The organism is Massilia sp. CFBP 13721 (assembly GCF_014842025.1).
In the GTDB taxonomy this organism is placed as follows: Bacteria; Pseudomonadota; Gammaproteobacteria; order Burkholderiales; family Burkholderiaceae_D; genus Telluria.
Map to the genome: position 1 here is coordinate 1 of NZ_JACYUY010000032.1, position 57,427 is coordinate 57,427.

Here is a 57,427-nt window from a genome sequence, read left to right on the forward strand (position 1 = left end):
CGTTGCCTTCCACCTCTATTCTCTTTCATGCTCCGGGGTGGCGCCGCTCGCAATGACCGTTAGGGTGGGCTCCCGAGCCCACGCGTTACGTGCGTACGCTGCGGCATAACCTCGCCCATCTTCCGCGTACGTGCGCATAGTTCGCTTCACGGGTCTGCATACGTAACGCGTGGACTCAGGAGTCCACCCTACGGTGCGCCGCGGTCAACAAAACGGTCTCAGCCAAATCGAATCACACATCCACCAGCGCACACCGGTGCTGCAAAGTCCCTTGCTCCACCTGCAGCGTGCAGTGACCAATGGCAAAATCCTCGCGCAACGTCGTCGCGATCCTGTCGATCGCGGCGTCCCCCGGATAACCCTCCGGCATCACCAGGTGCGCGGTCAGCGCCGTTTCCGTCGTGCTCATCGCCCAGATGTGCAGGTCGTGCACGCCGGCCACCCCGGGCTGCGCGGCAAGAAAACGGTCGATCGCGGCCGCATCGACGTTCGCGGGCACGCCCGCCATCACCAGCCGCAGCGATTCGCGCAGCAGCGACCAGGTGCCGATCACGATCACCAGCACGATCACCAGACTCACCAGCGGGTCGAGCCAGGTCCAACCGGTGCCCATGATGACCAGGCCCGAGATCACTACCCCCAGCGAGATCGCGGCGTCGGCCGCCATGTGCAGGTAGGCGCCGCGGATGTTCAGGTCGCCCTTGCTGCCGGCCATGAACAGCCAGGCCGAAAAGCCGTTGATGGCCACGCCGATCGCCGCCACCACCGACACGGTGACGCCTTCCACCGGCGCCGGCGCCGCGAAGCGGTGCAGGGCTTCCCAGGCGATCGCACCGCAGGCGAACAGCAACAGCAAGGCATTGCCCAGCGCCGCCAGGATCGACGAACTGCGCAGGCCATAGGTGTAGTGCGCGCTCGGGGCGCGCTTGGCCAGCACCGCCGCGCCCCAGGCCAGCACCAGCCCCAGCACGTCGGACAGGTTGTGGCCGGCGTCGGCCATCAGCGCCGTCGAGTTGGCGAGGAACCCGTAGACGAATTCGATGGCGACGAAGATCGTATTGATGCCGATCGCCAGCGCAAACGCGCGCCCGTGGCCGGGCTCGGGGACGTGGTGGTGATGGTGGCCATGGCCGTGGCTGTGGTGGTGGCCATGCTGGTGATCGTGGTGATCGTGGCTGTGCTCGTGGCTCATGCGTCCATTCCGTTGGTGGGTTCGGCAATGTGCTCGAACATGGTGGCAAGCAGGGTGCTGATGTGGGCGTCGGCGGCGGCATAGAACACCTGCTTGCCCTGGCGCTCGGCTTTCACGATGCGCGCCGCGCGCAGCAGGCGCAGGTGGTGGCTGACGAGCGAGCTCGACAGCGTCAAGGTGGCGGCAATCTCGCCTACCGCCGTCGGCTGCGCCAGGCAGGCCAGCACGATGCGCAGGCGGGTCGGATCGCCCAGCAAATGGAACAGGTCGGCCAGCTGGTCGATGGCGTCGTCGGAAGTGTCGGGTTTGGTCATCATTAACATGTGAATAGATGTTCACATGTTAGATCAGACTGCCCGGTTCGGCAAGTCAATGTCTGCTGAAACCCAGTCTGGGTGCGCGTTTCGGCCGAGTTCGGCAGGCTGCGCAACCCCTGTCAATCGAACAGGGGTAAACCCGAAGGTCAGCATATAATTGTCGGTGTATTAATAAATAGAACGGCCAGGCACTGTCGAATCGTGACATAAGAAAATTTCTAACGCTCAGCAAATCGACGTAGTGCGGTGCTATTTGTCGGCCGTCATTTGAAGTAACACGGAAATATATTTGAGGGCCCGGTCCAGCCGGTCGTTGGCCTGTGCCTCCCGCGTTCATCACCAATCAACAGTTTAGGATAGACACACATGAACAAGAAAATCGCCATTGTCGGCGCTGGATTTTCCGGAGCTGTGATTGCCAATCAGCTTGCCGCAGCTGGTTATACCGTCGAAGTCTTCGAATCGCGTTCCCACATCGCAGGTAACTGCCACTCCGAGCGCGATGCCGAAACCGGCGTCATGCTGCACGTGTACGGCCCGCACATCTTTCACACCGACAACGAGCGTGCCTGGGAATTCGTGAACCGCTACGCCGAATTCAAGCCTTACGTGAACCGCGTCAAAGCCATCACCAAGGGCCAGGTATTCACCTTGCCGATCAACCTGCTGACGATTAACCAGTTCTTCAATAAAACGATGGGTCCGGCCGAAGCGGAAGAATTCCTGGCCTCGCTGGGCGACAAGTCGATCGTCGACCCGCAGACCTTCGAAGAGCAGGCGTTGCGCTTCGTCGGCCGCGAACTGTACGAAGCCTTCTTCAAGACCTATACGGTCAAGCAGTGGGGCCTGGAGCCGAGCGAACTGCCGGCCAGCATCCTGAAGCGCCTGCCAGTGCGCTTCAACTACGACGACAATTATTTCAGCCACAAATACCAGGGCATGCCGGCCGACGGTTACACCGCGCTGGTCGAGAACATCATCAACGTGCCAGGCGTGACCGTGCACCTGAACACCCGTTTCGACCCGGACCTGAAGTCCGAGTACGAACACGTCTTCTACAGCGGCCCGATCGACGCCTGGTTCAAGCACGCCGAAGGCCGCCTGCCATACCGCACGCTCGACTTCGAAACCTTCCGCGCCACCGGCGACTACCAGGGCAACGCGGTCATCAACTACTGCGACGACGCCCAGCCCTATACCCGCATCACCGAACATAAACACTTCTCGCCGTGGGAAAAGCACGAAAAGACGATCTGCTACAAGGAATACAGCCGCCAGTGCGAAGAGAAGGACATCCCGTACTACCCGATCCGCCTGGCGCGCGACAAGCAGCAGCTCGAGCTGTACGTCAACCTGGCGAAAAAGGAACCGAACGTCACCTTCGTCGGCCGCCTCGGCACCTACCGCTACCTGGACATGGACGTCACGATCAATGAAGCGCTGATCACGGCGGATAAATTCCTGGCGTGCGCGCAGGAGAAGGCGCAGATGCCGGCGTTCGTGATTGACCCGCTGGCGTAAATGTAATTACGCCAAGCACCAGCCCGTCAGATGACGGGCTTTTTTACGCCCGTGATACCGCAAAAAATGTTGATGACGCTTGTGCACCGTAGGGTGGACACTCGTGCCCACGCGGTCGTGCCGATGCGCTGGTATAACGCTGGTAATAACCGTTAGCGATTGCCAGGAGGTCGCGGACTCTCACCGGCCGTACCGCGTGGGCACAAGTTCCCACCCTACGAGGGTGTTAACCGGGCAGCTGGCCCATCAGGATCAAGGACACCGGCTTGCCGGTGTCGGGATGCACCGGCTCGCGCAGGCTTGTGATACGCAGGCCGCTGTCGACGAACAAGGTAATCCAGCTCGCCAGCGTGCGGAAATACCAGGGAGGGGCATCGTTGAAATCGCTGCTGAAGCCGGCCCAGCTGCCTTCGCGCCAGCCGTCGACATACGGCGCATCGCCGCAGGACACCAGCGGATGCACGGTTTGCACGATCAGCGTGCCACCGGGGCGCAAATAACTCGGCGCCGCGCGCAGCAGGCCGGCCGTCGCGGCCTCGCCGATGAGCGAGAAATTGCAGACGGCGACATCGACCGCGAGCTGCAAGCGGCCGGCCGCGATCTCTTCATACGACATCACCCGAAACTCGCCGCCACCGCCAGCCCGCGCCGCCTCGACCAGTCCGGCGATCGCATCGACGCCGACCATGCTGACTTCCGGCAGCGCACGCACCAGCCAGCCTTCGCCGCAGCCGAGGTCGACGCCAGTGCGCGGCGCGCAGGAGCGCACGGCGTCGACGATGGCCGCGTCCGTCGCGAGCGCGCGGCTGGCAATCTCCTTGCCGCGCACGGCGGCGACCCACGGATCGCTGTTGCGCGACCAGGATTGCAGGATGCGCTCGTCGGTCAACGCACTGGATTCCTTCGTCATGGCCGCAGTTGACCTTCACTATCACGCACCTCGACCGGTCCCAGTTTCAGCTTGTCGAGCTGCGCCGCGATCTTCTTGCGCTCGCCCACGGCGACGACCGTCAGCCGGGCCGGATCGAGGTAGCGCTTGGCCGCCGCCTGCACGTCGGCCGCGCTGACGGCCGCCAGGCGCGCCGGCAGGGCGCTGTAGTAATCGAGCGGCAGGTCGAACACAAAGGCTTCGGCCAGGCTGGCGCCGATGTCGGCGTTCGTCTCGAATCGATTGGGCAGCGACAGCAGTTCGGCATTGCGCGCACCCGCCAGTTCGGCCGGCGCCAGCGGCTGGTCGATCATCGCTTGCGCTTCCTTTAACAATTCGGTCACGGAGGCGCCCGTCACGTTGGCGCGCACGCTGCCGGCGATGATGAAGGGGCCCGGCGCGCGGTCATACCTGAAACCCGAGTAGACGCCATAGGTATAACCCTTGTCTTCGCGCAGGTTCTGGTTGATGCGGCTGGTGAACAGGCCGCCGAAGGCGGCGTTCATCACCTCGAGCGCCGGATACAGCGGCGTCTTGCGCTCGGCGGCCAGCGCAGTCAAACGCAGCGCCGTCTGGCCGGCGCCGGGCTGGTCGACCAGCACCACCCGGGCTGCCGTCGTGGCCGGGGTGGCGGCCGCCGGCGGCGGCACCGGGGCGCTCTTCCAGGCACCGAAACGCGCCTCGGCCAAGGCTTTCAAATCACCCTGCGCGATGTCGCCCGCCACTACCAGCGCCGCATTGCCCGGCACGTAGTGACGGCGCCAGAAGCCGATCAGGTCGTCGCGCGTGACGGCGCGGATCGCCGGTTCGGTGCCCAGCTGGCCGTAGCCATACGGGTGGCGCGGGCCGTACAGGGCGCCGGCGGCGGCCAGCGCCGCGATCAGTTCCGGGTCGTCGCGCTGCTGCATCAGGTCGCCCAGGCGGCTGGCGCGCTGGCGCTCGACTTCCGCGGTCGGGAAGGCGGGGTGCTGCACGACGTCGGCCAGCACGGCAAGTGCGGCGTCGAAGTTGGCGCGCAGCGACAGTAGCGCCACGCTGGAGCCGCCGGTGCTGCTGTCGGCATCCATGAAGGCGCCCAGTTGCGCGATTTCGTCGGCGATGCGCGGCGCGCTGCGCGTGGCGGTCCCTTCGGTCAGCATCTGCGCCGTGAAGCCGGCCAGGCCGGGTAGCGCAGGCGGATTGGCGTCCGAGCCGCTGCGCACCACCAGTTCGGCCGAGACCAGCGGCAGCGCCGGGTTGTAGTGGTGGATGATGGTCAGGCCGTTGGCGAGTTTAAAACTTTCGCCTTGCGGCAGCTTCATGCGCGGGGCAGGTCCCGCTGTCGGCATTTGCGCGCGCCAGGCTTCGGCTTCGTTGATGCCGCCGATGCCGTGGCCGGGGCGCGACTTGGGCGGCTTTGGCGCCGGCGGATCGGGCGGCAGGTCGGGAATGCCGGGCACGCCGGCGACCAGCACGCGCGCACGCGGCTGCAGCCAGGTGCGCACCGCGCGCTGGACGTCGGCCGCCGTGATGCTGCGCAGGCGCGCCACGTCCTGCGCCAGGTAGCCGGGATCGCCCGTGTACTGGTTGTAGTGGTTGAGCTGGTCGGCCAGGCCGTCGCCGCCCAGTTTTTCCAGCGAGCTGACGATCGCCGTTTCGATCTGGTTGCGCGCGCGCGTGACTTCGGCTTCGGTCGGGCCGTGGTCGCGCAGGGCCGCCAATTCGGCGTCGATCGCCTTTTCGAGTTCGACCGGGGTGTGGCCGGCGCGCGCCGTCACCTCGATCAGGAAGGCGGAGGTGAGCGCGCGTGCATCCTGGTTGGCGTCGACGTCCTGAGCGATCTGGCTTTCGTAGACCAGCGATTTATAGAGCCGGCTCGACTTGCCGCCGGCAAGGATTTGCGCGGCGACCGCCAGTTCGGCGTCGTCCGGCTGGTAAGCGGGCGGCGTGAGCCAGCCCATATACACGCGCGGCAGCTCGACCCGGTCCGGCACCACCAGGCGGCGCTCGGCGGTGATCGGCGGCGTTTTCACTTGCGGCCGCTCGACGGCCGGGCCGCGGCGCAGGCTGCCGAAGTATTTCGCCACCAGGGCGCGCGTTTTCACCTTGTCGATGTCGCCGGCAATCACGACGCTGGCGTTGTTCGGGCCGTAGTAGCGCGTAAAAAAGTCGCGCACGTCGGCCAGTTTCGCGTTCTGGATGTCGGCGTGCGAGCCAATCACCGAGGCGCGATAGGGGTGGTCTTGCGGGAACAGCGCTTGGTTCAGCGCTTCTTCGACGATCCCATAGGGTTCGTTCTCGACCGTGTCGCGCCGTTCGTTGCGCACCACGTCCTGCTGGTTGGTGAGCGACTTCTGGTCCAGCACGTCGAGCAGGTAGCCCATGCGGTCGGCGTGTACCCACAGCGCCAGTTCCAGTTGGTTCGAGGGCACGGTGTCGTAGTAATTGGTGCGGTCGTAATCCGTGCTGCCGTTGCTGTCGCTGGCGCCGGCGCCTTCCATCAGGCGGTCGGCCAGGCCGCGCGGCAGGTGCTTGCTGCCGGCGAACATCATGTGCTCGAACAGGTGAGCAAAGCCGGTCAGTCCCGGCACTTCGTTGGCCGGGCCGACGTGGTACCAGACGTTCACCGCCACCAGCGGCAGCCGCTTGTCTTCGACCAGGATGACTTGCAAGCCGTTCGGCAGCGTGTATTTGTCGAAGGCGATGTCCGGGATGCCGGGCAAGGTCGTTTCGGTGGCCGCCCCCGAACTGGCGGCGCTGCCCCCGCCACCCTGCGCGCCGGCGCCGTTGAGGGCGGCCATCAGCAGCGATGCGGCAAACAGTGGGCGGGTTTTCATGTAATGCTCCAAAAGAAGTGGGTAATGCAGTTCAATCAGTGGCAGCGAGCGCTGCCACGGTCGGGCGGCGAGGCGTTCGGTAGCTGAGGTGGGGTCGCTTCCAGGAATTCCCAGTCGTAGCCGCCCGCATATAGCCGCAGGCGCAGCACGCCGTTGCGGCTGGCGTCACGGGTTTCGCTGTTGGCGCGCCAGCGCAGGAAAGGCGTCGGATAGGCGCCGCCGGTGCCGACCACGAACTGGCGCAGGCCGCGCAGATCGGCGTTTCCGTGCGCGTCCTGCGGTGCGAAGCGCTCGTAGTCGTGGTCATGGCCGGACAACACCAGCTCGGCGCCGGCCTGCTGCAACAGCACCCAGGCGGCGCGCATGGTCGGCACGCTGCCGTGGCCGCCCGAACTGTACAGGGGATGATGCCAGAATGCCAGCGTGCAGGGCGCCACGGCACCGGCTGCGGGTTCGTGGGCCAGCTCGTCTTTCAGCCAGGCCAGCTGGCGCGCCTGGGCGGCGCCCTTCAGGTTGCTGTCGAGCGAATAGATGCGCCACTGGCCCAGGCGCAGGCTGTAGTAGCCGCGCCCGGCGCGTTCGCCGAAATAGGCGAAGTAGGGCGCCGCATCTTTCGTGTAGTACTCGTGGTTGCCGGGAGAAGGCCAGGTGCGCTCCTTGAAGCGGCCCCAGGTCGGATCGTAGCAACCGGCGAATTCGGCGGCGGTGCCGCGCGGATAGGTGTGGTCGCCCAGGGTCAGCACGACGGCTTGCGGGTCGGCGGCCAGGCCAGCGCCGACCACGGCGGCCGTGTCGGCAGCGCCCGACCAGCGCGGGTCGGGGTGCTTGCAGCGGGCGATGTCGCCGACGGCGTAAACGGTCTGGATGTCGGGGGCGTCCGCAGACGCGGCAGGTGCGGCCCCGATGCTTTCCGCTGCCGTGCCGAGCGCGCAGGCGAGCAGCAGCGCCGCGCGCCAGGCGGCGCCCGGCCGACGCACTATGTTCGCCCCACTATTCAATAAAACGCAACAGGCCGCGCAGCGCATGCGCCACGGTCTGCTCGCGCACGGCCTGGCGGTCGCCCTGGAACACCAGGCGCTCGGTGTGGGTGCTGTCGCCGCGTGCCCAGCCGAAACAGACCGTGCCGACCGGCTTGCCCGGTACCGCGCCGGTCGGGCCGGCGATGCCGGTGGTGGAGACGGCGACGTCGGCGTTGCTGTTGGCCAATGCGCCCTCGGCCATGGCGCCCGCGACTTCTTCGCTGACCGACCCGAACTGGGCCATCAGCGCCGCCGGCACGTCGAGCAGTTCCGTTTTCGAGGAATTCGAATAGGTCACGAAGCCGCATTCGAACCAGCCGGTCGAGCCGGCGATTTCGGTGACGGCCTGCGACACGCCGCCGCCGGTACAGGATTCGGCCGTTGCCAGCACCAGGCGCTTGGCCTGCAGCGCCATGCCCACTTTCGTTGCAAGATCGATCAAGTCGTTCGTCACGTGCGGCTCCTTCAGGTGGCGCCGGGCGCACCCGGCGGCGCGACAGCGGGTGGTCGCGCGTGATTCATTCTAGCGCGCCGCGCTGCGGACCGGTGTGGCAAACTTGCATGCGTTCCCGGCCGGGCTGTCGGAATGCCACAGCCAGCGAGGGTAAGTCTTGTAGAAGAAATGTCCCGTGCGACACGAGCAAGAGTCGGACTGCTATCCTGCAACGCGGCGGTTTCCGCCGCGTTTCTTTTATTCAACAGAACTCTTATGCCGCCTGCATTTTTCACGTGCTCCCGGATAGAACCGGTCCTATCGTGATGGCGCTCGCCATCCGGGCCGTGCGTTGCGTACACCCGCTCATCCTCGCGCTGTGGCTGCTGGCCTGTGCGCAGCCGGCGCAGGCCGACGCCCGCCTCGAACTCCAGGTAAAAGCCGCCTACCTGGTCAAATTCGCCGGTTTCGTCGACTGGCCGGCGTCCGCCTTCGCCCGGCCCGACAGCCCGCTGCTGATCGGCGTGGCCGGCAACGATGCGCTGGCGGATCAGCTCGAGCAGGTGGCCGCCAGGCGTAGCGTGGGCGGCCACCCGCTCGCCGTGCGGCGCCTGCAGCGCGGCGATGCGCCCGCCGGCCTGCACATGCTGTATGGCGCCGGCCTTGACGGCGCCGCGCTGCTGGCCGGGGCGCGCGGCTTGCCGCTGCTGACCGTCAGCGACGCCGCCGACGCGCTGGCGGATACGCCGGCCGGCATGATCCGCTTCGTCGTGGCCGAGGAGCGCCTGCGCTTCGAAGTGGCGCTCGGCCAGGTGGCCCCGAGCCGCCTGCGCATCAGCGCGCGCCTGCTGGCGGCCGCCCTGCGCGTGACGGGGGCTTCGTGAACCCGCGCACCTCGATCCGCAAGAAACTGGTGGTGGTCGTGATGGCCACCACCTTCGCCGCGCTACTGGTGTCGGTCGGCCTGATCATCGCCTACGACCTGCGCAGCTACCACCGCTCGCTGCTGAACGACCTCTCGACCCAGGCCGAACTGGTCGGACACATGACCTCGGCTGCGCTCGCCTTCGACGACCCGCGCCTGGCGGGCGAAAACCTGGCGCTGCTGCGCACCCGGCCGATCGTCGAGGCGGCCGCCATCTACGACGAGACCGGCCGCCTGTTCGCTTCGTATTCGGCGCGCAAGGAGGCCGGCGTCTTTCCGCCGCGGCCGCAAAGCGCCGGCGTGCAGAGCGACGGCCAGTACGTGGCGCTGTTCCGGCCGATCGTCGAAAACGGCGAGACGGTCGGCACCGTCTGGCTGCGCGCCGAGAACCGCATGCTGGCGCGCACGCTCGACTATCTCGCCATTGCGCTCGGGGTGATGCTGCTGGCCATGGGCACGGCCTGGCTCGTCATGCGGCGCATGGGCGGGGTGATCACGGCGCCGATCGTCGCCGTCACCGAGATCGCGCGCGACGTCGTCGCCACGCGCGATTATTCGCGCCGTGCGCCGCGCGTCGGCGACGACGAGGCGGCCGAGCTGGCCGACTCGTTCAATGCGATGCTGACCGAGATCGAGCAGCGCACGCGCGAACTGGAAGACTCGAACGCCGCCATCGTGCGCGGCGAGGCCGAGCGCTCGCGCAGCCAGCAGGAAGTGATGCGCCTGAACGAGCAGCTCGAGCAGCGCGTCGACGAACGCACGCTGCAGCTGGCGCTGGCGAACGCCGAACTGGCCAACGCGATCGACGAGGCGCGCAAGGCGAACCAGGCGAAATCGGCCTTCCTCTCGTCGATGAGCCACGAGCTGCGCACGCCGCTGAATGCGATCCTCGGCTTTGCCCAGATCCTGACCTCGCAATCGCTGCCGACCAGCGAGGCGCAAAAGAAGGAATTCGCCAGCCACATCCTCAAATCGGGACGCCACCTGCTCACGCTCATCAACGAGATCCTCGACCTGGCCAAGGTCGAGTCGGGCACCATCACGCTGTCGATGGAGCCGGTCGCACTGGGCGAGATCCTGGACGAATGCCAGAGCATGATCGAACCGCTGGCGGCGGCGCGCGGCATCCGCATGCTGTTCCCGCAGCAGGTCGGCGCGGTGCTGCTGGCCGACCGCACGCGCCTGAAGCAGGTGCTGCTCAATTTGCTGTCGAACGCCATCAAGTACAACCGCGACGCCGGCGCCGTGGTGCTCGACTGCGCGCAGGCTGGCCCGAACCGCCTGCGCATCTCGATCCAGGACACCGGCATGGGCTTGCGTCCCGAGCAGGTCGACAACCTGTTCCAGCCATTTAACCGGCTCGGCCAGGAAGCGGGCGCCCAGGAAGGCACCGGCATCGGCCTGGTCGTCACGCGCCGCCTGGTCGAGCTGATGGACGGCACGATCGATGTGTCGAGCAGCCCCGGCGTGGGCAGCGTGTTTACGATCGAGCTGGGCACGACGGCGCCGCTGACGACGAACGCGAACGCGGGTGTGCAGCGCGAGGCGGCTGCTGCGACCGGCGCGAGCGACGCATCGCACCTGCTGCTGTATGTCGAGGACAATCCGGCCAACCTGAAACTGGTAGAGGAAATCGTGCGCTTCCGCCCTGACCTGCGCCTGCTGGCCGCCGGCGACGGCCCGCTCGGGCTGTCGCTGGCGCGCGCCCACCACCCCGAGATCATATTGATGGACGTGAACCTGCCCGGCATGAGCGGCCTGGAAGTGCTGGCGCAGCTCCAGCGCGAGCCGGCCACGAAAGACATTCCCGTGATCGCGCTGACGGCGAACGCGATGCCGCGCGACGTCGAGCGCGGCATTGCGGCCGGCTTCTTCCGCTATCTCACCAAGCCGATCGACATCGACCAGTTCAACGAGGTGATCGACGTCGCGCTGGCGCACCGGCATGGCAACGCCGAGGGAGGTGCGGCATGATCACGCCAGCCGACGTGCGCCGCGCGCGGGTACTGGTGGTGGACGACCAGCCGGTCAACGTGCAGCTGCTCGAGTACTTGTTAAAGACCACCGGCTACGAAAACGTGCACAGCACGACCGACCCGCGCCAGGTGGTGTCGCTGCACCTGAAATACCGCTTCGACCTGATCATCCTCGACCTGCACATGCCGCACATGGACGGCTTCCAGGTGATGGAAGCCTTAAAACCGCTGGAAAGCGAATCCTGGCTGCCGGTGCTGGTGGTGACGGCCGAACCGGACAAGAAGCTGGCCGTGCTGGAAGCGGGCGCGCGCGATTTTATCGGCAAGCCGCTCGACACGGTCGAGGTGATGACGCGCATCCGCAACCTGCTGGAGGTGCGCCTGATGCACCGCGAGTCGCGCGAATACGGCGCGCGCCTGGAGCGCACGGTGCGCGAACGCACCGCCGCGCTGGGGCGCTTCAGGAGCGCCATGGATGCGACCAGCGACGGCATCTTCCTGATCGACGCGGCCAGCCTGGCATTGGTGGACGTGAGCGACGGCGCCTGCCGCATGCTCGGCTTTTCGCGCGAGGCGCTGCTGCGCATCGATCCGGTGGCGCTGGGACTGACGACGAAGGTGCAACTGGAGCGCCACCTGGCCACCAATGGCGCCGCGCACGAGACCGACATCGCCGAGACCGAATTGCTGCGCGCCGGCGGAGAAGGCGCGGTGCCGGTCGAGATCAGCTGGCAGTGGACCGAGGCTGGCTCGAGCAAGCTCCTGATTGCCGTGGCGCGCGACATTAGCGAACGCCTGCAGGCGCAGCAGCATTTAAAGCACCTGGCCAGCTTCGATGCGCTCACCGGCCTGCCGAACCGCACGCTGTTCTTCCAGAACCTGCGCGAGACGATCGAGCTGGCGCAAGACAAGGCCTGGCGCGTGGCGGTGCTGTTCATCACGCTCGACCGTTTTAAGATCGTCAATGATTCGCTGGGGCCGAAGCGGGGCGACGAGCTGCTGCGCCAGTTCAGCGATCGGCTGGTGCGGGTGCGCGAGCAGCGCGGGTCGGTCGGGCGCCTGGGCGGCGACGAATTCGCCGTCATCCTCAGCATGACGCGCGAGCAGCAGGACGAGGCGGCGCACCTGGCCAACGAGATCCGCGAATCCCTGCGCGCGCCGTTCGACCTGGAGGGCCAGCAGGCGGCCATGACCGCCAGCATCGGCATCGCCATGTATCCCGACGACGCGGTCGAGCCGAGCACGCTGGTGAAATATGCCGACACCGCGATGGTGCGCGCCAAGGAAGCGGGCCGCGACGGCTACCGCTTCTTCACCGCCGGCATGAACGTGCAGGTGCTGGCCAGGCTCGACCTCGAGGTGGCGCTGCGCGGCGCGCTCGAAGGCGGTCAGTTCGTGCTGCACTACCAGCCCAAGCTCGACCTGTCCACCGGCCGCGTGTGCGGCGTGGAGGCGCTGCTGCGCTGGAACCGGCCCGGCCACGGCCTGGTGTATCCGGCCGAATTCGTGCCGGTATTGGAAGAGACCGGGATGGTGGTGCGCATCGGCGACTGGATCATCGACGAGGCCTGCCGCCAGATCGCCGAGTGGCAGGCACAGGGCATCCGCGACGTGCGGGTGGCGGTGAACGTGTCGAGCCGCCAGTTCGTCGAGGGCGACCTCGAAAGCGTGGTGCGCGCCGCGATCGAACGCCACGGCATCGAGCCGGGCATGCTGGAACTGGAACTGACCGAAAGCGCGCTGATGACCAATGCCGAGCGCACCATCGAGGTGCTCGAACGGCTCAAGAAGCTCGGCATCCGCATCGCGATCGACGACTTCGGCACCGGGTACTCGAGCCTGGCGTATCTGAAACGCTTCCCGATCGACAAGCTGAAAATAGACATCGCCTTCGTGCGCGACATCGTCACCAACCCGGACGACGCGGCCATCGCGCTGGCCATCGTCAGCATGGCGCACAGCCTGCACATGCAGGTGATCGCCGAGGGCGTCGAGACGCGCGCCCAGATGGCGTATTTGCGGCGCCACCGCTGCGACGAGATCCAGGGCTTCCACTTTTCGCGCGCGCTGCCGGCAGGCCAGTTGGCGCAGCTGGTCCGCAAGAACCGCGAGGCGCCGGACCGCGAAGCGTTCGACGATAGCCGGGTACAGACGATCCTGGTGGTCGACGACGACGTCGACACCCTCAGTGCGCTGCACCGCCTGCTACGGCGCGACAATTACCGGGTCCTGACCGCGCCGACCCCGAGCGAGGCCTTCGAACTGCTGGCGCTGTACCGGGTGCAGGTCGTGATGTGCGACCAGCGCATGCCGGCCATGAGCGGCACCGAATTCCTGAGCAAGGTCAAGGAGATGTATCCGGACACGATGCGGATCATTTTGTCCGGCTACACGGGCGTCAAGACCATACTCGAATCGATCAACCGCGGCGCGATCTACAAGTTTTATACGAAGCCGTGGAACGATACGGAATTGCGCAACAACGTGCGGCTGGCGTTCCGGCATTACTGGATGGAGCATGGGCCGTATGACGATCGGCGGGTGCCGAGGACCGGTTCGTAGGGTGGTCGGCTATACCCCGGACAGTGCATGTCCGCGGCAGTGGCGCCGCCCACGCGTTCAACAGCAGCAGTGTGTTGTCGCGAGGTTTCATGGTCCGGTTGAACGCGTGGGCGGCATTCAAGCCGCAGCACATCACACGGCCGGGTGTAGCCGCCCACCCTACGGGTCAAGCGGATGCGTGCTTGTAAACGCGTTACTCGCCGCTGAAGTGATCCCACCCCTGCACATCCATCTCCAGGGCCTTGCCCGCCGCATCGACGAAGCGTAATCCCGGCTGCGCATCGATGGTGCCGACGCGCGTGACCGGCGTGTTCGCCGATCCGGCCGCCGCGATCACGGCGTCGCGCTGGGACGCCGGCGCGGTGAAGCAGAGTTCGTAATCGTCGCCGCCGGCGAGCGTGAAACGGCGCCGCAGCGCCAGCGCTTGCCCGGCCAGCGCCGGGCCGGCGGGCAGGGCGTCGACGTCCAGCGTGGCGCCGACCTTGGAGGCGTCGAGGATGTGCTGCAAGTCTCCCACCAGGCCGTCCGAGATGTCGAGCGCCGCATGCCCGATCGGCAGGGCGCTCAGGGCGCGTCCGAGTTCGACGCGCGGCGTCGGCTGGTGCATGCGCGGGGCGGCCAGCGCCAGGACCTCGGGGTCGAGCGCGATCTCCTTCCAGTAGCCGGCCAGGGCCAGGCGCGCGTCGCCGAGGGTGCCCGAGATCCAGAGGTCGTGGCCGGCGCGGGCGGCGTCGCGGCGCAAGGCGTGGCCGGGGGCGATCTCGCCGAACACGGTGATGCAGATCGCCAGCGGGCCGCGCGTGGTGTCGCCGCCGATCAGTTCGCAGTCGTGCAGGTCCGCCAGCGCGAACATCCCGGTGGAGAAAGCCTCCAGCCACTCCGGGTCGGCGCCGGGCAGCGACAGCGCCAGCGTAAAGGCGACCGGCTTCGCGCCCATCGCCGCCAGGTCGGACAGGTTCACGGCCAGGCTTTTATGGCCCAGCATGCGGGCATCGGCGCCGGCGAAGAAATGGCGGCCTTCGACCAGCAGGTCGGTCGAGATCGCCGTCTGCATGCCGGGGGAGGGCGCCAGCAGGGCGCAATCGTCGCCGATGCCGAGCACGGCGTTGCCGGTGCGGGCACGGCGGAAGTATCGTTTGATAAGGTCGAATTCGGAAAGCATGGGCCATTCTACCGGGCTGCGGGCTTGCATGCGTTGCAGTCCTGGGCTCGAGAGCCCAGGCTACGCTTCGTTGCGAGTATCGGGTTTGCTGATGTTTGTGGGTGTTGTATAAGAAAAGCTTATGGAATCCTTAGGCGTGGAAAATACGTAGTCTGCTATAAGAGTCAGTCTGATAAAATTGGAGGTTCCCCTCTAAGTTCAGGAAGGCTGCACAGCATGGATTCGTCATCGGACAAAAAAGAAGAACTGCGCCAACAACTTCGGACCGCAGCGCTCGAATACCACCAGTTCCCACGTCCGGGCAAGATCAGCGTCACGCCGATCAAGGGCCTGCTGAACCAGCGCGACCTGGCCCTGGCCTATTCGCCGGGCGTCGCGGCGCCTTGCGAAGAGATCGTCAAGGACCCGGCGGCATCGTACAAATACACGTCGCGCGGCAACCTGGTGGCCGTGATCTCGAACGGCACCGCCGTGCTCGGCCTGGGCAACATCGGCCCGCTGGCCTCGAAGCCGGTCATGGAAGGCAAGGGCGTCCTCTTCAAGAAGTTCGCCGCCATCGACGTCTTCGACATCGAGATCGCCGAGAACGATCCGGATAAACTGGTCGACATCATCGCTGCGCTCGAGCCTACCTTCGGTGGCGTCAATCTGGAAGACATCAAGGCGCCCGAGTGTTTTTATATCGAGCGCAAGCTGCGCGAGCGGATGAAGATCCCGGTTTTCCACGACGACCAGCACGGCACCGCGATCATCGTCGGCGCCGCCATCCTCAATGGCTTGAAGGTGGTCAACAAGGACATCAAACACTGCAAGCTGGTCGTCTCCGGCGCCGGCGCGGCGGCCCTGGCCTGCCTCGACCTGATCGTCGACCTCGGCTTCCCGATCGAGAACATTTTTGTGACCGACCTGGCCGGCGTCGTCTATAAAGGCCGCGCCGAATTGATGGACCCGGACAAGGAACGCTTCGCGCAGGAGACCGAGCACCGGACCCTGTCGGACATCATCCCCGGCGCCGATATCTTCCTCGGCCTGTCGGCCGGCGGCGTATTGAAGCCGGAAATGGTCGCGCAGATGGGGCCGAATCCGATCATCCTGGCGCTGGCCAACCCGAACCCGGAAATCCTGCCGGAAGACGCGAAAGCGGTGCGCGGCGACGTCATCATCGCCACTGGCCGTTCGGACTATCCGAATCAGGTCAACAACGTGCTGTGCTTCCCGTACATCTTCCGCGGCGCCCTCGATTGCGGCGCGACGACGATCACGCGCGAGATGGAAATCGCCGTCGTGCACGCGATCGCCGACCTGGCGCATGCCGAGCAGTCGGACGTGGTGGCGACCACCTACGGCATCAACAACCTGTCGTTCGGCCCGGAATACCTGATCCCGATGCCGTTCGATCCGCGTTTGCTGACCCATATCGCGCCGGCGGTGGCCAAGGCCGCGATGGAAGGCGGCGTCGCCGCCCGTCCGATCGCCGATCTCGACGCCTATGCCGAAAGCCTGCAGCAGATCGTGTACCGCAGCGGCTCGTTCATGAAGCCCTTGTTCCAGGTGGCGAAAAGCACCCCGCCGGAACTCAAGCGCATCGTGTATGCCGAAGGCGAGGACGAACGCGTGCTGCGCGCGGTGCAGGTGGTGGTCGACGAGAAGCTGGCGCGTCCGATCCTGGTCGGCCGCCCGGCCGTGCTGGAGCAGCGCATCGAGAAGTTCGGCCTGCGCCTGAAGCTGGGCGTGCATTTCGACGTCATCAACCCCGACTTCGACGAGCGCTACCGCGACTACTGGCAGACGTACCACCAGATGGTGATGCGCAAGGGTGTCACCGTGGACATGGCGAAACTGGCGATGCGCCGCCGCCATACGCTGATCGGCGCGATGATGATCCACAAGGGCGACGCCGACGGCATGATCTGCGGCACCTACGGCACCACCTGGACCCACCTCGACTTCATCGACAAGGTGCTGGGCAAGCGCGCCGGCGCCAACGTGTATGCGGCGATGAACTTCGTGATCACCGAGGAGCGCCAGATCGCGATGGTCGATACCCACGTCAACGACAACCCGAGCGCCGCCGAGCTGGCCGAGATCACGATGATGGCGGCCGAGGAGCTGGAACGTTTCGGCATCGCACCGCGCGTGGCGCTGCTGTCGCATTCGAACTTCGGCACTTCCGACAGCGAGTCGGCGCAGAAGATGCGCGCCACGCTGGCGCTGGTGCAGCAGAAGGCGCCGCACCTGGAGATCGATGGCGAGATGCACGGCGACGTCGCGCTCGATTCGAAGCTGCGCGCGAAATTGATGCCGCAATCGACGCTCAAGGGCGACGCCAACCTGGTGGTGATGCCGAACATCGACTCGGCCAACATCGCCTACAACCTGCTCAAGACGGCGGCCGGCAACGGCATCGCGGTCGGACCGGTGCTGCTCGGCTGCGCCAAGCCGGTGCACATCCTGACGCCGTCGGCCACGGTGCGCCGCATCGTCAACATGACCGCGCTGTGCGTGGTCGACGCGGTGTCGAACCGCTGATCTGCATGACGATCGGGCTGCTAAAAGTTCAGTCCGATTCGTCGATTATTGAGTGGACTCACAGGCGAGCGTGCTCGCCTGTTTTTTCGTGTCCAAACAAGTAACAATCCGTAAGCGTCTTCCGCCGGAGCGTCATCCCGGCGAATAATGTGTGTAATTTGCTCATTTTTCCTACTCTGTATCGCTTTGCCTGGCCAAAGTCCGCCGTAACAATGTAAGGTTGTCTGGTCAATATTTGTATGTACGAAACTCATCGAGAATACAAATTATGCAAAAAACAACTAAAAGAGCCGTCATCACTGGGATTACCGGGCAGGATGGTTCCTATCTTGCTCAACTGTTGCTGGAAAAGGGTTATCACGTCACGGGCACGTTCCGCCGCGCCAGTTCCACCAATTTCTGGCGTATCGAGGAACTGGGCATCCAGGCCCACCCGAACCTGGCCCTGGTCGAGTACGACCTGACCGACCTGGCGTCGAGCCTGCGCCTGATCCAGAATGCGGAACCCGACGAGGTGTACAACCTGGCGGCGCAAAGTTTCGTCGGCGTATCCTTCGACCAGCCGCTGACGACCGCATCGATCACCGGCCTGGGCGCCGTGCACCTGCTCGAGGCGATCCGCCTGGTTAACCCGAAGGTCCGTTTCTACCAGGCGTCGACCTCGGAAATGTTCGGCAAGGTGCAGGCCATCCCGCAGGCCGAGGACACGCCGTTCTACCCGCGCAGCCCGTATGGCGTGGCCAAGCTGTACGCGCACTGGATGACGATCAATTATCGCGAGAGCTACGGCATCTTCGGTTCCCTGGGCATCCTGTTCAACCACGAGTCGCCGCTGCGCGGCCGCGAGTTTGTCACGCGCAAGATCACCGATGCGGTCGCCAAGATCGTCCAGAACAAGCTCAACCTGCTCGAATTGGGCAACCTCGACGCCAAGCGCGACTGGGGCTTTGCCAAGGAATACGTCGACGGCATGTGGCGCATGCTGCAGGTCGACCAGCCCGGCACCTACGTGCTGGCCACCAACCGCACCGAGACCGTGCGCGATTTCGTCACGATGGCCTTCCGGGCCGTCGACGTCGCAGTCGAATGGAGCGGCAGCGGCGAGAACGAAACGGGACGCTGCGCCCGCAGCGGCCAGATCCTGGTACGCACCGTGCCGAAGTTCTACCGTCCGGCCGAAGTCGACCTGCTGATCGGCAATCCGGAGAAGGCGAAGCGCGAGCTGGGCTGGGAACCGAAGACGACGCTCGAGGAGCTGTGCCAGATGATGGTCGAGGCCGACCTGCGCCGTAACGCCCGGGGTTTTTCTTTCTGACATGGGCGGCACGATGCTCGCTTCCAAGTCCGACCTGAATCCTGGCTCAGGGGCCGATCCACACACCGACCTCCAGCTTGAAACCGACCTGCGCGAAGGCGAGGGCAAGCGCGCCCTGGTCACCGGCCTGCGCGGCTTCACCGGTTATTACGTGGCGCGCGAGCTGGCGGCGGCCGGGTACCGAGTATTCGGCACTGTCAGGCCGGGCAACGATCTCGGTACCGATGTGCTGGCGGTCGACCTGTGCGACCGCGCGGCCGTCGGCGCCATGGTCGAACAGGTGCAGCCGGACGTCGTGGTGCACCTGGCCGGCATTGCCTTCGTCGCCCACACCGACGCCGAACAGATCTACCGCGTCAACGTGGTCGGCACCCGCAACCTGCTCGAAGCGCTGGCAGGCGCACGCCACAAGGCCTCGAGCGTGCAGCTGGCCTCGTCGGCGAATATCTACGGCAACGCCGACGTCGCCGTCATCGACGAAAACGTGGCGCCGGCGCCGGCCAACGATTACGCCGTCAGCAAGCTGGCCATGGAATACATGGCGCGCCTGTGGATGGACAAGTTGCCGATAGTTATCGTGCGTCCATTCAACTATACCGGCCAAGGGCAGAGCGACAATTTTCTGTTGGCAAAGATCGTCGCGCATTTTCGCCGCCGCGAACGCAGCATCGAACTGGGCAACCTGGCGATCTCGCGCGACTTTTCCGACGTACGCATGGTGGCGCGCAGCTACCGCAGGCTCCTCGCGGCGGCGCCACGCGGCGAGGCTTTCAACATCTGTTCAGGGCGCAGCAATTCGCTGGCCGAGGTCATCGACCTGGCTTCCGGGATTGCCGGCTACCGCATCGAGGTGCAGGTCAATCCCGCGTTCGTGCGCGCCAACGATGTCCTGACGCTGTCGGGCAGCAATGCGAAACTGGCCGGGGTGATCGGGCCGCTCGACCCGCCCCCTCTGGCAGAGACCTTGCGCTGGATGCTGCAGGGCTAGACGCCCGTAACCCTGGAAGGTTGACCATGGACAGTTCAGTGTCCGAATGCATCAGGCCCAGAGCGACGACGACGCTGCGGGCGCGGACCTGTTCTTTTCCGATCGCACCTATGCGCGTTCTTCACTTTTACAAAACCTATTTCCCTGACAGCATCGGCGGTATCGAACAAGTCATCCGCCAGCTGTGCGTCGGCACCGGCCGCCTCGGGGTGACCAACACGGTGCTGTCGCTCTCGCGCGAGAAGAACCTGGCGCCGATCGTCTTCGACGGCCATACCGTGCAGCGCGTGCCGCTCGATTTCGAATTTGCCTCGAACGGCTGCTCGCTGGCCTCGCTCGGCGCGCTGGCGCGCCTGGCGGCGCAGGCCGACGTCGTGCATTACCACTTCCCGTGGCCGTTCATGGACCTGGCCCACTTCCTGGCGCGCGTGAACAAGCCGACGGTGGTGAGCTATCACTCCGACATCGTGCGCCAGAAAAAACTGTTGCGCCTGTACCAGCCGCTCAGGCAGCGTTTCCTGGGCAGCGTCGACGCCATCGTCGCGGCCTCGCCGAATTACCTGGCGTCGTCGGCGGTACTGGAACGCTACGCCGACAAGACCCGCGTCATCACCTACGGCCTCGACCAGTCCACCTATCCGCAGCCCGATCCGGCACGGATGGCGCACTGGCGCGAGCGGCTCGGCCCGAAGTTCTTCCTGTTCGTCGGCGTGCTGCGCTATTACAAGGGCCTGCACGTGCTGCTCGAGGCGGTGAAAGACACTGGCTATCCGGTCGTCATCGCCGGCACGGGGCCGGAAGAAGCGGCCCTGAAGGTACAAGCCGCACGCCTGGGATTGAAGAACGTACTGTTTACCGGCGCCGTCAGCGACGACGACAAGGTTGCCCTGCTGAGCCTGTGCTACGCGATGGCTTTCCCCTCGCACCTGCGCTCGGAAGCCTTCGGCATTTCACTGCTGGAAGGAGCGATGTTCGGCAAAGCGATGATCTCGTGCGAGATCGGCAGCGGCACCACCTACATCAACATCGATGGCAAGACCGGGCTGGTGACGCCGCCGGACGACGCGCCGGCGCTGCGCGCCGCCATGCGCACGCTGTGGGAGAATCCGGCGCTGGCGCGCGCCATGGGGGCGCGTGCCGCGGCCCGCTTCCGGACGGTGTTTACGGCCGGGCAGATGGCGGCCGGTTACACGGCGCTCTACCGCGAAGTCATCGCGCGCCATGCGGCGCAGCCGGCGCTCGCCCCGCTGGGCGCCCATCCGGCCAAGCCGGAATAGCCGGCGCACTGGCCACGACCCTTACGCCGCTTCGGCCCAGCGCTCGCGCACGGCGCGGATCGCCGGCAACTGGCCGACGAACAGGTCGATCAGCGCCGGGTCGAAATGCTTGCCCTTCTGCTGCACCATGTGCGCGACCGCTTCCTCTTCGGTCCAGGCGCGTTTGTACGGGCGCACCGAGGTCAGGGCGTCGAACACGTCGGCAATGGCGACGATGCGGCCGGTGAGCGGGATCGCATCGCCGGCCAGGCCGTTCGGATAGCCACTGCCGTCGTATTTTTCGTGGTGGGTCAGCGCAATCTGGTGCGCCAGCCGCAGCATGCCGTCGCCGTGTTCGCCGATGATCTCGGCGCCGATCGTCGCATGGCTCTGCATCACCTTCCATTCGTCGGCATCGAGCGGTCCGGCCTTTTGCAGGATGCGGTCGGGGATGCCGATCTTGCCGACGTCGTGCATGGGCGCGGCGTGCAGCAGGTCGTCGGCTTCCTGTTCCGTCATCCCGGCGGCCAGGCCGAGAAGGCGCGCGAAATGGCTCATGCGGATCACGTGCAGGCCGGTCTCGTTGTCCTTGTACTCGGCCGCCAGGCCGAGGCGCTGGACGATCGCCAGGCGCGAGGCTTTCAGTTCCTCCATCCGCACCAGCGACAGGTGGGTACGCACGCGCGCGCGCACCACCGGCGGGCTGATCGGCTTGGTGATGTAGTCGACCGCGCCGGCGTCGAAACCCTCGAGTTCATCGGCGGTGTCGGACAGCGCCGTCACGAACACCACCGGAATCGGCGCGGTGAACGGGTTGGCTTTCAGGGCCGCGCACACTTCGTAGCCGCTCATGCCCGGCATCATCACGTCGAGCAGCACCAGGTCGGGGCGTTCCTTGTTCGCCAGTTCGAGCGCGCGGGCGCCGTCCTTTGCGAACAGCAGGCGGTAGTGGTCTTGCAGGATCTGGCGCAGCAGTTGCAGGTTGCTCGCTTCGTCGTCGACCGCCAGGATCAGCGGCTTGTTACTGGTAGTGCTCATTACATCGTTTCCTGTGGTGTAGTGTCATCGTGCTCGCCGAGTGCGGAGATGATCGCGGTAAGTACGGCGTCCAGCTGCTGCTGGGCGAGGTCGAAATCGAAATCGGACAGCGCCGCCTGCACTTGCGTGACGTGGGCGGCGGCCGGATGCCCGGACAGCGCGGCGGCCAGGCCGGCCAGCGCGGCGTCGTCGAGCGCGCCGCGCGCGAGCGCCACGCCCAGCAGGCGGCCGCTACGCAGCGCACGCGGCAGGTCGGCCGCGCTTGGCGGCGCCGCCGGCGCCCGGCCGGCGGCAGGGCGTTCGGCGCGGATCGCCAGCAGCGCCGCGGCGTGCGCTGCCGCGGCGCGCGCCAGCGCGTCGGGCAGCAGGGCGACACCGGCCAGGTGCTGGCCCTTGTCTCCTTCGGCCAGCTGTTCCACTTCGGCCAGCGCCTCGGCCAGCAGTTCGAGGCCGATGTTGGCGGCCACGCCGCGCGCCTTGTGGGCGAGCATGCGCAGCGACGGGTAGTCGGTGCCGTCCAGGAAGCCTTGCAGGAACTGCGGCAGCAGCGCGTGCTGGCTGTGGAAGTGTTCGAGCGCTTCGCGCCAGGCGTCTTCCTTGCCGCCCCAGCGGTGCACACCGCCATGGCGGTTGAGCACATGGCGCTCGAGGGCTGGCGCGGCGTCGCCGGCGGCGGAGGCGGCACCCAGGCCGAGCACACGCGCGATTTCATGCGACAGCGCGACCCAGTCGACCGGCTTGGTCGCGAAACCGTCCATGCCCACTTCCGCGCTGGCGCGGCGGTGCTCGGGCAGCACGCTGGCCGTCATCGCGATCACCGGCACGCGCGGGCGGCCGGACTGCGTTTCCTGTTCACGGATGCGGCGTGTGGCGTCCAGGCCGTCGAGCACCGGCATCTGGAAGTCCATCAGGACCAGGTCGAATTCCTGGCGCGCAGCCATCTCGACCACGGCGCCGCCATCCGCGACCGCCGTCAGCGTATGGCCGCGGCGCGCCAGCAGCAGTTGCAGCAATTCGAGGTTTTGCGGCACGTCGTCGGCCGCCAGCACGCGCAGCGGCGGCAGGGCGGCGGCGGTGCGTACGCGCGCCTGTTGCGGCGCGAAGCGCGCCACCACCAGCGGCAGCATCACGTGGAAGGTGGTGCCCTCGCCTAGCACGCTTTCGGCCCAGATGCGGCCGCCCATCAATTCCACCAGCTGCTTGCTGATCGTGGTGCCGAGACCGGTACCGCCGAAGCGGCGCGTCATCGAGGCGTCGGCCTGGGTGAACGGATCGAAGATCGCCTGCAGGCGTTCCGGGGCGATCCCGATGCCGGTGTCCTTCACGCTGACGTGAAGCATCCCTTCCTGCTGCCCGGCGCGCAGGACCACGCTGCCGGCGGCGGTGAACTTGATCGCGTTGTCGAGCAGGTTCGTCAGCACCTGGCGGATGCGCAGCTCGTCGCCGCGCAGGTTGGTCGGCAGCGCCGGGTCGTAATGGAGGTCGACCTGCAGGCCCTTGGTGCGGGCGTTGGCCGCCAGCGTCGAGGACAGCTCGTCGATCAGGGACAGCAAATTGAAATCGTTGATTTCGAGTTCGACCGCGCCTTTTTCCAGTTTCGCGGTGTCGAGGATTTCGTTCAGCAGGCGCAGCAGCGAGCGGCCGTTGCTGCGCACCGTATCCAGGTGGCGGCGCTGGTCCGGCGCCAGTTCGCCGTCGAGCAGGACGTCGGTGAAGCCGAGGATCGAATTCATCGGCGTGCGGATCTCGTGGCTCATGTTGGCCACAAAAGACGCGCGCGCGGCGGCGGCCTGCTCGGCCGCCTCCTTGGCCTCGCGCAGCGCGTCTTCCATCGTACGGCGTTCGCTGATGTCGAGGATCACGCCGTCGAGCCAAGCCAGTTCGCCCGCCTCGTTGCGCACGCCGGTGCCGTTTTCCCACATCCAGCGGGTGCTGCCGTCGGCGTGCAGCAGGCGGTATTCGACCAGGTAGGGGCGGTCTTGCGCGAGCGCCGCCTGGATCGCCTCGGACACGCGCGCACGGTCGGCGGCGTGGATCATGGCGCCGAAATTGCGGCGCGCAGCGGCGCCCGGCGGGTCGCCGATGAAGTCGCGCGCCGGGTAGCCGGCCACGCGCTCGACGGCGTCGCTGATGAAGACGATCGGATGCGCACCCTCGATGCGGCTGCGGTACGAGATGCCGGGGATGTTGCCGATCAGGGAGCGGAACTGCGCCTCGCTGGCGCGCAGCGCGGTCTCCATCTGGCGTCGTTCGGTGATGTCGGTGACGAAGCAGACGAACAGTTCGCGCTCGCGCAGGCGCGCGTGGCCGACGGCGACGCGCAGCGGCACCAGGCTGCCGTCGCGGCGCCGCGTTTCGACCTCGGCATTGTTGGCCGCGGCGCCGCCGCCGCTGTCGCGCAGGTAGCCGAGCAGGCCGCCGCCGGTGTCGGCGCGCTCCGCGTCGGTCATCAATAACCGTATATTCTTGCCGATGATCTCGTCCCGGCGCCAGCCGAAGATTTTCTCGGCCGAGGCGTTGAATTCCTCGATCGTGCCGTCGCGGTCGATCGTGATCACGCCGTCCACCGTGGTGGTGAGCAGGGCGCGCATCCAGGCTTCGCTGCGCGAGAGTTCGAGGAACAGTTGGCGATAGCGCAGCAAGCCGTTCGCACCCAGCACCACGACCGTGAACAGCACCGTGATCAGCGAGATCGCCAGAGCCAGGAAAGTGGTGTCGGTGATGAACGTCGCATTCGGGTCGACCGTGCCGACGAAGCGCGCGGCGGCCATGCCGGTGTAGTGCATGCCGGTGATGGCGCAACCCATGACGATGGCGGCCACCAGCAGGCGCTGGCCTTCGCCCATGCGGCGCAGGCGGGTCAGGCCGAAACGCACCCACAGGGCCAGCGTGGCCAGCACCACCGCCACCACGATCGACAGGCCGAAGGTGAAAGGATCGTAGCGCAGGTCCAGGCTCATGCGCATGCCGGCCATGCCGGTGTAGTGCATGGCGCCGATGCCGGCGCCGACCAGCACGCCGCCGACGAGCAGGCTGCCGGTACCGATGCGTTCGCGCGCGATCAGGGTCAGCGCCACATACGAGGCGCCGATGCTCGGCAGGTTCGACAGGATGGTGATCATCGGGTCGTAATCGACCTGCGTGCACAAATTAAAGGCCAACATGCCGATGAAGTGCATGGCCCAGACACCGGCGCCGAGCGCCAGGCTGCCGGTGAGCAGGAACAGGGTGCGCTGGCGCGTCTGCTGGCGCGCCTGGCCGGCAATCTGCAAACCCATCCATGAAGCGAAGATCGCCACCAACAGCGACAAAACGACGAGTTTCGGGTCGTAGATCCCGTAACTGAGCAGCGACGGATCGTCGGGCAACATGAAAAGCGACATGGGGGTTTTCGGCAGAAGAGGGCGCCCGGGGCGGGCGGCGTCATCGCCAGTATGACATTTTCCGTACGGAAAGTCTTTCCGATATTACTGATTTGCTGACTTTCGGCGAATTTGTCGCGCAGCTGCCACCATCCGGATAAGCACAGGCTGCCCGGGGGGGCGCGCGTTGCACGCGCCGCCGGTGAAAGGACGTAGCCGGCTAGTCGGCCAATAGCGGCTGCCAGTCCCTGAACCAGTCACTGGCCTGCGGTTCCCACGGAAATACACCCGTCGTACTCGGGAAAATGATTTGCCAGGCACGAAAGTCCGCTTCCTTGTACAGCCACGATGTCCAGCCCATGTATTCTTTGCGCCTGGCGTCGGAAACCTCGCCGATCAGGCATTCGAAGCCGCCGCCAAGCAAGTCGGCAACGCGGGTTCCGGGCGCCATCACGGTTCCCGCCTGCATCTGTTCGTAGCAGGCATTGATCGCCGCTTGCCCGACTTCGGCGCGCAGCCCGACCACGATCAGTTCGGGCATGCCCAACGATTGTTCGATGCCGAGCGAATAGGAAAAGGGTGGCGATTCCTCGGTTGCGCTGACATTGATGATGTGCAGGCCGTAGGCCGCAATATCGGATAGCGCCTTCTCTTCGCGCGGATCGGCTTCAGGCGGTTTTTCCCAACGTTCCCATTGCGCGCCGACATGCGGCCGGAAGGCGCCCCAGCCGCGCGGCAAATCGCTGATTTCCGCCAGCGTGCTGTCGCGTTCGTAGACGCATCCCAGGCAAAGCAGCACGCCATCGCCGGGCTCCTCGGTCGTCGCATCGAGGAACTGCCAGTTGCCATCCCAATCGTGTGCAACCTGCAAGATCGGAAAGCGCTGGTGGACAACTTTCGAGGTCGAATACGTCAGGACATCGACGGCATCGGAAAACGGCCAGTTTGGGAAAGAATGGGTATGTGTTGTCGTCAAAACTGTTCCAGTATCAGTTTAATGATGTGTCCGTGCGCACACTATAAAGTGTGCTGCACGGAATCGGCATGGTCTTTTTTATAAAACTGGATGCGGGCGAAACGACTGCCTTGCCCAGCGCCTGGTAGCGTGGCGCGCTACCGCGACGCCCGCCTGGCAGCACTTTATTGTCCGCTGTTGCCGGGCAATACAGGGTTTGACAGGATGCGCCTGTCCAATCACGGAGGTCCCATGAAACGCATCCCTTTCGCTTCCCTGCTCAGCCTTGCGCTTGCCTGCGGCGGTGCACACGCGGCTGGCGGACCGTCGACGCCATCGCAGGCCAGCGCCAACCTCTCCGGCGTCGTCGTCATCGGCTCGATCCTGACGGTGGCAGCCGCCGGCAGCGTGGTCGTCGCCAGCGCGCGCACGGTGGGCGACGGGCTCGAGGTCGTGCTGGAAGGCGCGGCCGACGCCAGCCGCGCCACGGTCCGCTTGTCGAGCGCGGCCGTCGGCGGCTTGTCGATCGCCACCGGCACCGTGCTGGAAGTCGTCACTGTTTCCACCGGCCAGGTACTGGTCATGTCGGGCCGGGCCATCGCCTTCCTGCCGAACGAGGCGGGTAAAGGATTGCTGCACCATGCGCGGGCGATCTGAGATGCGACGGCTGCTGCCGACGCTGTTGTCGGTGCTGCTGTTGGCCTGTGCCCCGGCGGCCTACGCAGGCCAGGCCTGCGCCGACAAGCCGCTGACGCCGAACGAGGTCATCCGCTCGATGGAGCTGGCGCGGCAAACCGTGCAGGCGCTCGACGCCAGCGGCGCGCGCGTGGCGCTGGTGTCGCGCGCCGGCCAGGACTTGAGCCGCTACGGCCTGCGCTATTCGCACATGGGCATCGCCGTGCGCGACCATCCACGCGGGGGCTGGACGGTCGTGCATGAACTCAACGATTGCGGCACGGACGCGTCGGGCCTCTACTACGAGGGCATGGGCAATTTTTTCCTGACCGATTTGCACCGCTTCGAGGCGCAATTAATCATTCCCGGCAACGCCCTGCAGGAACGGCTGGCCGCATTGTTCACCACGCGCACGCCCCTGCGCCTGCACGAGGCGCGCTACAACATGGTGGCCTACGTATATTCGACGCGGTACCAGAACTCGAATCAGTGGGTGCTGGAAAACGTCGCTGCCGCCAGTGCACCGCCGGGTGAAGTAGCGACCAGGGAAGAGGCGCAAGCCTGGCTGAAAGGCATGCGCTTCCAGCCGCCCACGCTCGCCATTTCCGCTTCGACGCGCCTGGGCGGACGCATGTTCCGCGCGAACGTGGCGTTCGACGACCATCCGTTCGACCGGAGGATGGCGGGGCAGATCGATACCGTGACGACGGATGCGGTAAGGCAGCTGGTGCGGGCGGTTGATGGGGAGATGAAGACGCTGGTGGTGGATTAACCGGCGCCAGAATGCAAAAACCCGCGTTCTTCAGTGAAGAACGCGGGTTTTTTGTATTCGTGCTTGGTGCCGGGAACCGGAATCGAACCGGTACGCCTCGCGGCGCGGGATTTTGAGTCCCGTGCGTCTACCTATTCCGCCATCCCGGCAACGCGCTCCGCATTATCGCTGATTTGCATTGCAGCGGCAACAGTTTCCCGGTTTGAAAGATCGCTGCGGCGTGCGGCGGGAGCAGGCACGGGCACCGGGTTGCTGGCCGCCGTGCCCGCCAGCGCCGCCTGCAGGGTGCGCAGGGTCGGGATCGGGCCGGTGACTTCGAGGGCGTGGGTGCGGATGCGCACGCTGACCGCCTGGGCGCGCCAAGGGCCGGCGCCGGCCTTGACGTAGCGGATGCGCTCGGGGCCGGCACTGGTTTCAATAAAGCCCATCTCGCCCAGGGCGCTGCCCAGCGTGGCGCGCATGTGGCAGGCGTCGAAGCGGGTGCTGATGTCGAGCCGGCCGGGGGCGCTGGCGCACAGGGGCAGGGCGATGCCTGCCAGCACCGGCAGCACGATGATGGCGAGGGGGGCGTCGGGGAAAGCGGCACGTAGCGCCAGCACCAGCAGCGGGGTGCCGACCGCCAGCGTCAGGCCGTAGGCGGTGAGCGGGGTCAGGCCGCGCAGGGCGGCGTGACGGGGCGCCTGTACGATTTCCGAGAACATTACGCTTTTCATGTTGTCTCCTCTTAAGGGGGCGGCTCGGGATCGGCAAGGCGCTTTGGCCATTGTCGGCCTCGCTTGCGCCCTGGAGTTGACGTGACACAAGGACCGGACGGGGTCGTTGTCCAGGCCGGGCACGCCCTGGATGCTTGCACGTCGACATGACCGAACCGTTGCAACTCGCCAATGGAGGGACCATGAAACGACCATTGATCGTGCCGGGCGCCATCTTTGCAGCCATCCTGTCAGCCGCCCTCGCGGGCGCACCGCAGGCGCAGGCGCAGGTGATCGAGCGCAGCGTCGCGCTGGACACCGTGCCCGACGGGTCCGGCGGCCTGAATGCCTTTTTCGGCGACACATTTACAGGCGCGCAAAGCGGGAGCGGCTTCACCGACCTGTTCACGTTTGCCGTGGCCGGCACCCCCTTCGATGCCAGCGCCTCGGTCACTTCCGCCTTCCTCGATTCGCCAGGCTCGAAGGATTTACTGATTACCGGCTTTTCCCTGTTCCGTTACGACCCGCAAACGCTGGCCGTCATCGGCAACGCGGTGGCGGGGATCGATTTGACCGGGTTTGGCGATAATCCGGTCGATTCCTGGGCGCTGACGGGCTTGAACCTGGCCAGCGGGTCGTACGCGCTGCGGGTGGATGGACAGGTCGTGGGGAGCACGGGCGGCAGCTTCGGCGCCGACCTCACCGTGTCGCCGATACCGGACGCGCCCGCCTATGCGCTGCTGCTGGCGGGCCTGCTGGGCGGCGGCGCGCTGGCCTGGCGGCGCGGCTTGCCATTGGCCGTTCCCGAAAAGCGAAGCCGCCCGGATGGGGCGGCTTCTGGTTGACCGGAGCGGTTGCGGCTCAGGGCGCGCGCCGGTACAGGCGGAAGCGTTCGTCGCGGTCGGACGCGCGCCGGCCTTCCCACAGCAGCGTGCCGCCGCGCGTGCCCCAGGTACGGGTGAGGTCGCGTTCGCCACGGGTCTTGACGCTATCCTGCAGCAGCACGTAATCGCATTGCCCGCCTTCCATGCCGGCGAAGGGCAGGCGCCCGAAATAAGCGAACGAGGCGCGCTGGGCGGGGGCAACGTTGGTGTCGATGCAGCCGGCGTCGTGCGGCAGCTTGGCGGCGATCGCCTGCGCCACGCCGGCGTAGCTTTTACTGTAGTTCAGGTCCGGCAGGAACAGGGTCATCAGCAGCACCCACAGCAGGATCAGTCCGCTCGAGGACAGCACCACCGCGCGCCACAGCACGGTGCGCGTGCGCGACACGCGCCAGCGCACCAGCCAGATCCAGCCGATCGACACGGCGGCGGCCACCGTAAAGGCGACGATACCGAATTCGGGCGTAAAACCCGGCACCAGCTTCAAGGCATTGTGCGACAGCTTGGCCGGCCAGCCGGTCAGCTTGGCGATCCAGAACAGCCAGACCAGCGCCGCCAGCGTGGTCAAGGCCATCACCGAGAACCAGTCGATGGCGTTGATCGCGCCGCGCTTCATGGTCGGCAGGCCGAAGGCGGCCATCAGGGCCAGCGGCGGCAGCAGTTTCAGTAAATCTCCGTTTTCCGGCGTCGGGTCGCACAGGAACAGCGCGGTCAGGGCGCCCAGGAAGGTCAGCGGCAGCACGATGTGCAGCATGTTTTGCTGGCGCCGCCAGGCCCAGATCGCCCAGCCGGCAAACGGCCAGGCCGGCCAGAAGAACCAGACGCCGACGCGGAAGAAGGCCTTGATCGAGGCCCAGCCCGGCAGGGCAAACTGGTGGACGTTCGAGCCGAACCACTGCGCGATTGGCGACTGGCCGTAGGGTTGCACCAGGCTGGCCGGCAGGATCCACACCAGGGTCACGGCCACGGCGGCGGCGGCGGCGAGCGCCATGTGGCGCAGCGCGTTGCCGGCCGGGATGTGGAACAGCTGTGTGCACAGCAACAACGCCAGCAGCAGCGCCAGCGGCGACAGCGGGCCGCGGGTGAGCGCCAGCGCCCCCAGCGACAGGCCGACCAGGGCGGCATTGCGCACGCTGGCGGTCTCGATGTAGCGCACCGCGCGGTACAGGAAATAGGCCACCAGCGAACCCTGCAGGGTGACGGCCAGCGTTTCGTGGCTGTACAGCAGCAAGCCGAGCGAGCCGAGGTAGACCAGCACGGTGGTATCGGCCAGGGTGCGGCCATAGGCGTCGGGTTCGGGCTGGCCGCCAAAGGCCAGGCGCAGCGGCTGCGCTTCCGGGCGGCGGCCGAGGTGGAAGGCGGTGTACCAAAGCGACATGCCGCCCATCACGAAGATGCCGAGGTTCGACACGCGCGCGGCCAGCACGTCGCCCAGCAGCCAGCCGAACAGTTTGATGCAGACGGCGCCGAGCCAGAACGCGAGCGGGCCGTCTTCCAGCGCGGGGAGGCCGGCGATATTCGGATACAGCCAGTCGCTCGGGCCGCCCCTGGCCATCGTCCACATGATGCCGAAGCTGCCGGCGTCGTCCTTCCACGGATCGCGGCCGATCAGGCCCGGCAGGATATACAGCAGGCCGAGCGCGAACAAGGCCCAGCGCGGCAGGGCCAGCGTGGCGGCGGCGGGGAGGCGGACTGGTTTCATCGATAAGTCAGGTGCTGGAATGAATGTCGCGCTAGTATAGCGGCGAAAAAAAAAGAAGCCGGGAACCGGCTTCTTCTTGAGCTTGCGTAGGAGCGCGAGGCTCCCAGGCGGGTCTTGCTTAGCCGTTCGCGACCGAGGTCTTCGAACCGACGGCGCCGAACTTCTGGCGGAACTTCTCGACGCGACCAGCGGTGTCGACGATCTTGTGCTTGCCGGTGAAGAACGGGTGCGATTCAGCCGAGACTTCGATCTTGATCAGCGGGTAGTCTTTACCTTCGAAGTTGATCGTTTCGCGGGTGTTGATGGTCGAACGGGTGATGAATTTGAAGTCGCACGACACGTCGTGGAAGACGACTTCGCGGTAATCTGGATGGGTTTCGGTTTTCATGGTTCTGCCTTGGGTTTATTTGGTAGCCAAACAGCACTTCGTCGGTCGTCCTGCTTCGTGACCCGATTGCCGCTCACTTGCCTGGGTGAGTACTGCTGAACCGACGATTATAAAACGGTTGCGGGTTCGTGGCAACCGCGGGGTGGTTGTGACGTTTATCGGCGGGCATGCCCGCCGGTTGCGCAAATAAAATAACGTAGGGCGGGCATGCCCGCCGAAACGCTGCGTACCGGTTGCGCAAATAAAAAAGGGCAGCCGCAGCTGCCCTCATCGATGCTTTAACGGTAATTACCCGCCGCGGCGCATCATGTCGAAGAACTCGATATTCGTCTTCGTCGCACGCATCTTGTCGAGGATGAACTCCATCGCTTCGATCTCGTCCATCGAGTACAGCAGCTTGCGCAGGATCCAGATCTTTTGCAGCTGGTCCGGCTTGATCAGCAACTCTTCGCGGCGGGTGCCCGATTTGTTCAGGTTGATGGCCGGGTAGACGCGCTTCTCGGCCAGGCGGCGCTCGAGGTGCACTTCCATGTTGCCGGTGCCCTTGAATTCTTCGTAGATGACGTCGTCCATGCGCGAGCCGGTTTCGATCAGGGCGGTCGCGACGATGGTCAGCGAACCGCCTTCTTCGACGTTACGGGCGGCGCCGAAGAAACGCTTCGGACGCTGCAGCGCGTTGGCGTCGACACCACCGGTCAGCACCTTGCCCGAAGCCGGGATCACGGTGTTGTAGGCGCGCGCCAGGCGGGTGATCGAGTCGAGCAGGATCACGACGTCCTTCTTCATTTCGACCAGGCGCTTGGCCTTTTCCAGCACCATCTCGGCAACCTGCACGTGGCGGGTGGCCGGTTCGTCAAAGGTCGAGGCGACGACTTCACCGCGCACCGAACGCTGCATCTCGGTCACTTCTTCCGGACGCTCGTCGATCAGGAGGACGATCAGGGTCACGTCGGGGTGGTTCGAAGTGATCGCGTGGGCGATGTGCTGCAGCATGACCGATTTGCCGGACTTCGGCGAGGCCACCAGCAGGCCGCGCTGGCCCTTACCGATCGGCGAGATCAGGTCGACGATGCGGCCGGTGATGTTTTCGGCGCCGTTCATGTCGCGCTCGAGGCGCAGCGGCTCGTTCGGGTGCAGCGGCGTCAGGTTTTCAAACAGGATGCGGTGCTTCGAGGCTTCCGGCGATTCGCCGTTGACCTTGTCCACCTTTACCAGGGCAAAGTAACGCTCGCCATCTTTCGGCGTACGCACTTCACCTTCGATCGAGTCACCCGTATGCAGGTTGAAGCGGCGAATCTGCGACGGCGAAATATAGATGTCGTCGGTCGATGCCATGTAGCTCGCATCGGGCGAGCGCAGGAAGCCGAAGCCGTCAGGCAGGACTTCGAGGGCGCCATCGCCGAAGATCTGTTCGCCGGACTTGGCGCGTTTCTTCAGGATCGCGAACATCAGTTCCTGCTTGCGCAGGCGCGCTGCGTTGTCGATGTCGAGGCCGATGGCCATCTCCAGCAGCGCGGAGACGTGCATTGCCTTCAGTTCAGATAAGTGCATGTTGTGTGGGTGTCCCGTGACGGGAAATAAAGGTAGGGGAGGGAACTGCGTGGGTTAGTTAAAGAAACTGCGTCGGGTTGGGAAGCGGCCGGAGCCGACCGGATTCCCGTCCGGACAATGGCGGCAGTGCGGGCGCGCTGCCGCCGCTATGCGTCTTTGGTTTTTAGTTATTAGATATTGCTGTCGATGAAGGCAGTCAGCTGGCCCTTGGCCAAGGCACCGACTTTTTGCGCAGCGACTTCGCCGTTCTTGAACAGGATCAGGGTCGGGATGCCGCGGATGCCGAACTGGGCCGGCACGGCCTGGTTGGCGTCGACGTCCATCTTGGCGATCGTGATCTTGCCGTTGTATTCCTTGGCGACTTCTTCCAGGATCGGGGCGATCATCTTGCACGGACCGCACCACTCGGCCCAGAAATCGACCAGTACCGGCAGATCGGACTTGATCACGTCGGTGTCAAAAGAAGCATCGCTGATGTGTTTAATGTTTTCGCTCATGTTTTCCTCAAAGGGATCAAGGTACGCCTGGAGACTCATGCCGTTCCGTTGGCAGTCGTCCGGCTTCCGGTTACTGATACGGCTGGTTGCAACGCAAAGGTGGAGACAATGCGCGCGAACTCAATATATGGAAGGGCGTCTGGAGGACGTCAGGCGGGGGATTTAGGCCGAATAATACCTTATTTTTCTCAAAAGTGTTCGGGCGTTTGTACAAAATCTAAGAGTCTATTCCAGTGGGCCGGAGGAAGCAGCGAGTGATGGATGGCAAGCGCGGGCAAGGCGCGAGGAGGGCGCATGGCGGGCCATGTAACCGACGAGCAACGCAGCACCCGCTTGTCATACGCGCTCGCAGCGACTCCGGCCTACTGGAATAGACTCTAAGTGCTTTCCTAGCGCGCCAACGCCGCGCGCAACTGGTCGAGCGCGATGGGCTTGCGGAAGATGCCCGCCACGTGCAAGCCGAGCACGCGCGCCAGTTCGCCGGCCGCGTCGCGCACCCCCGAATCCATTCCCGAGAGCAGGATCACGCCACCGCGAAAGCCGCGTTCGGCCGCCGCCTGCAGGAATTCGATGCCATCCATGTCGGGCAGCGCCAAGTCGCAGATCAGCACGTCGGGCCCTTCTTCGGCCAGGGTCGACAAGGCATGCCGCGTGCTGGCTTCGGTGTACACCGCGCGCACCCCGATGGTGTGCAGCATGTCTTTCAACATCTCGAGCATGAAACGGTCGTCGTCGAGCACCAGCACGCGCGGCGGCTGGCCATCGCCAGACACGGCGAAGTTATTCATACAAATGGTTCCGCAGAATTATTTACTGGCAGCGATTATGTGCGAGAACAGACGTACATGGCACGTCGTGTTCAAAATATTCTGTCGGCATAGGCCAGCCGTGTCCAGTCAGCCGACACTGCCCGTGTATTGGATCAGGTGGCCGGGATGCCACATGGTGACCACCGAGGCGACGCGGCCGCCCGAGGTGGTCTTGCGCTTGAGCACGAGGCAGGGGGTGCGGCTGTCGATGCCGAGCAGCTCCGTCACTTCGCGCGGCGCCCCCGAGGCCTCGAGGCTATAGGTGGCGCCTTGCAGCGGCGCGACCGCCATCAGGTGCTCGTTCGGGGTGATGCTGCCGAAATCCTGCTCCAGGTAGGCGGGCGCGCAGGCCGGGTTGACCCAGCGGTCTTCGACCTGGATCGGCACCTCGTTTTCAAAATGCACGATCAGCGAATGGAACAGCGGGGCGCCCGGCGCCAGTTCGAACTGCAGCGCCAGCGCCTCGGCCGCCGGCGCGCCTTCCAGCACATGCAGGCGGCTGGCATGGCGGTGGCCGCGTGCACGTACCTCGTCGGCGATGTTGCGGATCTCGACCAGGGTCGCCTGGTATTTGCGCGGCGCGACGAAGGTGCCCGAGCCCTGGCGCCGGGTCAGCACCTGCTCGGCGGTCAGTTCGCGCACGGCGCGGTTGACAGTCATGCGCGAGACGCCGAACTGGCGCACCAGGGCCTGCTCGGACGGCACCAGGTCGCCTTCCTTCCAGCGGCCGGTGGCGATTTCGCCGACCAGGTAGTCCTTGATCTGCTGGAAAATGGGGGTGCTCGCTTGCGCGCTCGATTCGTTCAAGCTGCTCTCCGAAAGGCGATAATTGATGACCATTGAATGTGCCGATTCTATCGCGAATTCGAAAGCAAGCAGCAAGATGCGCAGCCGCGTGTGCGGTGCGAGGATAACGCTATCCACCATTACCGGACATGCGCCATGAAGATCGAGACCATCGCCGCACCATTTGCCAGCCTTGAGGCGCGCTGGGCCGCCGTGCAAGCGCGCGACCCTGGCGCCGACGGCGTCTTTTATTATTCGGTACGCACCACCGGCGTCTATTGCCGCCCCTCGTGCGGCGCGCGGCCCGCCTTGCGCGCCAACGTTGCCTTCCACGCCAGCTGCGCCGATGCCGAAGCGGCCGGCTTTCGCCCCTGCTTGCGCTGCAAACCCGACCAGCCGCCACTGGCCGAGCGCCAGGCACAGGCCGTGGCCGCGGCTTGTCGCCTGCTCGATGCCGCAGACGACGCGCCCGACCTCGACGCGGTGGCGCACGCCGTGGGCATGAGCCGCTTTCACTTCCAGCGCGTATTCAAAGCCCATGCCGGCGTGACGCCGAAAGCGTATGCCGCGGCGCGCCGGGCTGCCCGCGTGCGCGCCGCCCTGGGCCAGGAAAACACCGTCACCGACGCGCTGTACGCGGCCGGCTTCAACTCGAGTTCGCGCTTTTATGCCGGCAGCGAGGCGATGCTGGGCATGGCGCCGGCCAGTTTCAGGAAGGGCGGCGCCGGCGAGGAGATCCGCTTCGCGGTGGGCGCCTGCTCGCTCGGCGCGATCCTGGTGGCAGCGACTTCGCGCGGCATCTGCGCGGTGCTGCTGGGCGACGATCCCGACCTGCTGCTGCGCGACCTGCAGGACCGTTTTCCCAAGGCGCGGCTGATCGGCGCCGACGCCGGGTTCGAACAACAGGTGGCGCAGGTGGTCGGCCTGGTGGAAGCGCCGCGCATCGGCCTGGACTTGCCGCTGGACGTGCGTGGCACCGCCTTCCAGCAGCGGGTGTGGACCGCCTTGCGCACCATTCCCGCCGGCGAGACGGTTAGCTATACCGAACTGGCGCAACGCATCGGCGCACCGGCGGCGGTGCGCGCGGTGGCCGGGGCGTGCGCGGCCAATCCGGTGGCGGTGGCGATTCCCTGCCACCGGGTGGTGCGCACCGATGGCGGTTTATCGGGATACCGCTGGGGGATCGAGCGCAAAGCGGCGCTGATCGCGCGTGAAAAAGACGCAACGCGCAAATGAGCGCACACGTTGTGCTTGACCCGTAAGGTGGGCGGGTCCCCCGCCCACGCGTTCAACTATCCGTTGTATAACGATGCGCGGTTATTCACCTGTGCGTTGAACGCGTGGGCGGCAAAGCCGCCCACCTTACGGGTCTGCGCGGCGTCCTCTGCATGTTTGGCATCGTCACAACGCGAAGACAAACCTCATTTTTTCGCCGCCTCCTGCGCCAGCGTCTGCGCCAGCTTTTCGCGCCCGGCATCGGCATACGCCACGCAGGCCCCCGGATTCACAAAAGCCGCGTTGCCGAGCTGCTTCTGCTTGGCTTGCCTTTCCAGTAGCCCGCCGGCATCCGGGTGCGCCGTCACCAGGATGTCGCAGGGCAGCGCCGCCACGCGCGCGATCGAGCGCTCGATGTCGCGCTTGGCGTTCGGGTAGAGCGCATCGCCGCTGTAGCGGAAGTTCGGCCCGGCGATCGCCGTCAGGCTGTCGGCATACACCATGTTCACCGTGCGGCCGTTTTCCAGCGCCTGCCAGGTCCAGCTGACGCCGCCCTGTGTATGCCCCGGCGTGTAATGCGCCTTGACTGACAGGGTTCCCAGCGAGACCGACTCGCCGTCGCGCACGCTGCGCACGGAGGCGACCGGCGTCATGTCGGGCAGGTTGCCGAACTGCGGGTCGCCCTTGTTCGGCTTGCCGGTCTCGAGCACCGCTTGCGCGGCCGGGCTGGTGAGCACGGTGGCGCCGCTCAAGCGCTGCAGTTCGGCCACGCCGCCCACGTGGTCGTAATGCTCGTGCGAGGTCAGGATGTAGCGGATGTCTTCCAGTTTAAAACCGAGCTGGCGGATGTGGGCGGCGATCTGCACCGCCGCCTTGGGACTGGCGCCGTCGATCAGGATGTGCCCGGCGGGCGAGGTGATCAGCACCGAACTCAGGCCCGCGGTACCGACATAGTAGCTGTTGCCGTAGAGCTGGAACGGATCCTGCGGCCCTTCCCATTCGGCGGCGAGGGCAGGGGCGGTGACGAGCAGAACAGATGCAAACAGGGCGAGACGTTTCACGGGGATTCCCAGGGTGGATGGATGACGATTGCTTTCGTGAAATGATAACGAAAAAACAGGCAGGGAAGGTGGCCGGGCATGTCCAAGCCGGAAGGACTTCGCTACACTGATGTTTTGCTTTTATTTAATAAACGGAGAGTCCATGCAGTCCAGCCTCAAGCAGTGTTCAGCGTTCGTCCTTGCCGCCCTGGCGTCCTTCGGTGCGCAAGCCGACACGGTCATCGTGAACGCAAACGGCTACACGCTGAACGCCAAGGGCGACCTGGTGCAGTTCGCCGCGCTCGCTTTCGACGACAAGGGCAAGATCCTCGCCGTCGGTACGGCTGCCGACGTGGCGGCAAAGGCGCCGGGCGCGCGCCAGGTGGATATGCAGGGCAAGACCGTGCTGCCGGGCCTGATCGATGCCCACGGCCACGTGTTCGGCCTGGGCCAGATGCTGACGCAGCTCGACCTGTCGCAGACGACCTCGCTCGAAGGCGCGCTGAAGGCGATCGGCGACTACGCCCGCGCGAACCAGAACCAGGCCTGGCTGCGCGGACGCGGCTGGAACCAGGAAAACTGGAAGCTGGGCCGCTTCCCGAGCGCTGCGGACGTGGATAACGTGGTCAGCGACAAGCCGGTCTGGTTCGAGCGCGTCGACGGCCACGCCGGCTGGGCCAACAGCCGCGCCCTGGAAGCGGCCGGCATCACCGATAAAACCCCGGACCCGGCCGGCGGCAAGATCATGCGCGACGCCAACGGTAAAGCGACTGGCGTGCTGGTCGACGCGGCGCAGGACCTGGTGACCAAGGTCTTGCCGGCGCAGACCGAAGCCGAAGGGCGCGTGGCGCTGGATCGTGCCCTCGGCGCCCTGGCCCGCGTCGGCGTCACCAGCACCCACGACGCCGGCCTGGGCGTGGCGGAAGACCGCCTGTACCGCGCCTATGCGGACCAGGGGAAACTGACTGCGCGCATCTACGGCATGATCGGCGGCACTGAAAAAGATTTCGACGCATTGGCGAAAAATGGCCCGCTGAAAACTTACGGCAACGACATGTACGCCCTGCGTGCCGTCAAACTGTATTCGGACGGCGCCCTGGGCAGCCGTGGCGCCGCCCTGATCAAGCCCTACAGCGACGAACCGCATTCGCACGGCTTGCTGTTCTACAAGTTGGAGCAGATGGACGCGATGATGAAAAAGGCGATGGCGCGCGGCTATCAGGTGAACGTGCACGCGATCGGCGATGCCGGCAACCATCAAATCCTCGACATCTATAAAAAGGAACTGGGCGTGACCAAGAGCGCGGCCCAGCGCCACCGGATCGAGCACGCGCAGGTCGTGACGCCAGCCGACATCGTGCGCTTCAAAACGCTGGGCATCATCCCGTCGATGCAGCCGACCCACGCCACCTCGGACAAGAACATGGCGGAAAGCCGCGTCGGCCCTGAACGCATCAAGGGCGCCTACGCCTGGCGCACCTTCCTGCACCAGGGTTCGCGCATCGCTTGCGGTTCCGACTTCCCGGTCGAGTCGCCGAACCCGTTCTTCGGCATCCACGCAGCCGTCACGCGCCAGGATGCATCCGGTCAACCGATTGCCGGCTGGTATCCCAACCAGGCGATGTCCCTGAAGGAAGCGTTCCGCTGCTTCACGCTTGATGCAGCCTATGCGGGGCATGCCGAAAACAGCTTAGGCTCGCTGGAGCCTGGAAAATGGGCCGATTTCATCGTGGTCGACCAGGACTTGTTCAAGGTGTCGACCTACGACATTTACAAGACGGGCGTGCTGCAGACCTGGGTGGCGGGCAAGGCGGTTTTTACAAAGTAGGGTGGACGGGTTTCCCGTCCACGCGGTGATCGTTACCGGCTCCCGACCCGAGCCGGTTGATCTGGCCACAGCCTGACAAAATGGATTGACGCTGTTGTATAGACAACCTAGACTCTGTGAATTCCGGTGCGCGCTTACCGCGCACTTTCCCTGTCTCTGGAGCCGCCATGACCCACGCCCCGTCCGCCGATCCACGCTTCGATCCCCGCTTCGACCCCATGCGCAGCATCCGCGCCCCGCGCGGCACCGAGCTCAGCTGCAAGAGCTGGCTGACCGAAGCCGCCTACCGCATGCTGCAAAACAACCTCGACGCCGAAGTCGCCGAAGACCCGCAGCGCCTGGTGGTCTACGGCGGCATCGGCCGCGCCGCGCGCAACTGGGAGTGCTATGACCAGATCCTGGCTTCGCTGCGCACCCTGGAAGACGACCAGACTTTATTGATTCAGTCCGGCAAGCCGGTCGGCGTATTCCAGACCCACGAAAACGCCCCGCGCGTGCTGCTGGCGAATTCGAACCTGGTGCCGAAGTGGGCGAACTGGGAGCATTTCAATGAACTCGACCGTAAAGGCCTGTTCATGTACGGCCAGATGACGGCCGGCAGCTGGATCTATATCGGCACCCAGGGCATCGTGCAGGGCACCTACGAAACCTTTGCCGAAGCCGGGCGCCAGCATTTCGATGGCGACTGGGGCGGACGCTGGATCCTGACCGCCGGCCTGGGAGGCATGGGCGGCGCCCAGCCGCTGGCCGCCACCTTTGCCGGCGCGGTGTCGCTCAACATCGAATGCCAGCAAAGCAGCATCGATTTCAGGCTGCGCACGCGCTACCTAGACAAGCAGGCGAAGGACATCGACGATGCCATCGCCCTGATCAAGGAGCACACGGATAAACGCGAGGCGGTCTCGATCGGCCTGCTCGGCAACGCCGCCGACGTACTGCCGGAACTGGTGCGCCGCGCCCGCGCCGGCGGCCTGGTGCCCCATCTCGTCACCGACCAGACTTCGGCGCACGACCTGATCCACGGTTACCTGCCGCAGGGCTGGACGGTCGAGGAGTGGAAGGCGGCGCAAGCCGATCCGGCGCAGCACCCGCGCCTGAAAGCCGCCGCCGCCGCGTCGTGCGCCAGGCACGTGCAAGCCATCCTCGACTTCAAGGCACTGGGCGCCCATGCGGTCGACTACGGCAACAACATCCGCCAGGTGGCGCTCGACGAGGGCGTGCAAAATGCTTTCGATTTCCCCGGCTTCGTGCCAGCTTACATTCGCCCGCAGTTCTGCGAGGGGCGCGGGCCGTTCCGCTGGGTGGCGCTGTCGGGCGACCCGGAAGACATCCATAAAACCGACGCCAAGATCAAGGAACTGTTCCCGCAGCACGCGCAGGTGCACCGCTGGCTCGACATGGCGCGCGAACGGATCGCCTTCCAGGGCCTGCCCGCACGCATCTGCTGGCTCGGGCTCGGTGAACGTCACCTGGCCGGCCTCGCCTTCAACGAGATGGTGCGCACGGGTGAGTTAAAAGCGCCGATCGTGATCGGGCGCGACCATCTCGATACCGGTTCCGTCGCCAGCCCGAACCGCGAAACCGAGAGCATGCGCGACGGTACCGACGCCGTCTCCGACTGGCCGCTGCTCAACGCATTACTCAATACCGCCGGCGGCGCGACCTGGGTCTCGCTGCACCACGGCGGCGGCGTCGGCATGGGCTACTCGCAGCATTCCGGCGTCGTCATCGTGGCCGACGGCACCGACGCCGCCGCCAAACGCCTGGCGCGCGTGCTGGTCAACGACAGCGGCTCGGGCGTGATGCGCCATGCCGACGCCGGTTACGAATCCGCCATCGCCTGTGCCGAGCGCACCGGTTTGAATCTCCCGATGATCAATAGAGGCAGCACCGATGAATGAATCCCACCACGGCTGGACCCTGCAACCCGGCGCCCTGACCCTTGCCGACCTGCGCGCGGCCTGGGCTTCCCACTTCCCGATCACGCTGGCGGCGGGCGCCGCCGCACCGATCGCCGCCTCCGCCGAACTGGTGAAGTCCATCGTCGACAAGGGCGATCCGGCGTATGGCATCAACACCGGCTTCGGCATCCTGGCCAAGGCCCACATTCCGAACGACCAACTCGAGCAGTTGCAGCGCAACCTGATCCTGTCGCATGCGGTCGGCACCGGAGAATTGATTGCGGACCCGGTCGTGCGCCTGATTTTGCTGACCAAGATCGGCAGCCTGGCGCGCGGCTATTCGGGCGTTCGTCCGGTCATCATCGACACCCTGATCGCCATCTACAACGCCGGACTCATGCCGGCGATTCCCGTCCAGGGCTCGGTCGGCGCCTCGGGCGACCTGGCGCCGCTGGCGCACATGACCCTCGCCATCCTCGGCGTCGGCCCGGTGCGTTACCAGGGCCGCATCATGGATGCCGCCGAAGCGCTGGCCATGGCCGGCATCGAACCGGTCACCCTGGCCGCGAAAGAGGGCCTGGCGCTGATCAACGGCACGCAAGTCTCGACCGCGCTTGCCCTGCATGGCTTGTTCATGGCCGAGCGCCTGGTGGAAGCGGCGATGGTCACCGGCGCGCTGTCGGTCGACGCCGCGCGCGGCAGCGACGCGCCTTTCGACGCGCGCATCCACGCGGTACGCGGCCAGCCCGGCCAGATCGCGGCGGCGGCGATCTACCGCGAACTGATGGCCGGCAGCGCCATCCGCGCCTCGCACCTGGTCGGCGACGAGCGCGTGCAAGACCCCTACAGCCTGCGCTGCCAGCCACAGGTGATGGGCGCCGTAATGGATATCGTCGCCAACGCCAGCCGCACGCTGCTGATCGAGGCGAATGCGGTGACCGACAATCCTTTGCTGTTTCCGGACGATGGCGCGATCGTTTCGGGCGGTAACTTCCACGCCGAGCCGGTCGCCTTTGCCGCCGACACGCTGGCGCTGGCCATTGCCGAAATCGGCGCGCTGGCCGAGCGCCGCATTGCGCTGCTGATCGACGCCAACCTGTCCGGCCTGCCCGCCTTTTTGGTGCGCGAGCCGGGCCTGAATTCCGGCTTCATGATCGCCCACGTGACGGCGGCGGCGCTGGCGTCGGAAAACAAGTCGCTGGCGCATCCGGCCAGCGTCGACAGCTTGCCGACGTCGGCCAACCAGGAAGACCACGTCAGCATGGCGACCTTTGCCGCGCGCCGCCTCGACCAGATGGCGCACAATACGGCGGTGATTGTCGGGATCGAGCTGCTGGCGGCGGGGCAGGGGATCGAGTTCCACCGCCCACTGGCCAGTTCCGACCACCTCGAGCACGTGCATGCGCAGCTGCGGCGCCGGGTGGCGCCGTTCGACGCCGACCGCTTCTTTGCGCCGGATATCGAGGCGGCGCGCCAGATGGTGATTCAGGGCGAGCTGTCCGCGTCCTGCAAGGAGTTGTTCGCAGTCCTCCACCCTTAATATGTAAACAGGAGTCTTCATGGATTTCCGGTTCAAGGCAGGCGACGCACCGATGCTGCTGTCGATGCCCCACGTGGGCACCGACATTCCCGACGAGGTAGCCGCGCACATGGCGCCCTGCGCGCTGGCCACCGCCGACACCGACTGGCACCTGGCCGAACTCTACGACTGCGCCGACCGCCTCGGCATCTCGACGCTGGCTGCGCGCTGGTCGCGCTACGTGATCGACCTGAACCGCCCGCCCGAAAACACGAATTTGTACCCGGGCCTGGACACGACCGGCCTGTGCCCGGTCGATACCTTCGGACGCGACAGCCTGTACCAGGAAGGGCGCGTGCCGGACCAGCAAGAAGTGCAGCGGCGCCTGGAGCGCTACTGGCGTCCGTACCACAACCAGTTGCTCGCCGAACTGGCGCGCTTGCTGGCGCTGCACGGGCGCGTGGTGCTGTGGGATGCGCATTCGATCGCCTCGCAAGTGCCGCGCTTTTTCGAGGGCCGCCTGCCGGACCTGAATTTCGGGACCGCCGAGGGCAGGTCGTGCGATCCGGGCCTGGAGCATGCGGTGGTGGGGGTAGCGCGCGCCCAGGACCGCTTCAGCATCGCCGTGAATGGCCGCTTCAAAGGCGGCCACATCACCCGCTTCTATGGCCAGCCGAACGAGGGCGTGCACGCGATCCAGCTCGAGATGTGCCAGTGCCTGTACATGGACGAAACCGCGCCGTTTGCCTACCGGCCCGAAGTCGCGGCCGGCGTCCAGCCGCTGTTGCACGACATGATGAAGGCTGCGCTCGACTGGGTGCGCGCATGAATGCCCTGTTCGCGCGCCATGCCTTGCTCCCCGAGGGCTGGCAGGGCGACGTGCTGGTCGAATGGGATGCGCGCGGTACCCTGACGCGGGTGCAGCCGCAGGCGCGGCCGCCGATCGGCGTGGCGCGCGCCGAGTATGTGGTGCCGGGCATGGTCAACCTGCATTCGCATGCGTTTCAACGGGCGCTCGGCGGCCTGACCGAACGGGTGGGAGAGGGACCGGACAGCTTCTGGACCTGGCGCGACCTGATGTACCGCTTCGCCGCGCAGATCACGCCGGAGCAGGTGGAGGCGATCGGGGCCCAGCTGTTTTCCGAATGCCTGCGCCACGGCTACACGGCGCTGTGCGAATTTCACTATATCCAGCGCGACCCGCGAGGGCACATGTACGCGCGCCCGGCCGAGATGGCCGAGCGGGTCGCCGCGGCCGGGCAGCAGGCCGGCATCGGCCTGACCCTGCTGCCGGTGCTCTACAGCTACAGCGGCTTCGGCGCCCAGCCCTTGAAACCGGAGCAGGCACGCTTTTACACCGACGTCGACACCGTGCTAAGCATCGTCGAAGCACTCGAACCCTTGCGCGGCGGCCAGCTGGAAGTGGGCGCGGCGCCACATTCGCTGCGGGCGGCCGGCATCGACCAGATCCATGCGCTGATGGGTGCCTTGCCGCAGGCGCGGCCGCTGCACATCCACATCGCCGAGCAGCAGGCCGAGGTGCAGCAAAGCCTGGATTTCAGCGGGCGCCGGCCGGTCGACTACCTGTTCGACGCAGTGGAAATCGATGCGCGCTGGTGCCTGGTGCATGCGACCCACCTGAACGACAAGGAACTGGGAAACCTGGCACGCAGCGGCGCCGTGGCCGGCCTGTGCCCGAGCACCGAGGCGAACCTGGGCGACGGCCTGTTCCCCCTTGGCGATTACCTGGCCAATGGCGGGCGCTGGGGCATCGGCAGCGACAGCCATGTGTCGCAAAGTCCGATCGAGGAATTGCGCTGGCTCGAATACGGCCAGCGCCTGCTACATCAGCGCCGGAATATCGTGGGCGCGCCGGCAAGGCGCGACGTGGCGCTCAACCTGTGGCAGGATGCACTCGGTGGCGGCGCCCAGGCGGCCGGGCGTCCGGTGGGCGCGCTGGCGGCGGGGCGCCGCGCCGATTTGCTGGTGCTCGACGCCACGCATCCGAACCTGGACGGCGTACGCGACACCGACGTGCTGGGACGTCTGGTATTCTGCGGCAACGACAACCTGGTGCGCGACGTGCTGGCCGGCGGACGCTGGGTCGTGCAGGGCGGACGCCACATGGCGCAGGAAGCCATCGGACGCCGCTACCGGCAAGCCATTCAAGAGTTGCGTGAAGTATCAGCATGAGCGAGGCAATGAGCATGAATATCTTGATTCCGTTTGCCGGCCTGTCGGCCTACCCCTGGAAGAACGGCGGCGGCAGCACCACGACGATCGCGATCGGCCCGCCCGAGGCCGGCTTCGAGGACTTCGACTGGCGCGTCAGCCTGGCCACGATTTCCGAGGACGGCCCGTTTTCGCGCTTTCCCGGCGTCGACCGCACGCTGGCGCTGGTCGACGGCCATGGCATGACGCTCGATATCGACGGCAGCGAACGCGTGATCATCTGCGAAAGCGGCCCGGTGCTGGCTTTTGACGGCGACTCGGAAGTGGTGGCCAAACTGAATCGCGGCCCTACCACCGACTTCAACGTCATGACGCGCAGCGACCACTGTTACCACCAGTTCGGCCGCCGGCGCCTGGCGGGTAAATCGCGCTTCGTCGCGCGCGCCGACCTGACGCTGATGTTCCTGGCCGAGGGCGATACCCTGGAGATCGCCAGCGACGCCGAGCGCATCAACATGGTGCGCTACGACGCCGTCCTGTTCGATCCGGGCACGATCTGGTCGATCGAAGCCAACCAGGCGGTCATCTTCATTGTCGATATTTTCTATTACAACGAGGAAGAGGAATACGAAGATGAGTGAGCGCCACGGGCCGCGCTTCGACGCGGTGTTTGCAAACGTGAACCTGGCCACGATGGTCGACGGCTATGGCGAAGTGAGGGATGGCGCGATCGCCGTGCATCACGGCCGCATCGCCTGGGTCGGCGCACGGCGCGAGGCGCCCCGTGCCGCCGTCATCCACGATTGCGACGGCGCCTGGCTCACGCCCGGCCTGGTCGACTGCCACACCCACATCGTCCACGCCGGCAACCGCAGCGACGAGTGGGAAGCGCGCCTGGAAGGGGCCAGCTATGAAGACATCGCCAGCAATGGCGGCGGCATCATGGCCACCGTGCGCGCCACCCGCGCCGCCAGCGTCGAGGACCTGCTGCGCCAGAGCGCACCGCGCGTGTCGCAATTACTGGCGGAGGGCGTCACCACCGTCGAGATCAAGTCCGGCTATGGCCTGAACCTGCAGGGCGAAGCGAACCTGCTGCGCGCCGCGCGCCGCATCGGCGAATTATTGCCGGTCAAGGTGCGCACGACCTTCCTCGGTGCGCATGCGTTGCCGCCCGAATTCAGCGGCCGTCCCGACGACTACATCGCCGAGGTGACGGAACGGATGCTGCCGCTGCTGGTCAAGGAAAAGCTGGTCGACGCGGTAGACGCCTTCTGCGAGCACATCGGTTTTACGTATGACCAGACCGAGCGCGTGTTCGCGGCGGCAAAGAAGCTGGGATTGCCCGTTAAACTGCATGCGGAACAGTTGTCGGACCAGCGCGGCGCCGAACTGGTGGCGCGCTACCGTGGCCTGTCGGCCGACCACCTGGAACACCTGACCCCGGCCGGCATCAACGCCATGGCCGGGGCCGGCACGGTCGCGGTGCTGCTGCCGGGCGCGTATTACTTCCTGCGCGAGACGCAGGCGCCGCCGATCGCCGCCCTGCGCGGGGCCGGCGTACCGCTGGCGGTGGCGACCGACTGCAACCCGGGCACTTCGCCAATGAGCTCGCTGCTGCTGGCGCTGAACATGGCCTGCACCCTGTGGCGCCTGACCCCGCGCGAAGCGCTGCAGGGCGCCACCATCAACGCCGCGCGCGCGCTCGGCCTGCAAGACCAGATCGGCACTTTGGAGGTGGGCAAACGCGCCGACTTTGCACTATGGGACATCAGTCGCCCGGCCGAACTGGCGTACGCGATCGGCTTCAATCCGTGCCAGGCGGTGGTGAATGGCGGCGTAATGCGCGCGCGCGATGTGGGCTTGCCGGCGGGCCTATAAGGGCGCCAGGGAAAACGAACGCTACTGAAATCCCGCCGTCACAGCGATTGCAACTTCGACCGCGTCGCCGACACCGCCCGGTGCAGTATCCGCTCCGCCTGAAAATCATTCTCTCGCTGAGCGGCGATCGCCGTCAGGCTGCGGTTGTAATTGTCGAGGCGGGTACGCAGCCATGCCTTGTAGAGTCGCCTGGTGATCGGCCGGAAAATGAATGCCATTGCTCTCTCCCTCATGCGAAGAACACATTGTCCCGGACACCGATTCCTTGCATTTGTGATCACTCAATCGTGCGGAACCCGTTGCCGGGCACTTACTCGCAGGCTTTCCCATTGAGGGGCGTCAATTCGCCGGTTTCCAGCTCGGTAATGATAGGTAACAGAGAATCCGTAAGAGAGGTAAGCAATTGTAAGAACAACAGCTTCCGACGAGTTCACCCAGCTATAGTGAAATCGTTGATTTCCAGTCTCCCCTCCCCATTAGCATAATGGGTTCGCCCACGGCACCGTTTGGTCCCGTGGGCTTTTTATTGTGGGTCAGTCCGCGCGGCGTGCCAGCAGGTCGAGCGCTTCGTCGGTTACGCGGCAGATGCGCCATTCGGGCAGGATCTCGGCGCCCATGGTCTTGTAAAACCCGATCGCTGGCTCGTTCCAGTCCAGCACCGACCACTCGAAGCGGCCGCAGTTGCGCTCGACCGCGAGTTGCGCCAGCTTCGCCAGCAGTGCGCTGCCATAGCCCTTGCCGCGGTGCGACTGGCGCACGTACAAGTCTTCCAGGTACAAGCCCTTCTTGGTGAGGAAGGTCGAGAAATTGTGGAAGAACAGGGCAAAGGCGACCACTTCGCCATTCTCCTCGCCGACGATGGCTTCGCAGGCCGGGCGCACGCCGAACAGGCCGTCGTGCAGCAGCTCTTCGGTGGCGACGACCATGTGCTCGAGTTTTTCGAACACGGCCAGTTCGACGATCATTGAATGGATGTAGCTGACGTCGGCGGGTTCGGCGGGACGGATGGAAAAATGGGTGACTGCGGTCATGGTGTTTCGGTTACCTGGTTCAAAGTGACGGTGTGCACGGGCTTCGGTTTGGTTGTTGCCGGGCCGCGCAGGGCCCAGGCGACGCTGGCCAGGCACAGGATCATGCCCAGGAATTCGACCGGGCCGGGGCGGTAATGTTCGAGCTGGATCGACAGCAGCACCGACAGCACCGGCGTGATGACGCCGATATATACCGCTTTCTGCGGTCCGATGCGGTTGATCAGCGTGAAGTAGGCGAGGAAGGCGATCACCGAGCCGAAGATCGCCAGGTACAGCAGGCCGAGCGTGTACGACAGGGTCGGCGGCAGCATGAAGCGCTGGCCAGTGAGCACGGCATACACAGCCACCAGCAGCGTGCCCCAGAACATCGACCAAGCCGTGGTCAGCATCACGTTGCCCGACTGCTCGCGCACCTTGCCGACGACGATGCTGCCGGCCGAACTGGCGATCGTCGCCACCAGCGCCAGCACCACGCCGAGCAGGAAGTGGCCGCTGCCGCCCGCCTGCACGTCGCGCCAGGCGGCGCCGATCGAGTGGTAGAAGAGCAGGGCCACGCCGCCGGTCGCCACCGCGCCGGCGCCCCAGGTGCGCGGCGCGATCGGGGTGCCGTAGAACACGCGGCCCAGCAGCGGCGTCCAGAACACCATTAGCGCGAACAGCACCGCCACCAGCCCCGAGACCACAACTTCCTCGGCCTGGTAGGTGCAGATGTAGGACAAGCCAAAGGTGGCCACGCCCTGCAGCATCACCCATTTCTGGGTACGCCAGGGCAGGTGCAATTTGATGCCGCGGCCGATACAGATGGCGAACAGTACGCTCGAAGCGAGGGCGAAACGGTAGACCACGGACACCGAAGGCGGCACGTCGCCCAGCTGCAAGGTGATGGCCCAGAAGGTCGAGCCCCAGATGAGCGAGGCGAGGGTAAACAGGACGGGAGAAGACATCGCGGAAGTATACGTGCTTTCCCCGTTGCCTGTCGTCTATAAATTGGAAAACCAGGGGCTTAGGCCCGGGGCGGTGGCCTGGATGTGGCAATGCCGCATCAGCCTTGTCGGCCGGGGCGGCATGCCAGGAATTTAATGGGTAACGCGCGTGTTGTAGCCATTGCTCAGCAGGCGCACCCGTTCGCCGGGCCGGAACAGTTCGTCCGCGCTCTGGGTGATGGCGCGCAATTCGCCGCTGTCGAGCCTGACGGTAATTTCGAAGCCGGGCTTGTTGTTGGCGTTGGCCTCGACCCGCTGGCCGATCAGGCCGCCGGCGATGGCGCCGACGATACCCATCGCCGCCGAGCCGTTGCCGCTGCCGGCCTGGGAACCGGCCAGGCCGCCGAGCGCTGCGCCGCCCATGGTGCCGACGCCGGATTCCGGATTGGCGATGATGACATTGCGTACCGATTCGACCGTGCCGGTGCGGACGACCTGTTCGTTCTGGACTTGTCCCGCGCGATAGACGCTGCCCGATTGCGGCGTGGTGACGCAGCCGGCCAGCAGGGCGGCAAAAAGAAGAGGGATGGTGGCTTTCATGGCAATCTCCGGAAGCTTGATACGTTTCCCAAAGCTTACTCTCCACCAGCAAGGCGCGCCGCACACAATGGGCGCAGCCGATCAATAAGCGAGGTTCAGCCGCCGGTACAGGAAGCCCAGCACGAACAGCGGACCGATCAGCAGGAAGCGCAGGTCGTCGAGAAACGACGGCTTCTTGCCCTCGATCTTGTGGCCGACGAACTGGCCGATCCAGGACACGACGAACACCGCGATCGACAGCGGCAGCACCGTCATCGGCGGCATCGCCGCCAGGATCGCCAGCATCAGGATAGCCATCGCCAGCATGCCGACCGCGAACGGTTTCGACAGCTGCAGGTAATACCACAGCGACCCGGCCACGGCCGCCAGCGCCAGCAGCGGATGCAGCGCGTACAGGATGCCGAGCAGCGAAAACACGATCAGGGGCACGCACACGCAGTGGATCAGCTCGTTGGTCGGGTTGCGGTGGCTCTCGCTGTACTGGGCGAGCAGGGCGTCGATGGTGCGTGCGTTGCGCGAGGCTGGGGTGTGGTCCATGTTTGTCTCCGGACGGATTGTTATGAAAACGATTCTACACCGGCCGAGCCGCTAAAAATCAGGCTGCCGCCCGTTCCGGCGGCGCGAACGCCGGCCCAGCGCCGAGGCGCATGTGCGGGTGGCCGGCGAACACTTCCGCCACCCATTCCACGAACACGCGCACCTTGGCCGACATGTGGCGGTTCTGCGGATAGACGATGTGCACCGGCAGCGGATCGCTCAGCCAGTCCGGCAGCACCTGCACCATGCGTCCCTCCACCACGTGGCGCATCAGCAGGTAATCCGTCATCTGGACGATGCCCAGCCCGGACAGGCCCGCCTGCACGTAGGCGTTCGAATCGTTGAGGGCGATCACGCCCGGCATCGGCACCTCGATGCGTTCGCCGTCGCGGTTGAAATCCCAGTCGTAGACCTTGCCGGTCTTGGCCGAAAAATAATTTACGCAGCGGTGCTGCGCCAGGTCGTTCGGATGCGCCGGCATGCCGAAGCGCGCCAGGTAGGAGGGCGCGGCGGCGGTGACGAAATGGATGATGCCGACGCGCCGCGCGATCAGGCTGGTATCGAACAGCGGTCCGCCACGCACCGCGCAGTCGATGCCTTCCTCGACCAGGTCGACCGGACGGTCGGTACTGCCCAGTTCGAGCATGATGTCGGGATAGCGCTCGAAAAAGCCGGGCAGTGCCGGAATCAGGATTTCGCTGGCCAGCCCGGTCGGGGTGTCCACGCGCAGGCGCCCGCTCGGATTGATGCGCATGCGCGACAGCGATTCCTCGGCATCGCGCACGTCGGCCAGGATGCGCACGCAGCGTTCGTAATAGGCGGCGCCGTCCGAGGTCACCGTCACCTGCCGCGTCGTGCGGTGCAGCAGCTTGGCCGAGAGCGAGCTTTCCAATGCCTGCACCAGGGTCGATACGCTTGCCTTGGGCAGGTCGAGCAGCTCGGCGGCGCGCGTAAAACTGCCGTTGTCCACGACCTGGACGAACACTTCCATGGCTTGCAGCTTGTTCATTACTTCCTCCAGATCCCCGATTTAATGTAATTTTAAGCGTATTGTTCGCGATTGGCGAACAATGGATTCGCGATTGCCATCTTTATCAGGTTCTGGTGGATGGCTATAGTGTACGTATTGGAGTAAAACTTTTTGGCGGGCGGGAGCAGGATCATGAAACTGCAGAACATGCGGGACAACATCGTGGCGTTAAGCGCACTGGCAATCGGCACCTTCGCCATGGCCGGCGTGGTCGGCAGCGGCGCCTATGCGCAGGCGGCAGGCGCCGAGGCGCGCGGCGTGCATGCGCTGTCCACGGTCATGGTCGAGACGATCTGCCCCGACCAGGTGCCGACAAGCTTGGCTGCCGTCTCCACCGAGGTGGCGCGATGAACGACCGCCTCGACAGCTTCAATGCGATCAACGACGACGTGCGCGTGCGTGACCTGGAAGTGAGCGGCGAGCAGGGTCCGTTGCGGGCGCGCCTGTACGCCACCGGCCAGAAGGGCAAGCGCGACACCCTGGTCGTGTTCTTCCCGCCGGGCGGTTTCGTCACCGACAATCTCGACGACTCCGACAGCTTCCTGCGCCACCTGGCCGGCGTCAGCCACACGCCGGTGGTGCTGGCATCGAACTACACGCTGGCCACCGTGCGCCCGTTCCCGGCCGCGGTCGAGGATGCCCACGCCGTGCTGCTGTGGGCGAAAAAGAACAAGACCAAACTCGGCTGGAATGGCAAGCATCTGCTGGTGGCCGGCATCGAGGCCGGCGCCAATCTCGCCGCCGTCTGCGCCCTGATGTCGCGCGACCGCGGCGCACCGAAACTGGCCGGCCAGATCCTGATCATGCCGATGCTCGACCCCGGCCTGTCGACCTGCTCGATGCGCGAAATGCCGAACTGCCCCGACCGCGAAAAGCTGGCCGATGGCTGCGCCGCCGCCTACCGCGGCTACCTGCCCAACGCGGCGGACCGTACCCACCCGTACGCGTCGCCCCTGCAATCGAGCCGCCTGAAAAACCTGCCGCCGGCCCTGATTCTCTCCGCCGAGGACGACCCCTTGCGCGACGAAGCCGAAGCCTATGGCGCCAAACTGGCCAGCTTCGGTGTCCAGGCCACCGTGCGCCGCATGCTGCCCACGCCGCAAGCGGACGAGCGCAACGAGTGCGCCTGCGAACGGCCGGCACTGGCCGAAATCGCCGCCTTCATTGCCGATCTCGAAGGGCAGGGGGCCCTTCCAGGCTAAGTCAGCACTTACCTCGCTTCTATAACTGAACTGAACGGACAACCGCACCATTTTCGGTGCGGCGGGGCCCGCTTTTTCCTGCGCTTTGCATAGATGGCACGGGCGGGACCGGTGTCGCCTGCTTTTTAACATTCTCACAAGAAAAAGGAATCAACATGAGAAAGCTGATACAACTCACCAGCGCCACCAAGCCGCTGCTGGCCGCACTGGCTGTTGCCGGACTTGCCTCTGTCACGCTGGCCGGCTGCGACGACGCCACCGGCAAAACCGCGGCACCAGGCGCTCCCGCCGCACCACCGGTGTCGGCTGCCATCGTGCTCGAAAAGCCGGTCGCCGAAACCCAGGAATTTTCCGGCCGCCTGGAAGCGGTCGAGCGCGTCGAAATCCGTTCGCGCGTCAGCGGCTTCATCACCGCGGTCAATTTCAAGCCTGGCGGCGAAGTGAAAAAAGGCGACGTCCTGTTCGTGGTGGACCCGCGTCCGTACCAGGCCGAAGCAACGCGTGCCCAGGCCGCCGCCGCCTCGGCGCGCGCCAAGGCCGATCTCGCCAAACGCGAACTGGCGCGCGCCGAGAGCCTGATGGCGGACAAGGCGATCGCCCGCCGCGAATTCGACGAAGCCGCCGCTAGCCAGAAGGAACTCGACGCCAGCGCCGCCGCCGCGCAAGCGCAGTACGAAGCGGCGCGCCTGAACCTGGCCTATACCCGCGTCGTCTCGCCGATCGATGGCCGCGTCTCGAAAGCCGAGATCACCCTCGGCAACCTGGTCGACCCGACCGCGCTGCTCACGTCCGTGGTCTCGCTCGAACGCATCTACGCCAGCTTCGACGGCGACGAAGACACCTACCTGCGCGTCGGCGCCAAGGCGCGCGATGGCGCCCCGGTGGCGGTGCGCGTCGGCCTGGCCAACGAAGAAGGCTTCCCGCACGAGGGCAAACTCGAATTCGTCGACAACCAGCTCGACGCCCGTACCGGCAGCGTGCGCATGCGCGCCACCTTCGAGAACCGCGATGGCGCCCTGGTGCCGGGCCTGTTCGCACGGGTCCAGCTGGGCGCGGCCGACAGCCGCAACGCCGTGTTGATCAACGAGCGCGCGGTCAGCACCGACCAGAGCCGCAAGTTCGTGTTCGTGGTCGACAAGGAGGGCAAGGCCGAATACCGCCAGGTCACCCTGGGCCCCGTGGTCGACGGCTTGCGCGTGGTGCGCAGCGGCGTAAAAGCGGGAGAGAAGATCGTCGTCAACGGCTTGCAGCGCGTGCGCCCCGGTGCGCCGGTAGCGCCCCAGATCGTCCCGATGACGGATGCCGCGCCGCTGGCGCTCGCCGCGAACATCAAGGAGTAAGCCATGAACTTCTCCCGCTTCTTTGTCGACAAACCGATCTTCGCCGTCGTGCTGTCGGTACTGATTTTCGTCTCCGGCCTGATCGCCATCTTCCAGTTGCCGATTTCCGAATACCCGGACGTGGTGCCACCCTCGATCGTGGTGCGCGCCCAGTACCCGGGCGCCAATCCGAAGGTGATCGCCGAAACGGTGGCCGCGCCGCTGGAAGAGCAGATCAACGGCGTCGAGAACATGCTCTACATGTCCTCGCAAAACACGTCCGACGGCGCGCTGATGCTCACTGTTACCTTCGCCATCGGCACGAATGTCGAACAGGCGGAGACGCAGGTGCAGAACCGCGTCCAGCGCGCGCTGCCGCGCCTGCCGGAAGAGGTGCGCCAGATCGGCGTCACCACGGTAAAAAGTTCGCCCAACCTGACGATGGTGGTGCACCTGAATTCCCCGGACGGCCGCTACGACGACCTCTATCTGCGCAACTACGCGACCCTGAACATCAAGGACCGCCTGGCGCGCATCGAGGGCATGGGCGAAGTGCAGCTGTTCGGCTCCGGCGACTACGCGATGCGCGTCTGGCTCGACCCGCAAAAGGTGGCGCAGCGCGGCCTGGTGGCGGGCGACATCGTCGATGCGATCCGCGAGCAGAACGTGCAGGTGGCGGCCGGCGTCGTCGGCCAGGGTCCGGCCAAGGGCGCCGAATTCCAGCTGACCGTGAATACGCAAGGCCGCCTGTCGAGCGTCGAGGAGTTCGGCGCCATCATCGTCAAGACTGGCGAAGACGGCTCGACCACATTATTAAAAGACGTGGCGCGCCTGGAGATGGGCTCGAATTCGTATGCGCTGCGCTCGCTCCTGAACAACAAGTCGGCGGTCGCGATCCCGATCTTCGAGGCACCCAACGCCAATGCATTGCAACTGTCGACGGACGTGCGCGCCACCATGGCCGAGCTGTCGGAAGAGTTTCCGGAAGGTGTCGAATACAGCATTGTGTACGACCCAACCCAATTCGTGCGCGAGTCGATCGACTCCGTGATTAAAACCCTGTTCGAAGCGATCGTGCTGGTGGCGATCGTCGTGATCGTGTTCCTGCAAAGCTGGCGCGCTTCGATCATCCCATTGCTGGCGGTGCCGGTGTCGGTGGTCGGCACCTTTGCCGTGATGCTGATGTTCGGCTTTTCGATCAATACCCTGTCGCTGTTCGGGCTGGTACTGGCGATCGGTATCGTGGTCGACGACGCCATCGTCGTGGTCGAGAACGTCGAGCGCAACATCACGAATGGCCTGAACCCGCACGATGCGACCATCCAGGCGATGAAGGAAGTGTCCGGCCCGATCATCGCGATTGCCCTGGTGCTGTGCGCCGTGTTCGTGCCGATCGCCTTTGTGGCGGGCCTGACCGGCCAGTTCTATCGCCAGTTCGCGCTGACGATTGCGATCTCCACCGTGATCTCGGCCTTTGCCTCGCTGACGCTGGCGCCGGCGCTGTCGGCGGCGCTGCTGAAAGCCCACGATGCGCCGAAGGACCGCGTCACGCGCGCCATCGACACCGTGTTCGGGCGCTTCTTCGCCGCCTTCAACCGCTTCTTCGGGCGCGCTTCGCACCGTTATGAGGGCGGTGTGCAGACGGTCCTGCGCCGCAAGACCTTGTCCCTGGCCGTGTATGCGCTGCTGGGCGTGGGCGCCGTGTTCATGTTCAAGGTGGTGCCGCCGGGCTTCGTGCCGCAGCAGGACAAGGCCTATCTGATCGGCTTTGCCCAGCTGCCCGACGCCGCCTCGCTCGACCGTACCGACGCCGTCATCCGGCGCATGTCAGCGATCGCCACCGAGATCCCGGGTGTCGAATCGTCGATCGCCTTCCCCGGCCTGTCGATCAACGGCTTCACCAATGCGCCGAACGCCGGCATCGTCTTCACCGGCCTGAAACCGTTCAGCGAACGGCGCGGCAAGGAGCAGTCGGCCGAAGCCATCGCTGCCGAAATCAACAAGCGCATGGGCGCGGTCGAAGACGCCTTCGTGATGGTGCTGCCGCCACCGCCGGTGAACGGCCTCGGCACGACGGGTGGCTTCAAGATGATGCTGGAAGACCGCGGCAACCTCGGCTACGACGCGCTGTACAAGGCGGCGCAGGCGATGCAGGCCAAGGCCTGGGCCGATCCACGCTTGCAGGGTGTGTTCTCGAGCTACCAGATCAACGTGCCGCAACTGTTCGCCGACGTCGACCGGGTAAAGGCCAAGCAGCTCGGCGTGCCGCTGCAAACGATTTACCAGACCTTGCAGGTGAATCTCGGCTCGCTGTATGTGAACGATTTCAACCAGTTCGGCAGGACTTACCAGGTGCGGGTGCAGGCGGACGCCCAGTTCCGTTCGCAGCCGCAGCAGATCTCCCAGCTGAAGGTGCGTAACCTGAAAGGCGAGATGATTCCGCTGTCGTCGCTGATGCAGGTAAAGGACAGCTATGGCCCGGACCGCGTGCAGCGCTACAACGCCTATGTGACGGCCGACATGAACGGCGCTCCGGCGGCCGGCGTCTCGTCGGGCCAGGCGCAGGCCATTTTCGAGAAAATCGCGCAGGAGACGCTGCCGAAAGGGATCGCGTATGAGTGGACCGACCTGACCTACCAGGACATCCTGTCCGGGAACACCATGGTCTATGTCTTCCCGCTGTGCGTGCTGCTGGTGTTCCTGGTGCTCGCCGCCCAGTACGAAAGCTGGACCCTGCCGCTGGCCGTGATCCTGATCGTGCCGATGTCGATCCTGTGCGCGCTGCTGGGCGTGAAACTCACCGGCGGCGACAACAACATCTTCACGCAGATTGCGCTGTTCGTGCTGGTGGGGCTGGCCTCGAAGAATGCGATCCTGATCGTGGAATTCGCCCGCGAACTCGAGCACCACGGCCGCAGCGTGATCGATGCGGCGCTGGAAGCGAGCCGCCTGCGCCTGCGTCCGATCCTGATGACCTCGATCGCCTTCATCATGGGCGTGGTGCCGCTCGTGTTCTCCAGTGGCGCCGGCGCCGAGATGCGCCATGCGATGGGGGTGGCGGTATTCGCCGGCATGCTGGGCGTGACCTTCTTCGGCCTGTTCCTGACGCCGCTGTTCTACGTCCTGCTGCGTACCTTTGCCAAACGTTTCGAGAAACAAGCTGCGACCCCTCCGGTGTTTGCAGTGGAAGGAGTCGCACAATGAAAACCATGATTGCAAGAGGTATCGCTCCACTGGTGGCGGCACTGTTGCTGAGCGCCTGCGCGGCGCCCGCATTCAAGCAACCGGCCATCGACACCCCGGCCGCGTTCAAGGAGACGAGCGTCATCCAGACCGCCGCCGACGGCAGCCGCTGGACCCAGGCGCGCCCGGCCGAGCAGCAGCCGCGCGGCGCATGGTGGCTCGCCTTCCAGGACCCGCGCCTGACGGAACTGGTGGACGAAGCGGCCCGTAACAACGCCAGCCTGGCCGTCGCCGCGGCGCGCGTGAAGCAGGCGCGGGCGATTGCGGGCATTGCCCAGGCCGACCGCATTCCCCAGGTCGGACTCGGCGTCCAGGCCCAGCGCGCCCGCCCGGCGCCGCTCGACCTCAACCTGCCGCAGGGCAGCCCGGTCGCGCCGCAGAACAGTTATAGCGCCAGCCTGAGCGCCAGTTACGAGGTCGACCTGTTCGGCCGCGTCAGTGCGAATATCGAAGCGGCGCGCCGGGATGCCGGCGCCGTCGAAGCAACCTACCGCTCGGTGCTGCTGTCGCTGCAGGCGGACGTGGCGCAGACCTGGTTCCGCCTGCAGGCGCTCGACGCCGAACTGGCGACGGTGGACGCCGCCGTGCGCCTGCGCGCCGAAAGCGTGCGCGTCAACCAGCGCCGGTTCGACCTGGGCGACATCGGCGAATTCGACCTGACCCGCGCCCGCACCGAACTGTCGGCCACGCGCGCCGAAGCGATCGGCCTGCAGCGGCAACGCACGAATGCCGAACACGCACTGGCCGTGCTGTTGGGCCGCCCGGCGGCGCGCTTCACCGCCGTCACCAGTCCCTTGCCGGAAGGGCTGGCCTTGCCCGCGATTCCCGCCGGCCTGCCGTCCACCTTGCTGGAGCGGCGCCCCGACATCGCCGCCGCCCAGCGCGCGATGGAAGCGGCGAATGCCCGCATCGGCGTGGCGCGCGCGGCGATGTTTCCGGCCT

The 57,427-nt window shown here is 65.7% G+C and carries 48 protein-coding genes and 1 tRNA gene (1 of these 49 cut by a window edge); 24 read left to right on the forward strand and 25 right to left on the reverse strand.

From position 1 onward, the window contains the following. Window positions 1–232: 232 nt before the first annotated feature. The gene (locus tag IFT60_RS22930; protein ID WP_192056133.1) at window positions 233–1,192 is read right to left on the reverse strand and encodes a cation diffusion facilitator family transporter; all 960 of its coding nucleotides are present in this window, start codon (window positions 1,190–1,192) and stop codon (window positions 233–235) included. Continuing rightward, complete coding sequence (locus tag IFT60_RS22935; protein ID WP_192056135.1) at window positions 1,189–1,509, reverse strand: ArsR/SmtB family transcription factor; 321 nt, start codon at window positions 1,507–1,509, stop codon at window positions 1,189–1,191. Before IFT60_RS22935 ends, IFT60_RS22930 begins: the two co-directional genes overlap by 4 nt. Window positions 1,510–1,875: 366 nt before the next feature. On the opposite strand from IFT60_RS22935, the gene glf reads away from it, so the two are divergent. Further along, complete coding sequence (gene glf / locus IFT60_RS22940) at window positions 1,876–3,030, forward strand: UDP-galactopyranose mutase (RefSeq protein WP_192056137.1); 1,155 nt, start codon at window positions 1,876–1,878, stop codon at window positions 3,028–3,030. Window positions 3,031–3,256: 226 nt separating this feature from the next. Here the strand turns inward: glf and IFT60_RS22945 are convergent, their stop codons facing one another. Genes IFT60_RS22945 through IFT60_RS22960 form a run of 4 tightly spaced genes read right to left on the reverse strand, consistent with a single transcriptional unit; the run spans window position 3,257 to window position 8,247 of the window. Continuing rightward, window positions 3,257–3,940 (reverse strand): class I SAM-dependent methyltransferase, encoded by a 684-nt coding sequence (locus tag IFT60_RS22945; RefSeq protein WP_192056139.1) that lies wholly within the window; start codon window positions 3,938–3,940, stop codon window positions 3,257–3,259. Further along, the gene (locus tag IFT60_RS22950) at window positions 3,937–6,774 is read right to left on the reverse strand and encodes a M16 family metallopeptidase (protein ID WP_229511106.1); all 2,838 of its coding nucleotides are present in this window, start codon (window positions 6,772–6,774) and stop codon (window positions 3,937–3,939) included. The genes IFT60_RS22945 and IFT60_RS22950 overlap by 4 nt, the downstream gene beginning before the upstream one ends. Before the next feature lie 35 nt (window positions 6,775–6,809). Next, window positions 6,810–7,751, reverse strand: a complete 942-nt coding sequence (locus IFT60_RS22955) for a metallophosphoesterase family protein (protein WP_374001262.1) — start codon at window positions 7,749–7,751, stop codon at window positions 6,810–6,812. A 13-nt stretch (window positions 7,752–7,764) separates the two neighbouring features. Next, window positions 7,765–8,247 carry a nicotinamide-nucleotide amidohydrolase family protein gene (locus tag IFT60_RS22960; protein ID WP_192056143.1) on the reverse strand — a complete coding sequence of 161 codons (483 nt, stop codon included), beginning with the start codon at window positions 8,245–8,247 and terminating at the stop codon, window positions 7,765–7,767. Window positions 8,248–8,522: 275 nt separating this feature from the next. On the opposite strand from IFT60_RS22960, the gene IFT60_RS22965 reads away from it, so the two are divergent. The 3 genes from IFT60_RS22965 to IFT60_RS22975 are packed head-to-tail and all read left to right on the forward strand — an operon-like array spanning window position 8,523 to window position 13,689. After that, window positions 8,523–9,110, forward strand: coding sequence for a TOL_0243 family YfiR-like periplasmic protein (locus tag IFT60_RS22965; protein ID WP_192056145.1), 588 nt, complete (start codon window positions 8,523–8,525; stop codon window positions 9,108–9,110). Between the two features lie 41 nt (window positions 9,111–9,151). Continuing rightward, complete coding sequence (locus IFT60_RS22970) at window positions 9,152–11,125, forward strand: sensor histidine kinase, YfiR-like protein-associated (protein WP_197986438.1); 1,974 nt, start codon at window positions 9,152–9,154, stop codon at window positions 11,123–11,125. Then, a complete protein-coding gene (locus IFT60_RS22975; protein WP_192056149.1) occupies window positions 11,122–13,689 on the forward strand; it encodes an EAL domain-containing protein in 2,568 nt (855 codons plus the stop codon). The genes IFT60_RS22970 and IFT60_RS22975 overlap by 4 nt, the downstream gene beginning before the upstream one ends. 193 nt (window positions 13,690–13,882) lie before the next feature. Here IFT60_RS22975 and thiL read toward each other — a convergent pair whose 3' ends face one another. Then, window positions 13,883–14,851, reverse strand: a complete 969-nt coding sequence (gene thiL, locus IFT60_RS22980; protein WP_192056151.1) for a thiamine-phosphate kinase — start codon at window positions 14,849–14,851, stop codon at window positions 13,883–13,885. 216 nt (window positions 14,852–15,067) lie between these two features. On the opposite strand from thiL, the gene IFT60_RS22985 reads away from it, so the two are divergent. The 4 genes from IFT60_RS22985 to IFT60_RS23000 all read left to right on the forward strand — a co-directional run bounded on the left by IFT60_RS22985 (window position 15,068) and on the right by IFT60_RS23000 (window position 20,960). After that, window positions 15,068–17,380: an NADP-dependent malic enzyme gene (locus IFT60_RS22985; protein WP_192056153.1), complete on the forward strand. Its 2,313-nt coding sequence runs from the start codon at window positions 15,068–15,070 to the stop codon at window positions 17,378–17,380. Window positions 17,381–17,648: 268 nt separating this feature from the next. Next, a complete protein-coding gene (gene gmd, locus IFT60_RS22990) occupies window positions 17,649–18,695 on the forward strand; it encodes a GDP-mannose 4,6-dehydratase (protein ID WP_192056156.1) in 1,047 nt (348 codons plus the stop codon). A gap of 13 nt (window positions 18,696–18,708) precedes the next feature. Continuing rightward, complete coding sequence (locus tag IFT60_RS22995) at window positions 18,709–19,683, forward strand: NAD-dependent epimerase/dehydratase family protein (protein ID WP_192056158.1); 975 nt, start codon at window positions 18,709–18,711, stop codon at window positions 19,681–19,683. 110 nt (window positions 19,684–19,793) lie between these two features. Next, a complete protein-coding gene (locus tag IFT60_RS23000; protein ID WP_192056160.1) occupies window positions 19,794–20,960 on the forward strand; it encodes a glycosyltransferase family 4 protein in 1,167 nt (388 codons plus the stop codon). A gap of 21 nt (window positions 20,961–20,981) precedes the next feature. Here IFT60_RS23000 and IFT60_RS23005 read toward each other — a convergent pair whose 3' ends face one another. The 3 genes from IFT60_RS23005 to IFT60_RS23015 form a co-directional block, all read right to left on the reverse strand. Continuing rightward, window positions 20,982–21,977, reverse strand: coding sequence for a response regulator (locus IFT60_RS23005; protein ID WP_192056162.1), 996 nt, complete (start codon window positions 21,975–21,977; stop codon window positions 20,982–20,984). Further along, entirely contained in the window at window positions 21,977–25,360 is a 3,384-nt protein-coding gene (locus IFT60_RS23010) for an MHYT domain-containing protein (RefSeq protein ID WP_192056164.1), read from the reverse strand. The genes IFT60_RS23005 and IFT60_RS23010 overlap by 1 nt, the downstream gene beginning before the upstream one ends. Window positions 25,361–25,559: 199 nt before the next feature. After that, window positions 25,560–26,315 carry a DUF4262 domain-containing protein gene (locus IFT60_RS23015; RefSeq protein ID WP_197986436.1) on the reverse strand — a complete coding sequence of 252 codons (756 nt, stop codon included), beginning with the start codon at window positions 26,313–26,315 and terminating at the stop codon, window positions 25,560–25,562. Between the two features lie 231 nt (window positions 26,316–26,546). On the opposite strand from IFT60_RS23015, the gene IFT60_RS23020 reads away from it, so the two are divergent. Together IFT60_RS23020 and IFT60_RS23025 are read left to right on the forward strand one after the other, a co-directional pair. Beyond that, entirely contained in the window at window positions 26,547–26,951 is a 405-nt protein-coding gene (locus IFT60_RS23020) for a hypothetical protein (RefSeq protein WP_192056166.1), read from the forward strand. A gap of 1 nt (window position 26,952) precedes the next feature. Further along, window positions 26,953–27,741: a DUF2145 domain-containing protein gene (locus IFT60_RS23025; protein WP_192056168.1), complete on the forward strand. Its 789-nt coding sequence runs from the start codon at window positions 26,953–26,955 to the stop codon at window positions 27,739–27,741. A 64-nt stretch (window positions 27,742–27,805) separates the two neighbouring features. Here IFT60_RS23025 and IFT60_RS23030 read toward each other — a convergent pair. Together IFT60_RS23030 and IFT60_RS23035 are read right to left on the reverse strand one after the other, a co-directional pair. Then, window positions 27,806–27,890, reverse strand: a tRNA-Leu gene (locus IFT60_RS23030). Further along, entirely contained in the window at window positions 27,873–28,454 is a 582-nt protein-coding gene (locus tag IFT60_RS23035) for a hypothetical protein (protein ID WP_192056170.1), read from the reverse strand. The genes IFT60_RS23030 and IFT60_RS23035 overlap by 18 nt, the downstream gene beginning before the upstream one ends. Before the next feature lie 182 nt (window positions 28,455–28,636). Between IFT60_RS23035 and IFT60_RS23040 the strand changes: the two genes are divergently transcribed. Then, window positions 28,637–29,278 carry an FxDxF family PEP-CTERM protein gene (locus tag IFT60_RS23040; RefSeq protein ID WP_192056172.1) on the forward strand — a complete coding sequence of 214 codons (642 nt, stop codon included), beginning with the start codon at window positions 28,637–28,639 and terminating at the stop codon, window positions 29,276–29,278. 16 nt (window positions 29,279–29,294) lie between these two features. On the opposite strand, the gene IFT60_RS23045 is transcribed toward IFT60_RS23040, so the two are convergent. From IFT60_RS23045 to hutC, 6 genes are all read right to left on the reverse strand, one after another. After that, a complete protein-coding gene (locus IFT60_RS23045; protein WP_192056174.1) occupies window positions 29,295–31,016 on the reverse strand; it encodes an ArnT family glycosyltransferase in 1,722 nt (573 codons plus the stop codon). A gap of 118 nt (window positions 31,017–31,134) precedes the next feature. Beyond that, window positions 31,135–31,404 (reverse strand): type B 50S ribosomal protein L31, encoded by a 270-nt coding sequence (locus IFT60_RS23050; protein ID WP_192056176.1) that lies wholly within the window; start codon window positions 31,402–31,404, stop codon window positions 31,135–31,137. A 288-nt stretch (window positions 31,405–31,692) separates the two neighbouring features. Next, window positions 31,693–32,955 carry a transcription termination factor Rho gene (rho, locus tag IFT60_RS23055; RefSeq protein WP_192056178.1) on the reverse strand — a complete coding sequence of 421 codons (1,263 nt, stop codon included), beginning with the start codon at window positions 32,953–32,955 and terminating at the stop codon, window positions 31,693–31,695. A 170-nt stretch (window positions 32,956–33,125) separates the two neighbouring features. Further along, window positions 33,126–33,452, reverse strand: coding sequence for a thioredoxin TrxA (gene trxA, locus IFT60_RS23060; protein WP_192056180.1), 327 nt, complete (start codon window positions 33,450–33,452; stop codon window positions 33,126–33,128). Between the two features lie 389 nt (window positions 33,453–33,841). Continuing rightward, on the reverse strand, window positions 33,842–34,240 hold the full coding sequence (locus tag IFT60_RS23065) for a response regulator (protein ID WP_192056182.1): 399 nt from the start codon (window positions 34,238–34,240) through the stop codon (window positions 33,842–33,844). A gap of 108 nt (window positions 34,241–34,348) precedes the next feature. Continuing rightward, window positions 34,349–35,101, reverse strand: a complete 753-nt coding sequence (gene hutC, locus IFT60_RS23070) for a histidine utilization transcriptional repressor HutC (RefSeq protein ID WP_192056184.1) — start codon at window positions 35,099–35,101, stop codon at window positions 34,349–34,351. Window positions 35,102–35,203: 102 nt separating this feature from the next. Here hutC and ada point away from each other — a divergent pair, with 102 nt between their 5' ends. Further along, window positions 35,204–36,283, forward strand: a complete 1,080-nt coding sequence (ada, locus tag IFT60_RS23075; protein WP_192056186.1) for a bifunctional DNA-binding transcriptional regulator/O6-methylguanine-DNA methyltransferase Ada — start codon at window positions 35,204–35,206, stop codon at window positions 36,281–36,283. Between the two features lie 185 nt (window positions 36,284–36,468). Here ada and bla read toward each other — a convergent pair whose 3' ends face one another. Next, window positions 36,469–37,323 carry a subclass B3 metallo-beta-lactamase gene (gene bla / locus IFT60_RS23080; RefSeq protein WP_192056188.1) on the reverse strand — a complete coding sequence of 285 codons (855 nt, stop codon included), beginning with the start codon at window positions 37,321–37,323 and terminating at the stop codon, window positions 36,469–36,471. Between the two features lie 142 nt (window positions 37,324–37,465). Between bla and IFT60_RS23085 the strand changes: the two genes are divergently transcribed. The 7 genes from IFT60_RS23085 (at window position 37,466) to hutI (ending at window position 46,600) form a co-directional block, all read left to right on the forward strand. Next, the gene (locus IFT60_RS23085) at window positions 37,466–39,130 is read left to right on the forward strand and encodes an amidohydrolase (protein WP_192056190.1); all 1,665 of its coding nucleotides are present in this window, start codon (window positions 37,466–37,468) and stop codon (window positions 39,128–39,130) included. Between the two features lie 167 nt (window positions 39,131–39,297). After that, window positions 39,298–41,031 carry a urocanate hydratase gene (hutU, locus tag IFT60_RS23090; protein WP_192056192.1) on the forward strand — a complete coding sequence of 578 codons (1,734 nt, stop codon included), beginning with the start codon at window positions 39,298–39,300 and terminating at the stop codon, window positions 41,029–41,031. Next, window positions 41,024–42,571 (forward strand): histidine ammonia-lyase, encoded by a 1,548-nt coding sequence (hutH, locus tag IFT60_RS23095; RefSeq protein ID WP_192056194.1) that lies wholly within the window; start codon window positions 41,024–41,026, stop codon window positions 42,569–42,571. Before hutU ends, hutH begins: the two co-directional genes overlap by 8 nt. A 19-nt stretch (window positions 42,572–42,590) precedes the next feature. Next, complete coding sequence (gene hutG, locus IFT60_RS23100) at window positions 42,591–43,379, forward strand: N-formylglutamate deformylase (RefSeq protein WP_192056196.1); 789 nt, start codon at window positions 42,591–42,593, stop codon at window positions 43,377–43,379. Then, the gene (locus tag IFT60_RS23105) at window positions 43,376–44,743 is read left to right on the forward strand and encodes a formimidoylglutamate deiminase (RefSeq protein ID WP_192056199.1); all 1,368 of its coding nucleotides are present in this window, start codon (window positions 43,376–43,378) and stop codon (window positions 44,741–44,743) included. Before hutG ends, IFT60_RS23105 begins: the two co-directional genes overlap by 4 nt. A gap of 8 nt (window positions 44,744–44,751) precedes the next feature. Next, window positions 44,752–45,363: a HutD/Ves family protein gene (locus tag IFT60_RS23110; protein ID WP_229511108.1), complete on the forward strand. Its 612-nt coding sequence runs from the start codon at window positions 44,752–44,754 to the stop codon at window positions 45,361–45,363. Further along, entirely contained in the window at window positions 45,356–46,600 is a 1,245-nt protein-coding gene (gene hutI / locus IFT60_RS23115; protein WP_192056204.1) for an imidazolonepropionase, read from the forward strand. Before IFT60_RS23110 ends, hutI begins: the two co-directional genes overlap by 8 nt. A 38-nt stretch (window positions 46,601–46,638) precedes the next feature. On the opposite strand, the gene IFT60_RS23120 is transcribed toward hutI, so the two are convergent. The 6 genes from IFT60_RS23120 to IFT60_RS23145 form a co-directional block, all read right to left on the reverse strand. Beyond that, window positions 46,639–46,818 (reverse strand): hypothetical protein, encoded by a 180-nt coding sequence (locus IFT60_RS23120; protein WP_192056206.1) that lies wholly within the window; start codon window positions 46,816–46,818, stop codon window positions 46,639–46,641. Between the two features lie 315 nt (window positions 46,819–47,133). After that, on the reverse strand, window positions 47,134–47,631 hold the full coding sequence (locus IFT60_RS23125; protein ID WP_192056209.1) for a GNAT family N-acetyltransferase: 498 nt from the start codon (window positions 47,629–47,631) through the stop codon (window positions 47,134–47,136). Then, window positions 47,628–48,575 (reverse strand): DMT family transporter, encoded by a 948-nt coding sequence (locus IFT60_RS23130; RefSeq protein ID WP_192056212.1) that lies wholly within the window; start codon window positions 48,573–48,575, stop codon window positions 47,628–47,630. Before IFT60_RS23130 ends, IFT60_RS23125 begins: the two co-directional genes overlap by 4 nt. A gap of 132 nt (window positions 48,576–48,707) precedes the next feature. Further along, on the reverse strand, window positions 48,708–49,154 hold the full coding sequence (locus tag IFT60_RS23135; RefSeq protein ID WP_192056214.1) for an outer membrane lipoprotein: 447 nt from the start codon (window positions 49,152–49,154) through the stop codon (window positions 48,708–48,710). Between the two features lie 81 nt (window positions 49,155–49,235). Then, window positions 49,236–49,691 carry an Mpo1 family 2-hydroxy fatty acid dioxygenase gene (locus IFT60_RS23140; protein ID WP_192056217.1) on the reverse strand — a complete coding sequence of 152 codons (456 nt, stop codon included), beginning with the start codon at window positions 49,689–49,691 and terminating at the stop codon, window positions 49,236–49,238. A gap of 58 nt (window positions 49,692–49,749) precedes the next feature. Beyond that, on the reverse strand, window positions 49,750–50,700 hold the full coding sequence (locus tag IFT60_RS23145; RefSeq protein ID WP_192056220.1) for a LysR family transcriptional regulator: 951 nt from the start codon (window positions 50,698–50,700) through the stop codon (window positions 49,750–49,752). Between the two features lie 153 nt (window positions 50,701–50,853). Between IFT60_RS23145 and IFT60_RS23150 the strand changes: the two genes are divergently transcribed. From IFT60_RS23150 to IFT60_RS23170, 5 genes are all read left to right on the forward strand, one after another. Beyond that, complete coding sequence (locus IFT60_RS23150; protein WP_192056222.1) at window positions 50,854–51,072, forward strand: hypothetical protein; 219 nt, start codon at window positions 50,854–50,856, stop codon at window positions 51,070–51,072. After that, entirely contained in the window at window positions 51,069–51,923 is an 855-nt protein-coding gene (locus IFT60_RS23155) for an alpha/beta hydrolase (protein ID WP_192056224.1), read from the forward strand. Before IFT60_RS23150 ends, IFT60_RS23155 begins: the two co-directional genes overlap by 4 nt. A gap of 155 nt (window positions 51,924–52,078) precedes the next feature. Next, window positions 52,079–53,263 carry an efflux RND transporter periplasmic adaptor subunit gene (locus IFT60_RS23160; protein WP_192056226.1) on the forward strand — a complete coding sequence of 395 codons (1,185 nt, stop codon included), beginning with the start codon at window positions 52,079–52,081 and terminating at the stop codon, window positions 53,261–53,263. Between the two features lie 3 nt (window positions 53,264–53,266). After that, window positions 53,267–56,446, forward strand: a complete 3,180-nt coding sequence (locus IFT60_RS23165) for an efflux RND transporter permease subunit (RefSeq protein WP_192056228.1) — start codon at window positions 53,267–53,269, stop codon at window positions 56,444–56,446. Further along, window positions 56,443–57,427: the 5' portion of an efflux transporter outer membrane subunit gene (locus tag IFT60_RS23170; protein ID WP_192056230.1), read on the forward strand. It continues 494 nt past the right edge of the window; 985 of the gene's 1,479 nt are visible here — the first part of the coding sequence; its start codon is at window positions 56,443–56,445; the stop codon falls past the right edge of the window. Before IFT60_RS23165 ends, IFT60_RS23170 begins: the two co-directional genes overlap by 4 nt.

Excerpts from the sequence above, each read along its gene's own strand:
- IFT60_RS22930 (WP_192056133.1), bottom strand. The coding sequence starts at position 1,192 with ATGAGCCACGAGCACAGCCACGATCACCACGATCACCAGCATGGCCAC.
- IFT60_RS22935 (WP_192056135.1), bottom strand. The coding sequence starts at position 1,509 with ATGATGACCAAACCCGACACTTCCGACGACGCCATCGACCAGCTGGCC.
- glf (WP_192056137.1), top strand. The coding sequence starts at position 1,876 with ATGAACAAGAAAATCGCCATTGTCGGCGCTGGATTTTCCGGAGCTGTG.
- IFT60_RS22945 (WP_192056139.1), bottom strand. The coding sequence starts at position 3,940 with ATGACGAAGGAATCCAGTGCGTTGACCGACGAGCGCATCCTGCAATCC.
- IFT60_RS22950 (WP_229511106.1), bottom strand. The coding sequence starts at position 6,774 with ATGAAAACCCGCCCACTGTTTGCCGCATCGCTGCTGATGGCCGCCCTC.
- IFT60_RS22970 (WP_197986438.1), top strand. The coding sequence starts at position 9,152 with ATGGCCACCACCTTCGCCGCGCTACTGGTGTCGGTCGGCCTGATCATC.
- IFT60_RS22975 (WP_192056149.1), top strand. The coding sequence starts at position 11,122 with ATGATCACGCCAGCCGACGTGCGCCGCGCGCGGGTACTGGTGGTGGAC.
- thiL (WP_192056151.1), bottom strand. The coding sequence starts at position 14,851 with ATGCTTTCCGAATTCGACCTTATCAAACGATACTTCCGCCGTGCCCGC.
- IFT60_RS22985 (WP_192056153.1), top strand. The coding sequence starts at position 15,068 with ATGGATTCGTCATCGGACAAAAAAGAAGAACTGCGCCAACAACTTCGG.
- gmd (WP_192056156.1), top strand. The coding sequence starts at position 17,649 with ATGCAAAAAACAACTAAAAGAGCCGTCATCACTGGGATTACCGGGCAG.
- IFT60_RS22995 (WP_192056158.1), top strand. The coding sequence starts at position 18,709 with ATGCTCGCTTCCAAGTCCGACCTGAATCCTGGCTCAGGGGCCGATCCA.
- IFT60_RS23000 (WP_192056160.1), top strand. The coding sequence starts at position 19,794 with ATGCGCGTTCTTCACTTTTACAAAACCTATTTCCCTGACAGCATCGGC.
- IFT60_RS23005 (WP_192056162.1), bottom strand. The coding sequence starts at position 21,977 with ATGAGCACTACCAGTAACAAGCCGCTGATCCTGGCGGTCGACGACGAA.
- IFT60_RS23010 (WP_192056164.1), bottom strand. The coding sequence starts at position 25,360 with ATGTCGCTTTTCATGTTGCCCGACGATCCGTCGCTGCTCAGTTACGGG.
- IFT60_RS23020 (WP_192056166.1), top strand. The coding sequence starts at position 26,547 with ATGAAACGCATCCCTTTCGCTTCCCTGCTCAGCCTTGCGCTTGCCTGC.
- IFT60_RS23025 (WP_192056168.1), top strand. The coding sequence starts at position 26,953 with ATGCGACGGCTGCTGCCGACGCTGTTGTCGGTGCTGCTGTTGGCCTGT.
- IFT60_RS23035 (WP_192056170.1), bottom strand. The coding sequence starts at position 28,454 with ATGAAAAGCGTAATGTTCTCGGAAATCGTACAGGCGCCCCGTCACGCC.
- IFT60_RS23040 (WP_192056172.1), top strand. The coding sequence starts at position 28,637 with ATGAAACGACCATTGATCGTGCCGGGCGCCATCTTTGCAGCCATCCTG.
- IFT60_RS23045 (WP_192056174.1), bottom strand. The coding sequence starts at position 31,016 with ATGAAACCAGTCCGCCTCCCCGCCGCCGCCACGCTGGCCCTGCCGCGC.
- IFT60_RS23050 (WP_192056176.1), bottom strand. The coding sequence starts at position 31,404 with ATGAAAACCGAAACCCATCCAGATTACCGCGAAGTCGTCTTCCACGAC.
- rho (WP_192056178.1), bottom strand. The coding sequence starts at position 32,955 with ATGCACTTATCTGAACTGAAGGCAATGCACGTCTCCGCGCTGCTGGAG.
- trxA (WP_192056180.1), bottom strand. The coding sequence starts at position 33,452 with ATGAGCGAAAACATTAAACACATCAGCGATGCTTCTTTTGACACCGAC.
- IFT60_RS23065 (WP_192056182.1), bottom strand. The coding sequence starts at position 34,240 with ATGAATAACTTCGCCGTGTCTGGCGATGGCCAGCCGCCGCGCGTGCTG.
- hutC (WP_192056184.1), bottom strand. The coding sequence starts at position 35,101 with ATGGTCATCAATTATCGCCTTTCGGAGAGCAGCTTGAACGAATCGAGC.
- ada (WP_192056186.1), top strand. The coding sequence starts at position 35,204 with ATGAAGATCGAGACCATCGCCGCACCATTTGCCAGCCTTGAGGCGCGC.
- IFT60_RS23085 (WP_192056190.1), top strand. The coding sequence starts at position 37,466 with ATGCAGTCCAGCCTCAAGCAGTGTTCAGCGTTCGTCCTTGCCGCCCTG.
- hutU (WP_192056192.1), top strand. The coding sequence starts at position 39,298 with ATGACCCACGCCCCGTCCGCCGATCCACGCTTCGATCCCCGCTTCGAC.
- hutH (WP_192056194.1), top strand. The coding sequence starts at position 41,024 with ATGAATGAATCCCACCACGGCTGGACCCTGCAACCCGGCGCCCTGACC.
- hutG (WP_192056196.1), top strand. The coding sequence starts at position 42,591 with ATGGATTTCCGGTTCAAGGCAGGCGACGCACCGATGCTGCTGTCGATG.
- IFT60_RS23105 (WP_192056199.1), top strand. The coding sequence starts at position 43,376 with ATGAATGCCCTGTTCGCGCGCCATGCCTTGCTCCCCGAGGGCTGGCAG.
- IFT60_RS23110 (WP_229511108.1), top strand. The coding sequence starts at position 44,752 with ATGAGCATGAATATCTTGATTCCGTTTGCCGGCCTGTCGGCCTACCCC.
- hutI (WP_192056204.1), top strand. The coding sequence starts at position 45,356 with ATGAGTGAGCGCCACGGGCCGCGCTTCGACGCGGTGTTTGCAAACGTG.
- IFT60_RS23120 (WP_192056206.1), bottom strand. The coding sequence starts at position 46,818 with ATGGCATTCATTTTCCGGCCGATCACCAGGCGACTCTACAAGGCATGG.
- IFT60_RS23125 (WP_192056209.1), bottom strand. The coding sequence starts at position 47,631 with ATGACCGCAGTCACCCATTTTTCCATCCGTCCCGCCGAACCCGCCGAC.
- IFT60_RS23130 (WP_192056212.1), bottom strand. The coding sequence starts at position 48,575 with ATGTCTTCTCCCGTCCTGTTTACCCTCGCCTCGCTCATCTGGGGCTCG.
- IFT60_RS23135 (WP_192056214.1), bottom strand. The coding sequence starts at position 49,154 with ATGAAAGCCACCATCCCTCTTCTTTTTGCCGCCCTGCTGGCCGGCTGC.
- IFT60_RS23140 (WP_192056217.1), bottom strand. The coding sequence starts at position 49,691 with ATGGACCACACCCCAGCCTCGCGCAACGCACGCACCATCGACGCCCTG.
- IFT60_RS23145 (WP_192056220.1), bottom strand. The coding sequence starts at position 50,700 with ATGAACAAGCTGCAAGCCATGGAAGTGTTCGTCCAGGTCGTGGACAAC.
- IFT60_RS23150 (WP_192056222.1), top strand. The coding sequence starts at position 50,854 with ATGAAACTGCAGAACATGCGGGACAACATCGTGGCGTTAAGCGCACTG.
- IFT60_RS23155 (WP_192056224.1), top strand. The coding sequence starts at position 51,069 with ATGAACGACCGCCTCGACAGCTTCAATGCGATCAACGACGACGTGCGC.
- IFT60_RS23160 (WP_192056226.1), top strand. The coding sequence starts at position 52,079 with ATGAGAAAGCTGATACAACTCACCAGCGCCACCAAGCCGCTGCTGGCC.
- IFT60_RS23165 (WP_192056228.1), top strand. The coding sequence starts at position 53,267 with ATGAACTTCTCCCGCTTCTTTGTCGACAAACCGATCTTCGCCGTCGTG.